60 protein-coding genes and 1 pseudogene (2 of these 61 cut by a window edge) are annotated in these 57,671 nt (G+C 36.5%); 45 read left to right on the forward strand and 16 right to left on the reverse strand.

Annotation, left to right across the window (positions count from 1 at the left end; genetic code table 11):
- Together miaA and hfq are read left to right on the forward strand one after the other, a co-directional pair.
- Window positions 1-350 carry the end of a tRNA (adenosine(37)-N6)-dimethylallyltransferase MiaA gene (gene miaA / locus ACSG5Z_RS14070; protein ID WP_000504945.1) on the forward strand. 604 nt of this gene lie to the left of the window's left edge, so only the last 350 of its 954 coding nucleotides appear in the window; its start codon lies off the left edge, out of view; its stop codon occupies window positions 348-350.
- A 21-nt stretch (window positions 351-371) separates the two neighbouring features.
- Complete coding sequence (gene hfq, locus ACSG5Z_RS14075) at window positions 372-596, forward strand: RNA chaperone Hfq (RefSeq protein WP_000813896.1); 225 nt, start codon at window positions 372-374, stop codon at window positions 594-596.
- Between the two features lie 80 nt (window positions 597-676).
- Here the strand turns inward: hfq and ACSG5Z_RS14080 are convergent, their stop codons facing one another.
- Both ACSG5Z_RS14080 and ACSG5Z_RS14085 read right to left on the reverse strand, forming a co-directional pair.
- A complete protein-coding gene (locus tag ACSG5Z_RS14080; RefSeq protein ID WP_435711600.1) occupies window positions 677-3,718 on the reverse strand; it encodes a Gly-Xaa-Xaa repeat protein in 3,042 nt (1,013 codons plus the stop codon).
- A gap of 116 nt (window positions 3,719-3,834) precedes the next feature.
- Window positions 3,835-4,797, reverse strand: a complete 963-nt coding sequence (locus tag ACSG5Z_RS14085) for a tyrosine-type recombinase/integrase (protein ID WP_088064237.1) — start codon at window positions 4,795-4,797, stop codon at window positions 3,835-3,837.
- Window positions 4,798-5,062: 265 nt separating this feature from the next.
- Between ACSG5Z_RS14085 and spoVK the strand changes: the two genes are divergently transcribed.
- Window positions 5,063-6,019 (forward strand): stage V sporulation protein K, encoded by a 957-nt coding sequence (gene spoVK, locus ACSG5Z_RS14090; protein ID WP_435711601.1) that lies wholly within the window; start codon window positions 5,063-5,065, stop codon window positions 6,017-6,019.
- A 30-nt stretch (window positions 6,020-6,049) separates the two neighbouring features.
- Here spoVK and ACSG5Z_RS14095 read toward each other — a convergent pair whose 3' ends face one another.
- Window positions 6,050-6,187, reverse strand: coding sequence for a hypothetical protein (locus tag ACSG5Z_RS14095; protein WP_165775587.1), 138 nt, complete (start codon window positions 6,185-6,187; stop codon window positions 6,050-6,052).
- A gap of 99 nt (window positions 6,188-6,286) precedes the next feature.
- Entirely contained in the window at window positions 6,287-6,910 is a 624-nt protein-coding gene (locus ACSG5Z_RS14100) for a trimeric intracellular cation channel family protein (protein ID WP_087982008.1), read from the reverse strand.
- Window positions 6,911-7,002: 92 nt separating this feature from the next.
- Between ACSG5Z_RS14100 and hflX the strand changes: the two genes are divergently transcribed.
- The 7 genes from hflX (at window position 7,003) to ACSG5Z_RS14135 (ending at window position 13,460) form a co-directional block, all read left to right on the forward strand.
- Window positions 7,003-8,277 carry a GTPase HflX gene (hflX, locus tag ACSG5Z_RS14105; RefSeq protein WP_116443126.1) on the forward strand — a complete coding sequence of 425 codons (1,275 nt, stop codon included), beginning with the start codon at window positions 7,003-7,005 and terminating at the stop codon, window positions 8,275-8,277.
- Window positions 8,270-9,541, forward strand: coding sequence for a methionine gamma-lyase family protein (locus tag ACSG5Z_RS14110; protein ID WP_087982013.1), 1,272 nt, complete (start codon window positions 8,270-8,272; stop codon window positions 9,539-9,541). Before hflX ends, ACSG5Z_RS14110 begins: the two co-directional genes overlap by 8 nt.
- Window positions 9,542-9,716: 175 nt before the next feature.
- Complete coding sequence (gene glnR, locus ACSG5Z_RS14115) at window positions 9,717-10,106, forward strand: transcriptional repressor GlnR (protein WP_000656785.1); 390 nt, start codon at window positions 9,717-9,719, stop codon at window positions 10,104-10,106.
- A 48-nt stretch (window positions 10,107-10,154) separates the two neighbouring features.
- Complete coding sequence (gene glnA, locus ACSG5Z_RS14120) at window positions 10,155-11,489, forward strand: type I glutamate--ammonia ligase (RefSeq protein WP_000135338.1); 1,335 nt, start codon at window positions 10,155-10,157, stop codon at window positions 11,487-11,489.
- A gap of 305 nt (window positions 11,490-11,794) precedes the next feature.
- On the forward strand, window positions 11,795-12,118 hold the full coding sequence (locus ACSG5Z_RS14125) for a PadR family transcriptional regulator (protein WP_001102620.1): 324 nt from the start codon (window positions 11,795-11,797) through the stop codon (window positions 12,116-12,118).
- Window positions 12,111-12,653 (forward strand): DUF1700 domain-containing protein, encoded by a 543-nt coding sequence (locus ACSG5Z_RS14130; RefSeq protein WP_046957695.1) that lies wholly within the window; start codon window positions 12,111-12,113, stop codon window positions 12,651-12,653. Before ACSG5Z_RS14125 ends, ACSG5Z_RS14130 begins: the two co-directional genes overlap by 8 nt.
- A complete protein-coding gene (locus ACSG5Z_RS14135) occupies window positions 12,654-13,460 on the forward strand; it encodes a DUF4097 family beta strand repeat-containing protein (RefSeq protein WP_435711606.1) in 807 nt (268 codons plus the stop codon).
- 88 nt (window positions 13,461-13,548) lie between these two features.
- Here ACSG5Z_RS14135 and lexA read toward each other — a convergent pair whose 3' ends face one another.
- Window positions 13,549-14,169, reverse strand: coding sequence for a transcriptional repressor LexA (lexA, locus tag ACSG5Z_RS14140; protein WP_000413737.1), 621 nt, complete (start codon window positions 14,167-14,169; stop codon window positions 13,549-13,551).
- Window positions 14,170-14,310: 141 nt separating this feature from the next.
- On the opposite strand from lexA, the gene ACSG5Z_RS14145 reads away from it, so the two are divergent.
- Together ACSG5Z_RS14145 and ACSG5Z_RS14150 are read left to right on the forward strand one after the other, a co-directional pair.
- Window positions 14,311-14,967, forward strand: coding sequence for a YneB family resolvase-like protein (locus ACSG5Z_RS14145; RefSeq protein WP_046956545.1), 657 nt, complete (start codon window positions 14,311-14,313; stop codon window positions 14,965-14,967).
- A gap of 45 nt (window positions 14,968-15,012) precedes the next feature.
- The gene (locus tag ACSG5Z_RS14150; protein ID WP_001190582.1) at window positions 15,013-15,252 is read left to right on the forward strand and encodes a DUF896 domain-containing protein; all 240 of its coding nucleotides are present in this window, start codon (window positions 15,013-15,015) and stop codon (window positions 15,250-15,252) included.
- Window positions 15,253-15,291: 39 nt separating this feature from the next.
- Here the strand turns inward: ACSG5Z_RS14150 and ACSG5Z_RS14155 are convergent, their stop codons facing one another.
- Window positions 15,292-16,875 carry a bifunctional metallophosphatase/5'-nucleotidase gene (locus ACSG5Z_RS14155; protein ID WP_097889938.1) on the reverse strand — a complete coding sequence of 528 codons (1,584 nt, stop codon included), beginning with the start codon at window positions 16,873-16,875 and terminating at the stop codon, window positions 15,292-15,294.
- Window positions 16,876-17,059: 184 nt separating this feature from the next.
- On the opposite strand from ACSG5Z_RS14155, the gene ACSG5Z_RS14160 reads away from it, so the two are divergent.
- From ACSG5Z_RS14160 to ACSG5Z_RS14235, 16 genes and pseudogenes are all read left to right on the forward strand, one after another.
- Window positions 17,060-17,998 carry a phosphate/phosphite/phosphonate ABC transporter substrate-binding protein gene (locus ACSG5Z_RS14160; protein ID WP_088064232.1) on the forward strand — a complete coding sequence of 313 codons (939 nt, stop codon included), beginning with the start codon at window positions 17,060-17,062 and terminating at the stop codon, window positions 17,996-17,998.
- 84 nt (window positions 17,999-18,082) lie between these two features.
- Entirely contained in the window at window positions 18,083-18,856 is a 774-nt protein-coding gene (phnC, locus tag ACSG5Z_RS14165) for a phosphonate ABC transporter ATP-binding protein (protein WP_435711608.1), read from the forward strand.
- Complete coding sequence (gene phnE, locus ACSG5Z_RS14170; protein ID WP_087982023.1) at window positions 18,853-19,647, forward strand: phosphonate ABC transporter, permease protein PhnE; 795 nt, start codon at window positions 18,853-18,855, stop codon at window positions 19,645-19,647. Before phnC ends, phnE (ACSG5Z_RS14170) begins: the two co-directional genes overlap by 4 nt.
- Entirely contained in the window at window positions 19,647-20,450 is an 804-nt protein-coding gene (gene phnE, locus ACSG5Z_RS14175) for a phosphonate ABC transporter, permease protein PhnE (protein ID WP_137012024.1), read from the forward strand. The genes phnE (ACSG5Z_RS14170) and phnE (ACSG5Z_RS14175) overlap by 1 nt, the downstream gene beginning before the upstream one ends.
- A gap of 74 nt (window positions 20,451-20,524) precedes the next feature.
- Window positions 20,525-21,007, forward strand: coding sequence for a coproporphyrinogen III oxidase (locus ACSG5Z_RS14180; RefSeq protein WP_435711610.1), 483 nt, complete (start codon window positions 20,525-20,527; stop codon window positions 21,005-21,007).
- Between the two features lie 223 nt (window positions 21,008-21,230).
- On the forward strand, window positions 21,231-23,231 hold the full coding sequence (tkt, locus tag ACSG5Z_RS14185) for a transketolase (protein ID WP_048544176.1): 2,001 nt from the start codon (window positions 21,231-21,233) through the stop codon (window positions 23,229-23,231).
- Between the two features lie 156 nt (window positions 23,232-23,387).
- Entirely contained in the window at window positions 23,388-23,828 is a 441-nt protein-coding gene (gene sirA, locus ACSG5Z_RS14190) for a sporulation inhibitor of replication protein SirA (RefSeq protein ID WP_048527522.1), read from the forward strand.
- A gap of 78 nt (window positions 23,829-23,906) precedes the next feature.
- Window positions 23,907-24,128 carry a YneF family protein gene (locus ACSG5Z_RS14195; RefSeq protein WP_001123315.1) on the forward strand — a complete coding sequence of 74 codons (222 nt, stop codon included), beginning with the start codon at window positions 23,907-23,909 and terminating at the stop codon, window positions 24,126-24,128.
- A gap of 123 nt (window positions 24,129-24,251) precedes the next feature.
- Window positions 24,252-26,003, forward strand: coding sequence for an ABC transporter ATP-binding protein (locus tag ACSG5Z_RS14200; RefSeq protein WP_048544175.1), 1,752 nt, complete (start codon window positions 24,252-24,254; stop codon window positions 26,001-26,003).
- Window positions 26,003-27,766, forward strand: coding sequence for an ABC transporter ATP-binding protein (locus tag ACSG5Z_RS14205; protein WP_060487428.1), 1,764 nt, complete (start codon window positions 26,003-26,005; stop codon window positions 27,764-27,766). Before ACSG5Z_RS14200 ends, ACSG5Z_RS14205 begins: the two co-directional genes overlap by 1 nt.
- A gap of 132 nt (window positions 27,767-27,898) precedes the next feature.
- Window positions 27,899-28,948, forward strand: a pseudogene (locus ACSG5Z_RS14210) (GH25 family lysozyme).
- A 209-nt stretch (window positions 28,949-29,157) separates the two neighbouring features.
- Window positions 29,158-30,177 carry a nuclease-related domain-containing protein gene (locus tag ACSG5Z_RS14215; protein WP_435711614.1) on the forward strand — a complete coding sequence of 340 codons (1,020 nt, stop codon included), beginning with the start codon at window positions 29,158-29,160 and terminating at the stop codon, window positions 30,175-30,177.
- 6 nt (window positions 30,178-30,183) lie between these two features.
- Complete coding sequence (locus ACSG5Z_RS14220; protein WP_087982038.1) at window positions 30,184-30,750, forward strand: hypothetical protein; 567 nt, start codon at window positions 30,184-30,186, stop codon at window positions 30,748-30,750.
- Window positions 30,751-30,963: 213 nt separating this feature from the next.
- Window positions 30,964-32,691: an S-layer homology domain-containing protein gene (locus tag ACSG5Z_RS14225; protein ID WP_088064494.1), complete on the forward strand. Its 1,728-nt coding sequence runs from the start codon at window positions 30,964-30,966 to the stop codon at window positions 32,689-32,691.
- Between the two features lie 212 nt (window positions 32,692-32,903).
- On the forward strand, window positions 32,904-33,050 hold the full coding sequence (locus ACSG5Z_RS14230; RefSeq protein WP_000644411.1) for a BC1881 family protein: 147 nt from the start codon (window positions 32,904-32,906) through the stop codon (window positions 33,048-33,050).
- 98 nt (window positions 33,051-33,148) lie between these two features.
- Window positions 33,149-33,904, forward strand: coding sequence for a sulfite exporter TauE/SafE family protein (locus ACSG5Z_RS14235; protein WP_098148427.1), 756 nt, complete (start codon window positions 33,149-33,151; stop codon window positions 33,902-33,904).
- A 309-nt stretch (window positions 33,905-34,213) separates the two neighbouring features.
- On the opposite strand, the gene ACSG5Z_RS14240 is transcribed toward ACSG5Z_RS14235, so the two are convergent.
- The gene (locus ACSG5Z_RS14240; protein WP_087982042.1) at window positions 34,214-34,420 is read right to left on the reverse strand and encodes a DUF3903 domain-containing protein; all 207 of its coding nucleotides are present in this window, start codon (window positions 34,418-34,420) and stop codon (window positions 34,214-34,216) included.
- A gap of 142 nt (window positions 34,421-34,562) precedes the next feature.
- On the opposite strand from ACSG5Z_RS14240, the gene ACSG5Z_RS14245 reads away from it, so the two are divergent.
- Window positions 34,563-34,976: an NUDIX hydrolase gene (locus ACSG5Z_RS14245; protein ID WP_435711615.1), complete on the forward strand. Its 414-nt coding sequence runs from the start codon at window positions 34,563-34,565 to the stop codon at window positions 34,974-34,976.
- A gap of 12 nt (window positions 34,977-34,988) precedes the next feature.
- On the opposite strand, the gene ACSG5Z_RS14250 is transcribed toward ACSG5Z_RS14245, so the two are convergent.
- Window positions 34,989-35,666, reverse strand: a complete 678-nt coding sequence (locus ACSG5Z_RS14250) for an LrgB family protein (protein WP_137012034.1) — start codon at window positions 35,664-35,666, stop codon at window positions 34,989-34,991.
- Window positions 35,663-36,028, reverse strand: a complete 366-nt coding sequence (locus tag ACSG5Z_RS14255; RefSeq protein ID WP_087982047.1) for a CidA/LrgA family holin-like protein — start codon at window positions 36,026-36,028, stop codon at window positions 35,663-35,665. Before ACSG5Z_RS14255 ends, ACSG5Z_RS14250 begins: the two co-directional genes overlap by 4 nt.
- A gap of 152 nt (window positions 36,029-36,180) precedes the next feature.
- Here ACSG5Z_RS14255 and alsR point away from each other — a divergent pair, with 152 nt between their 5' ends.
- Window positions 36,181-37,086 (forward strand): acetoin biosynthesis transcriptional regulator AlsR, encoded by a 906-nt coding sequence (alsR, locus tag ACSG5Z_RS14260; protein WP_435711616.1) that lies wholly within the window; start codon window positions 36,181-36,183, stop codon window positions 37,084-37,086.
- Window positions 37,087-37,149: 63 nt separating this feature from the next.
- Here alsR and ACSG5Z_RS14265 read toward each other — a convergent pair whose 3' ends face one another.
- A complete protein-coding gene (locus ACSG5Z_RS14265) occupies window positions 37,150-37,749 on the reverse strand; it encodes a YgaN family protein (protein WP_137012036.1) in 600 nt (199 codons plus the stop codon).
- Between the two features lie 174 nt (window positions 37,750-37,923).
- Here ACSG5Z_RS14265 and ACSG5Z_RS14270 point away from each other — a divergent pair, with 174 nt between their 5' ends.
- The 3 genes from ACSG5Z_RS14270 to ACSG5Z_RS14280 all read left to right on the forward strand — a co-directional run bounded on the left by ACSG5Z_RS14270 (window position 37,924) and on the right by ACSG5Z_RS14280 (window position 40,438).
- A complete protein-coding gene (locus ACSG5Z_RS14270; protein ID WP_087982051.1) occupies window positions 37,924-38,481 on the forward strand; it encodes an ABC transporter permease in 558 nt (185 codons plus the stop codon).
- A 108-nt stretch (window positions 38,482-38,589) separates the two neighbouring features.
- A complete protein-coding gene (locus ACSG5Z_RS14275; RefSeq protein WP_000180637.1) occupies window positions 38,590-39,501 on the forward strand; it encodes an ABC transporter ATP-binding protein in 912 nt (303 codons plus the stop codon).
- Window positions 39,494-40,438: an ABC transporter permease gene (locus tag ACSG5Z_RS14280; protein WP_435711617.1), complete on the forward strand. Its 945-nt coding sequence runs from the start codon at window positions 39,494-39,496 to the stop codon at window positions 40,436-40,438. The genes ACSG5Z_RS14275 and ACSG5Z_RS14280 overlap by 8 nt, the downstream gene beginning before the upstream one ends.
- Before the next feature lie 38 nt (window positions 40,439-40,476).
- Here ACSG5Z_RS14280 and ACSG5Z_RS14285 read toward each other — a convergent pair whose 3' ends face one another.
- Window positions 40,477-41,622, reverse strand: coding sequence for a M20 peptidase aminoacylase family protein (locus ACSG5Z_RS14285; protein WP_048544151.1), 1,146 nt, complete (start codon window positions 41,620-41,622; stop codon window positions 40,477-40,479).
- Window positions 41,623-41,710: 88 nt separating this feature from the next.
- A complete protein-coding gene (locus ACSG5Z_RS14290) occupies window positions 41,711-42,619 on the reverse strand; it encodes an EamA family transporter (protein WP_087982059.1) in 909 nt (302 codons plus the stop codon).
- A gap of 331 nt (window positions 42,620-42,950) precedes the next feature.
- Between ACSG5Z_RS14290 and ACSG5Z_RS14295 the strand changes: the two genes are divergently transcribed.
- The 3 genes from ACSG5Z_RS14295 (at window position 42,951) to ACSG5Z_RS14305 (ending at window position 44,409) form a co-directional block, all read left to right on the forward strand.
- Entirely contained in the window at window positions 42,951-43,088 is a 138-nt protein-coding gene (locus tag ACSG5Z_RS14295; protein WP_098134745.1) for a peptidase T, read from the forward strand.
- A gap of 16 nt (window positions 43,089-43,104) precedes the next feature.
- On the forward strand, window positions 43,105-43,812 hold the full coding sequence (ccdA, locus tag ACSG5Z_RS14300) for a cytochrome c-type biogenesis protein CcdA (RefSeq protein ID WP_001152685.1): 708 nt from the start codon (window positions 43,105-43,107) through the stop codon (window positions 43,810-43,812).
- Window positions 43,813-43,902: 90 nt separating this feature from the next.
- Window positions 43,903-44,409: a CcdC family protein gene (locus ACSG5Z_RS14305; protein ID WP_001028637.1), complete on the forward strand. Its 507-nt coding sequence runs from the start codon at window positions 43,903-43,905 to the stop codon at window positions 44,407-44,409.
- Between the two features lie 70 nt (window positions 44,410-44,479).
- Here ACSG5Z_RS14305 and ACSG5Z_RS14310 read toward each other — a convergent pair whose 3' ends face one another.
- Together ACSG5Z_RS14310 and ACSG5Z_RS14315 are read right to left on the reverse strand one after the other, a co-directional pair.
- The gene (locus tag ACSG5Z_RS14310) at window positions 44,480-44,911 is read right to left on the reverse strand and encodes a DUF2621 domain-containing protein (protein ID WP_000889390.1); all 432 of its coding nucleotides are present in this window, start codon (window positions 44,909-44,911) and stop codon (window positions 44,480-44,482) included.
- Between the two features lie 103 nt (window positions 44,912-45,014).
- The gene (locus ACSG5Z_RS14315; protein WP_000262405.1) at window positions 45,015-45,311 is read right to left on the reverse strand and encodes a hypothetical protein; all 297 of its coding nucleotides are present in this window, start codon (window positions 45,309-45,311) and stop codon (window positions 45,015-45,017) included.
- A gap of 244 nt (window positions 45,312-45,555) precedes the next feature.
- Here ACSG5Z_RS14315 and ACSG5Z_RS14320 point away from each other — a divergent pair, with 244 nt between their 5' ends.
- Both ACSG5Z_RS14320 and ACSG5Z_RS14325 read left to right on the forward strand, forming a co-directional pair.
- Window positions 45,556-46,143, forward strand: a complete 588-nt coding sequence (locus ACSG5Z_RS14320; RefSeq protein WP_098857929.1) for an AAA family ATPase — start codon at window positions 45,556-45,558, stop codon at window positions 46,141-46,143.
- On the forward strand, window positions 46,140-46,712 hold the full coding sequence (locus tag ACSG5Z_RS14325; RefSeq protein ID WP_088122896.1) for a DJ-1/PfpI family protein: 573 nt from the start codon (window positions 46,140-46,142) through the stop codon (window positions 46,710-46,712). The genes ACSG5Z_RS14320 and ACSG5Z_RS14325 overlap by 4 nt, the downstream gene beginning before the upstream one ends.
- A gap of 13 nt (window positions 46,713-46,725) precedes the next feature.
- On the opposite strand, the gene ACSG5Z_RS14330 is transcribed toward ACSG5Z_RS14325, so the two are convergent.
- Entirely contained in the window at window positions 46,726-47,673 is a 948-nt protein-coding gene (locus ACSG5Z_RS14330; protein WP_435711621.1) for a class I SAM-dependent methyltransferase, read from the reverse strand.
- Window positions 47,674-47,867: 194 nt separating this feature from the next.
- Between ACSG5Z_RS14330 and hutP the strand changes: the two genes are divergently transcribed.
- From hutP to ACSG5Z_RS14360, 6 genes are all read left to right on the forward strand, one after another.
- Complete coding sequence (hutP, locus tag ACSG5Z_RS14335) at window positions 47,868-48,308, forward strand: histidine utilization transcription antiterminator HutP (RefSeq protein ID WP_000926520.1); 441 nt, start codon at window positions 47,868-47,870, stop codon at window positions 48,306-48,308.
- 103 nt (window positions 48,309-48,411) lie between these two features.
- Window positions 48,412-49,929, forward strand: a complete 1,518-nt coding sequence (gene hutH / locus ACSG5Z_RS14340; protein ID WP_000631835.1) for a histidine ammonia-lyase — start codon at window positions 48,412-48,414, stop codon at window positions 49,927-49,929.
- 23 nt (window positions 49,930-49,952) lie between these two features.
- Complete coding sequence (gene hutU / locus ACSG5Z_RS14345; protein WP_000416700.1) at window positions 49,953-51,611, forward strand: urocanate hydratase; 1,659 nt, start codon at window positions 49,953-49,955, stop codon at window positions 51,609-51,611.
- 12 nt (window positions 51,612-51,623) lie between these two features.
- The gene (gene hutI, locus ACSG5Z_RS14350; RefSeq protein ID WP_075312265.1) at window positions 51,624-52,895 is read left to right on the forward strand and encodes an imidazolonepropionase; all 1,272 of its coding nucleotides are present in this window, start codon (window positions 51,624-51,626) and stop codon (window positions 52,893-52,895) included.
- Window positions 52,874-53,845: a formimidoylglutamase gene (hutG, locus tag ACSG5Z_RS14355; RefSeq protein ID WP_435711624.1), complete on the forward strand. Its 972-nt coding sequence runs from the start codon at window positions 52,874-52,876 to the stop codon at window positions 53,843-53,845. Before hutI ends, hutG begins: the two co-directional genes overlap by 22 nt.
- Window positions 53,846-54,126: 281 nt before the next feature.
- Complete coding sequence (locus ACSG5Z_RS14360) at window positions 54,127-54,588, forward strand: CarD family transcriptional regulator (RefSeq protein WP_170771247.1); 462 nt, start codon at window positions 54,127-54,129, stop codon at window positions 54,586-54,588.
- A 753-nt stretch (window positions 54,589-55,341) separates the two neighbouring features.
- Here ACSG5Z_RS14360 and ACSG5Z_RS14365 read toward each other — a convergent pair.
- Complete coding sequence (locus tag ACSG5Z_RS14365; RefSeq protein WP_435711626.1) at window positions 55,342-56,436, reverse strand: NAD(P)-dependent alcohol dehydrogenase; 1,095 nt, start codon at window positions 56,434-56,436, stop codon at window positions 55,342-55,344.
- A gap of 427 nt (window positions 56,437-56,863) precedes the next feature.
- Between ACSG5Z_RS14365 and ACSG5Z_RS14370 the strand changes: the two genes are divergently transcribed.
- A protein-coding gene (locus tag ACSG5Z_RS14370) for an alkene reductase (protein WP_262749924.1) crosses the window boundary here: on the forward strand, window positions 56,864-57,671 show its 5' portion. Its footprint extends 320 nt past the window's final position; 808 of the gene's 1,128 nt are visible here — the first part of the coding sequence; the start codon lies at window positions 56,864-56,866; its stop codon lies off the right edge, out of view.

The raw sequence follows: 57,671 nt of genomic DNA on the forward strand, positions 1-57,671 counted from the left end.
TGGATCGAGAAATGCTATACGATCGCATTAACTTACGAGTTGATATAATGATGGACCAAGGGTTATTAGAAGAAGTAGAAGGATTGTATAATAGAGGGATACGAGATTGTCAATCTATTCAAGCGATTGGGTATAAAGAGATATATGATTATTTTGAGGATCGTGTCTCTTTAGAAGAAGCGGTATCACAATTAAAGACGAATTCACGTCGTTATGCAAAGCGTCAATTAACGTGGTTCCGTAATAAGATGGATGTCACGTGGTTTGATGTTACAGGCGGTGAAAAAACGTCAGAAATTTTACGATACATAGAAGGAAAGTTACAACTAAAGTCGAATAATAGTAAGTAGAGAAAAAGAGGAGGATTCGACATGAAGCAATCAATCAATATTCAAGATCAGTTTTTAAATCAACTCCGTAAAGAAAATACGTTTGTTACGCTGTACTTATTAAATGGTTTCCAGCTTCGTGGATTAATTAAAGGATTTGATAATTTTACAGTCCTACTGGAAACAGAAGGTAAGCAACAGCTTATTTATAAACATGCAATTTCTACATTTGTACCACAAAAAAATGTTTCAATTGAATTAGAGTAGTAATGAATTATTGTACATAACAAAAAAAGAGCGAATTTCTCGCTCTTTTTTTATTTGCCATAAACGATACATAGTGAAATTTAAGCGATTCTAAATACAGTAAGGCGAATGTTAGTGTTTCCTGTTTCAGGAATTGTAATTTCGCTAAGGGTAGGTTTGACGGAAATGTTTGCGCCGGCAGCTAATGTTTCGATCGTAGTGAATGAAAGTGAGTCGCCTATTAGATTTGAAGAGAAGTTGTCAGTTGCGACTGCTCCATTTATTGAAATTCCTACTCCAAGTGGGGCGCATCCTGGTGCAGTTGTAGAGATGGATACGCTAATGACATAAATACCAGCGTTGATAACAGTAACTGTATCTGTGCCATTGAAGATAATGTTGTTTACGTTGATTGCAGTATTAAAAATGAAGTTGTTAAATTGGAGTACTGTTTGTTGAATGTTGTTTGTAACAACAATTGTTGCTACAGGGAAGCTAGGTCCAGTAGGCCCGGTTGGTCCAGTAGGTCCACCAGAAGGTCCAGTAGGTCCAGTAGCTCCTATACCAGTGGCGCCAGTAGCACCTGTTGGTCCTTGAACGCCTTGAGGTCCAGTAGCACCTGTGTTACCTTGAACGCCTTGAGGTCCAGTGGCACCGGTAGCGCCCGTGTTACCTTGAACGCCTTGAGGTCCGGTAGCACCCGTGTTACCTTGAACGCCTTGAGGTCCAGTGGCACCGGTAGCGCCCGTGTTACCTTGAACGCCTTGAGGTCCAGTGGCACCGGTAGCGCCCGTGTTACCTTGAACGCCTTGAGGTCCAGTGGCACCGGTAGCGCCCGTGTTACCTTGAACGCCTTGAGGTCCGGTAGCACCCGTGTTACCTTGAACACCTTGAGGTCCAGTGGCACCGGTAGCGCCTGTGTTACCTTGAACGCCTTGAGGTCCAGTAGCACCCGTGTTACCTTGGGCCCCTTGAGGTCCAGTGGCACCAGTAGCGCCTGTGTTACCTTGAACGCCTTGAGGTCCAGTAGCACCCGTGTTACCTTGGGCCCCTTGAGGTCCAGTGGCACCAGTAGCACCAGTAGCACCTGTATTACCTTGAACACCTTGAGGTCCAGTAGCACCAGTAGCACCCGTGTTACCTTGAACACCTTGAGGTCCAGTAGCACCAGTAGCACCCGTGTTACCTTGAACACCTTGAGGTCCAGTAGCACCAGTAGCACCCGTGTTACCTTGAGCGCCTTGAGGTCCAGTGGCACCAGTAGCACCAGTAGCACCCGTGTTACCTTGAACGCCCTGAGGTCCAGTAGCGCCTGTGTTACCTTGAGGTCCGGTAGCACCAGTAGCACCCGTGTTACCTTGAACGCCCTGAGGTCCAGTAGCGCCTGTGTTACCTTGAGGTCCGGTAGCACCAGTAGCGCCTGTGTTACCTTGAGGTCCGGTAGCACCAGTAGCACCCGTGTTACCTTGAACACCTTGAGGTCCAGTAGCACCAGTAGCGCCCGTGTTACCTTGAGGTCCGGTAGCACCAGTAGCACCCGTGTTACCTTGAACACCTTGAGGTCCAGTAGCACCAGTAGCGCCAGTGTTACCTTGAGGTCCAGTAGCACCAGTAGCGCCAGTGTTACCTTGAACGCCTTGAGGTCCAGTGGCACCGGTAGCACCTGTGTTACCTTGAGGTCCAGTGGCACCAGTAGCGCCCGTGTTACCTCGAGGTCCAGTGGCACCAGTAGCACCCGTGTTACCCTGAGGCCCAGTGGCACCGGTAGCACCCGTGTTACCTTGAGGCCCAGTGGCACCGGTAGCACCAGTAGCACCCGTGTTACCTCGAGGCCCAGTGGCACCAGTAGCACCCGTGTTACCCTGAGGCCCAGTGGCACCAGTAGCGCCCGTGTTACCTTGAGGCCCAGTGGCACCAGTAGCGCCCGTGTTACCTTGAGGTCCAGTAGCGCCTGTGTTACCTCGAGGTCCGGTAGCACCAGTAGCGCCTGTGTTACCTCGAGGTCCGGTAGCACCAGTAGCGCCTGTGTTACCTCGAGGCCCAGTGGCACCAGTAGCGCCCGTGTTACCTTGAGGCCCAGTGGCACCAGTAGCACCCGTGTTACCCTGAGGCCCAGTGGCACCGGTAGCACCCGTGTTACCTTGAGGCCCAGTGGCACCGGTAGCACCCGTGTTACCTCGAGGCCCAGTGGCACCGGTAGCACCAGTAGCACCCGTGTTACCCTGAGGCCCAGTGGCACCAGTAGCGCCCGTGTTACCTCGAGGTCCAGTGGCACCAGTAGCGCCCGTGTTACCTTGAGGCCCAGTGGCACCAGTAGCGCCCGTGTTACCTTGAGGTCCGGTAGCACCAGTAGCGCCTGTGTTACCTCGAGGCCCAGTGGCACCAGTAGCGCCTGTGTTACCTTGAGGCCCAGTGGCACCGGTAGCACCTGTGTTACCTTGAGGTCCGGTAGCACCAGTAGCGCCCGTGTTACCTCGAGGTCCGGTAGCACCGGTAGCACCTGTGTTACCTTGAGATCCGGTAGCACCAGTAGCGCCTGTGTTACCTTGAGGTCCGGTAGCACCAGTAGCGCCCGTGTTACCTCGAGGTCCGGTAGCACCAGTAGCACCTGTGTTACCTTGAGGTCCGGTAGCACCAGTAGCGCCTGCTGGCCCAGTAGGCCCGGTAGGTCCTTTAATGAATGAAGCAGAATTAACTAGAGCGGTTTGTAATGCTGCTATTAATTTAAGAAGCTCTTGAAGTGTGCAAGGGTCGATTCGGAATAGTTTTGTAATGTATAGTAAATAATTAATTAGATTTTGAAGCTCGATAAATACAGCGCTTGCTACGAAGGTTGGATTTTTTAATATAGTTATTAAGTTTTTAATAATAGCTAACCCTTGTGCTTTCAGGGAGGAAGTAGCGTCTAGTGAACAAATAAATTTACTTAGTAGGTTCAATGTATCGATTAGATCTTCAATGTTTTGAGGAGATGGATTTGCGAAAAGTTTTGGGATTATTTTTGTTAAATCAATAATGATTGCACGGAATGTTTTAAGTTGTACCTTAGTAACTGGGATTGATGGGGTATTTGGGATTCGTCCGGCGCTACTTGGAAAGCATGGTTTGGAGAATTTGTTCTGACTGTCGTTAAAATGAGACATTAAATCTCTCCTTTCTCATGAGGATATGAACGAAACTCATCATAGTAGATGCAAAAATTAGTTAAATGGTCATAGTAAAATCGTTTGTTTAAAGAAAAAATAGAAAAAACGCCTTATCATAAGGCGTTTTTTCTATTTTCTGCGTATTGATAATATCGTTTTAGTGAAACTTTTGATTTGAATCCAGCTAGTTTTATAATTTCTGACTCCGGAGTTTCTTTTTTTATTAAGTTTAAAATATAGGTGTTACGAAAGTGTTGTCCTGAGATTCCTTTGCGTAAATTAGCTCTAGATACTTCAAGGCGAATCATTTTTTGAATAGCGATTTCTGTTAATCCCTTCGGTGCATCATTTTCGTATACCCATCTGTATGTTCCACGATTAAAATCAAATGCGATAAATAATGGGTCATGGCTATGATATTTTGGACGAACGGGTTCAGGGATGCTTTTGTAATAAGCATATAGTTGTTTTTTGTCTTCGTTAGTTAATGTAATTGTTCTTTCTACCCCTGCGGTTGCTGGGATAGATAATGTGTTAGTTTCAAAGTGGACGTGATGCAGAGTTAATGCTGTAAGTTCCTGTAAGGATAATCCATAGTCGATTAATAAGTTTAAAATAACGATATTACGATCTATCAATAAAGGGCGCACAGGACGTTGTTTTTCTGAAAGTCCTTCCAATGAAGAGACTATATGTTTTAATCTTTTTTCCTCATCAGATGAAATGAAATCTTCATCGCGAAGCCTGCGGTCTGGTTGGATAGAAATTTCCATATTCTTTAATGGATTAGGGATGTTTAGAAAGTGATGCATTCTATTTAATACAATAAATACACGGTGCATCGTTTTCTCTGAGTAATGTCGATTCTTTTTTAAGTCGAAAAAATAATCTTCATAGTCTTTTGTACAAAGTGTAGCCCATATATTACTGGAAGGGAGCTTTTTGTTTTTTTTTAACCAATGTCCGAAATCTTCAATGTCATAAACATAACGTTTAATGGTTGAAGGTTTTCGGCCTTTATTCAATAAAAAAATAGAAAAGGCTTGTATTGTATCATGGAATTCCGTTGTCTCCATAGTCCCACCACCTTCATTATTTCTTATATTATAGCAAACTTTTCTGAAAATAGTCATTTGCAAGGGAGACAGGAATAATAATATTTGGTGAGTGGATAAAGCGAAATTTTAATCAGTGGGATTTTGTTAATCCATCGCTGATCATTAGCCTGCACCAATCGGGCATTTACGGGCAATTATCTGCCGCCTAACTTCCTAATATTTGCTGAATTTTGAGGTGGGAGTCTTACTGCTCGCAAATAGCGGGATAAAATGAGGTGATTGTATGGAACAATCGATGCGAAAGAAAAATAATAATCAAATTAATATTGTGTTAAATCATCGAAAGAAAACTTCTTTACCAGCCGCAGAAAATAAAACAGTAATTTCAAATGAAACTACTACGAAACATGAGATGCTGCAAAGAATTGAAGAAGAAATGGGAAAGCTTATTGGGATGGATGATATAAAAAAGATAATAAAAGAAATATATGCTTGGATTTATGTAAATAAAAAAAGACAAGAAATAGGGTTAAAGTCTGAGAAGCAAGTACTCCATATGTTGTTTAAAGGGAATCCAGGTACAGGGAAGACAACTGTTGCTAGAATGATAGGGAAATTGTTGTTTGAGATGAATATTCTATCAAAAGGGCACTTAGTTGAAGCTGAACGTGCGGATCTTGTAGGAGAGTACATCGGTCATACAGCTCAAAAAACAAGAGATTTAATAAAAAAAGCAATGGGAGGTATTTTGTTTATTGATGAGGCGTATTCATTAGCCCGAGGGGGAGAAAAAGATTTTGGGAAAGAAGCAATTGATACACTCGTAAAGCATATGGAAGATAAACAACACGGTTTTGTATTGATATTAGCCGGATATTCAAGAGAAATGAATCACTTTCTTTCATTAAATCCAGGTCTGCAATCACGTTTTCCGTTTATAATTGAATTTGCGGATTACTCAGTAAATCAGTTGTTAGAAATAGGGAAGAGGATGTATGAAGAACGTGAATACCAGTTATCGAAAGAGGCTGAATGGAAATTTAGGGATCATTTACATGCCGTAAAGTACTCATCGCAAATTACATCGTTTAGTAATGGAAGATATGTACGGAATATTGTTGAAAAATCGATTCGTACACAGGCTATGCGGTTGTTGCAAGAGGATACGTATGATAAATATGATTTAATTGGGATATCAAGTTGTGATTTGATGCTTGAAGAGGAGACGCACAGTACGTAAACTGTGCGTCTGTTTTTTGTATAAGTGCTTTTACTCTTTTTTTGCTTTTTCTTGATAAGATTTATGGAAGTGTTCCATTTTAGCGCTTTTTTCGTGTGCAGAATTAGGATCGTGTCCAATTTGACCTACTGAGCTTTTTTGAGCGCCTTTATTAACATGGTTTGTCATTTGTATTCACCTCGCTTTGAGGATTAGTATAAACATTATGTAAAGAAAAACTCATTAGAAAAGAAAAACCTCTTTACGATATGTAAAGAGGTTAGATTGCTATTTATACATTGAACGTTCTTTTGTATCGATACGTCTATGCGGTAAATGCCATTTGTAATGAATAGAAACCATGCGGAAGCAAACAATTAAAATGAATAAGGTATATAGAGCCCAATCGCTAACAATAATTTGAGCGCCGATTAAGAAACCTGCTAGAATCGTCCAAAAGGCATATACTTCAGCTCGAAGGACGAGAGGTTTTCTGCGGGCTAAAAGATCGCGGATGATACCACCGCCAATACCAGTTAAAACAGCTGCTACGATTGTAGCGCTAATTGGTAAATTTAATTTTTGAGCATATAATGCTCCTTGTACGGCGAATGCTGATAAGCCGATAGCATCAGTGATATTTTCCCACTTTTTCCAATGTCTAATTAATTTATTAGGAAAAAGAAAAATAATCGTCATTGATAGTAGTGCGATTTGGAATAACATGTCTTGTTGCCAAAACGCGACAATCGGATAACCGATTAATAAATTACGAAGGGCACCTCCCCCAAATGCGGTTGCCATTCCTAAAATATACACCCCGAAAATATCATAATCCTCTTCCATTGCAACAATGGCTCCGCTTAGTGCGAAAGCGATTGTGCCTATGATGCTAAAAATCTCCCATGCCATGAATTTTCTCCCCCGCTAACTAGATGAAATGTGCTTCCTCTGCTATTATATTAGAAGGTTTAAATTTCGAAAAGGATGAGTGAACATATTTGATGGAAGAAAAAGAAAAAGTCATATTAGTAGGCTGTCAATTGCCACAAGATGATGATGAAAAGTTTATGCATTCCATGAAAGAGCTTGCATCGCTAGCGAAGACTGCACGAGCAGAATTGTTAGTGTCTACAACGCAAAAACGACCGAAGTTTCATCCGGCGACTTATATAGGTAAAGGGAAATTAGAAGAGCTTACAATGTTAACGGAAGAATTAGAACCGGATGTTATCGTATTTAATAACGAATTAACGCCGAGTCAAATTCGGAATTTATCCTCAGTATTAGATGCGAGGGTAATTGATCGAACGCAACTAATATTAGATATTTTTGCGCAACGTGCGAAGTCGAGGGAAGGTAAGCTTCAAGTAGAACTAGCTCAGTTGCAATATACAATGCCACGTCTTATGGGGCAAGGATTGTCTTTATCACGTCTTGGTGGTGGTATTGGGACGAGAGGGCCGGGTGAGACGAAACTTGAGACGGATCGTCGTCATATTCGATCACGCGTTGATGAAATAAAGAAACAACTTGCAGTTGTTGTGGAGCATCGAAAAAGATATCGTGAGAGAAGAAAAGATAATAAAGTATTTCAAGTTTCATTAATAGGGTATACGAATGCGGGAAAATCTACACTGTTTAATAGATTGACGGAAGCAGATACGTTTGAAGAAAACTTGTTGTTTGCAACGCTAGACCCGACGACAAGGAAGATGCAGTTACCTTCAGGTTATACAGTATTACTAACTGATACGGTGGGCTTTATACAAGATTTACCTACGTCATTAATTGCTGCTTTTCGTTCGACATTAGAAGAAGCTGGTGAAGCGGATGTTATTTTACATGTAGTTGATTCAGCGGATCCTAATTATGTAGGGCATGAGAAAACAGTAAAACAATTATTGTCAGAACTTGAAATTAATCATATTCCTATTATTACGTTATATAATAAAAAAGATGAATTACATCAAAACTTTATTCCGTTTCCGAAAAGTGACTTCTTAATGACTAGTGCCTTTGAACAAAGTGATTTATTGCATATAAAAGAAGCGATAGAAACGAAAATGAAGGAAGAAATGAATCGTTATCAAGTGGAAATTCCACCGAGTGAAGGTAAGTTGTTAACGCTATTAAAGACGGAGACGCTATTAACAAAGATGGAGTTTCTGGAAGATAAATTTGTATATAATTGCGTGGGGTATATTTTTGCTCATTCATCGCTTAATGTGCAATTAAAGAGATTTTTAGTGGAAGAAGGAGAAAATAAAAATGTTTGATCGTTTGAAAAATGGAGAAAAAATTGCTCCAATCGTAAAAGAAGTAGAGAGCCAGATTACAGAAGTACATAAACGCGCGGATGAAGTAATTGAAAGCAATCAGTTTCGAGTGTTAGAAAGTTTCCGTAAACATAAAATTAGTGACTCGCATTTTATTCCGACGACAGGTTACGGTTATGATGATATTGGCCGTGATACGTTAGAAAAAGTGTATGCGGATGTATTTGGAGCGGAAGCTGGTCTTGTTCGTCCGCAAATTATTTCAGGTACTCATGCTATTTCTACAGCGTTATTCGGTGTTTTACGTCCGGGAGATGAGTTATTGTACATCACTGGCAAACCGTATGATACATTAGAAGAAATCGTTGGTGTACGCGGAAAAGGTGTAGGTTCATTTAAAGAATATAATATTGGTTATAATGCAGTTCCGCTTACTGAAGAGGGGCTTGTTGATTTTGGAGCTGTTGCGACTGCAATTCATAGTAATACGAAGATGATTGGGATTCAGCGCTCAAAAGGTTATGCTACTCGTCCATCGTTTACTATTTCTCAAATTAAAGAGATGATAGCATTCGTTAAAGAAATTAAACCTGATGTTGTTGTGTTTGTAGATAACTGTTATGGTGAGTTTATTGAAGAGCAAGAGCCATGTCATGTAGGTGCAGATTTAATGGCAGGTTCGCTTATTAAAAACCCTGGTGGTGGAATTGTTAAAACTGGTGGTTACATTGTTGGTAAAGAACAGTATGTTGAAGCGTGTGCATATCGATTAACATCTCCGGGAATCGGTGCGGAAGCAGGGGCATCTTTATACAGTCTGCAAGAAATGTATCAAGGTTTCTTCTTAGCGCCGCATGTAGCGGGACAAGCGCTAAAAGGTGCGATTTTTACAGCTGCATTTTTAGAGAAGTTAGGAATGAATACATCACCAGCATGGAATGCACCAAGAACAGATTTAATTCAGTCTGTTCAATTTGATGATAAAGAGCGTATGATTGCATTCTGCCAAGCGATTCAATATGCATCTCCAATTAATTCTCACTTCACTCCATATGCCAACTATATGCCGGGTTATGAAGATGATGTAATTATGGCTGCGGGAACGTTTATTCAAGGTGCAAGTATTGAATTGTCAGCTGATGGTCCAATTCGTCCGCCTTATGTTGCTTACGTGCAAGGTGGGTTAACTTATTCACATGTGAAGATTGCGATTTGTTCTGCAATTGATGCGTTAATTGAAAAAGAATTATTAACAATTTCTTAAGGGGAAGCTGTCGATTTCGACAGCTTTTTTCGTGTGAAAGTAATGATTAATCTCATTAGAAAAAAGAATGAAAAAATTTATAAAAAAATCATGTAAGAAAAGCTAACATCTATTGACACTAAACATAACATGGTATAAAATGAGAAGCAGTTAAGGCGAAGGAGGAACTGAAACAATGAAAGAAGATAGACGTTCTGCCCCGCTGTTTCCTATTGGTATTGTTATGGATTTAACACAATTATCTGCACGTCAAATTCGCTACTATGAAGAGCATAATCTTGTTTCTCCAACCCGTACAAAGGGGAATCGTAGATTATTTTCATTTAACGATGTAGATAAGTTGTTAGAGATTAAAGATTTATTAGATCAAGGCTTGAATATGGCTGGTATTAAACAAGTGTTACTAATGAAAGTAAATCAAACAGAAACAGTGAAAGTAAAAGAAGAAACGAAAGAAATTTCAAAAACTGAGCTTCGCAAAATACTTCGAGATGAACTACAACATACAGGTAGATTTAATCGGACTTCATTGCGACAAGGTGACATTTCAAGGTTTTTTCACTAAAGATAACTGATTCTGAAGGTGTTTAGAGGGACTAAGGAGGAATTTATAATGGCTAGGTACACAAGAGAAGATATTTTCCGTTTGGCGAAAGAAGAGAATGTAAAGTATATCCGCTTACAATTTACGGACCTTTTAGGAGTAATTAAAAACGTAGAAATTCCAGTGAGCCAATTAACAAAAGCTCTTGATAACAAAATGATGTTTGATGGATCTTCTATTGAAGGTTTCGTACGTATTGAAGAATCTGATATGTACTTATATCCAGATTTAGATACTTGGGTAATTTTCCCTTGGACAGCTGAAAAAGGAAAAGTAGCTCGATTAATCTGTGATATTTACAATGCAGATGGCACTCCATTTGATGGCGATCCACGTAACAACTTAAAGCGTGTATTAAAAGAAATGGAAGCATTGGGATTCTCAGATTTCAATCTTGGACCAGAGCCAGAATTCTTCCTATTTAAAGTAGATGAAAAAGGAAATCCAACATTAGAATTAAACGATAACGGTGGATACTTCGACCTTGCGCCGATGGATCTAGGGGAAAACTGTCGTCGTGATATCGTGCTTGAACTTGAAGAAATGGGCTTTGAAATTGAAGCGTCTCACCATGAGGTTGCTCCAGGGCAACATGAAATTGACTTTAAATATGCAAATGCAATTCGCTCATGTGATGACATTCAAACATTCAAACTTGTTGTAAAAACAATTGCTCGTAAACATGGTTTACACGCAACATTTATGCCAAAACCATTATATGGTGTGAACGGTTCAGGTATGCACTGTAACTTATCACTATTCAAAAATGGTGAGAACGTATTCTTCGATCAAAACGGTGACTTACAATTAAGTGATGATGCTCGTCACTTCATCGCAGGTATTTTAAAACACGCACCAGCATTTACAGCGGTAGCAAATCCAACTGTAAACTCTTACAAGCGTTTAGTACCTGGATACGAAGCTCCTTGTTACGTAGCATGGTCTGCACAAAACCGTAGCCCATTAGTACGTATCCCTGCATCTCGTGGTATTAGTACACGCGTAGAAGTACGTAGTGTTGACCCAGCTGCAAACCCATATTTAGTAATGGCTACATTATTAGCAGCAGGTCTTGATGGAATTAAAAACAAATTAACTCCACCAGCTGCAGTAGACCGTAACATCTATGTAATGACAAAAGAAGAGCGCGAAGAAGCAGGTATCGTTGACTTACCAGCAACATTAGCGCAAGCATTAGTTACATTACAATCTAATGAAGTAGTATGCGGTGCACTAGGAGAACATTTACTTGAGCACTTCATCGAAGCAAAAGAGATTGAGTGGGACATCTTCCGCACGCAAGTTCACCAATGGGAACGCGATCAATATATGTCTCTATACTAAGAGAGAAAAAAGCCTTGATACTACGGTATCAGGGCTTTTTTTTATTTGTGGGCAAATATAAAGGCTTGTGAAATGAATTAGATGGGTGCCCGCAAAGTGCTCGAAAAAAGTCATGTGGATTATTTAAAATGCGTGCTAGCTATGAATGAAAATGTGGAAGTTGAAATATGGTGTGGATGTATTTAATTCGAAAATTAAGTATTGAAAAATATAGTACCTTGCAATGAATAGTACTAAGTGGTATATTATGGATATAACGGGTACCGTGTATTGAATAGTACTGAAATGAGAAAGGGGGATTGACCTTGAACGTTCAGTTTAAAAAAGGCGTGTTAGAACTGTGTGTTTTAGCACTTGTGAAACGTAAAGATTGTTACGGCTATGAACTTGTTCAGCAAATCTCAAATAAATTTTTAATATCGGAAGGGTCAGTGTATCCTTTATTACGTCGTTTAACGAAAGAAGGATATTTTCAAACGTATTTAAAAGAATCTACAGAGGGACCGCCTCGTAAATATTATCAACTAACTGAGCAAGGGGAAACGCAACTGAATTTGTTAGTAACGGAGTGGCGTGATTTTGCAAAAGGCGTACAAGAAATTATTGAAGGGGTGGAATGGGATGAGTAAAGAACAGTTTCTTAAAGAATTATCAAGTCATCTTAGAAAGTTACCGGAAGAAGAGAGGAAAGATATTTTATTTGATTATGAAGAGCATTTTCAGTTTGGAATAGAAGAAGGAAAAACTGAATCGGAAATAATAAAGGGCCTTGGCTCTCCGAAAGTAATTGCAAAAGACTTACTTGCTTTGTATCGCTTTGACGAAATGAAAAAGGACCCATCAACTACCAATATAACAAGGGCTGTTATGGCAGCGATTGGACTTAGTTTGTTTAATTTTATTATTGTGTTAGGTCCGTTAGTTGCAATTATTGCTTTTATATTTTCCTTCTGGCTCGGTGGAATTGCTAGTGTAGTGACACCATTTTTCGTTATTGGAAAAGTATTTATGGGTACTTTTATATGGTTGGATTTATTCGTTAGTATAACGTTTGTTGGAGTAGGTTTGTTGTTATGTATTATCGCTTATTATAGTACGAAGTGGTTTAAAAAGTTATGCGTACGTTATGTAATATGGAACTTCAAAATGATAAAAGGGGAGTAGATGATGAAGAAAATATTGTTAGTAGCTATCGCTTGTATCATTATTGGAGTAATAGGGATTTCACAAACATATGAAAAAGCAGTGCAAACTGCAGAAGAAGGAAATAAAGAAGACGTAATTAAAAACGAAACACTAAAAAATATAGAAGTTAAGTTAGATGCTGGGGATATTGTTGTCCAAAAATCTCCCGACTCTTCTTTTTATGTAAAGCAATCAGGAAATGTACGTAAACACGAGGTTCGTATTGCCGAAGATGGTGACACATTAAAAATTATTGGGGAAAGAGAAAAAGGTGCTTCATTTGATTTTTCTTTTTACGATTTTAGATTTCAAACGTCTACAATAACTCTCCTTGTGCCTGAACGTTCATACCAAGAGATAAAAATAAATTCATCAGCTGGACAAATAGAAATAAGTGATGTGAAAAGTGATTGTGTAAGTGTTGGGACACTCGCTGGAGAAGTAGATTTGAAAAATGTCACAGCAAAAAGTGTGGAAGGATCTTCAAAAGCTGGTGAGGTGAGCTTTAAGAAGGTAATAGGAAAAGTAACTGCGAAGTCGGCTAGCGGGGAAGTGCATATTATGGATCATGATCCTAAATATGATGTAGAGGCAAGTTCAACCGCTGGGGATGTAGATATTACTTTATTAGAAAAACCACAAGATGCAGTTATAACTGGGCAAAGTGCTGCTGGCGAAGTAATGATTTTTAATGAAGAAAATAAAAATATAACAATTGGCAATGGTAGTAAAAAGATTAGTGGTAAAACAGCTGCTGGCGATGTGACGATTGAAACTCGTTCATAAGAAATAAAATGTATGAAAATCTATCAAAATACAAAAAAAGAAGATAATTACCGTATATAAATAAGGTAATTATCTTCTTTTATTATTCTTAATGTAAATCACGATATACGCCAATTACTTTTCCAATAACTGACACTTGTTTTAAAATGATAGGTTCTAATGAAGAGTTTTCCGGTTGTAGACGGAAATGGTCTTTTTCTTTATAGAAACGTTTTACAGTTGCTTCGTTATCTTCTGTTAAAGCGACTACAATTTCACCGTTGTATGCAGACTGTTGTTGGCGAACAACAACTAAATCTCCATCGAAAATACCAGCTTCAATCATACTATCTCCGGAAATACGTAACATAAATACTTGGTCTGCTCCAGCAACAATGCTAGCTGGAAGTGGGAAATGATCTTCTACACTTTCAACTGCTGTAATAGGTAATCCAGCAGTAACTTTTCCGACAATTGGAACTTGAATAACAGATTGTGTCTCTGTATCCATTCGGTTGTCACCTAAAATTTCAATTGCTCGTGGTTTTGTTGGATCGCGTCGAATATATCCTTTTTCTTCTAGTCGTGATAAATGTCCGTGCACTGTAGAACTAGAAGCGAGGCCGACTGCTTGACCGATTTCACGTACGGAAGGTGGATATCCTTTTTCTTGTACTTTTAGCTTAATAAAGTCGAGAATGTCTTGCTGGCGTTTCGTTAACTTTTCCATGTTTTCTAACACCTCGTTTTCTTTCATTTTTCTTATTAATAAGTATAACATGCGAAAAAACATTCTACAAACATAAGTTCGAACGAAAGACGAATTTATGATACACTATAAGGAAAATATAGTGAGAAAGAAGGGTTCAATATGAATGCAATTATTTATGCACGTGTGAGCACAACAAAAGAAGAACAGGAAACATCATTATTGCGTCAAAAAGATGAATTATTGCATTTAGCTGAGCGCTATCAAATGAATGTTGTAAAGGTGATTGAGGAGCAGGCTAGTGGTTATACAATTGAACGTGATGGCATATTAGAAGTGCTAGATACAATTCGCGATGAACAAGTTGATGTACTTCTCATACAAGATGAAACGCGCCTTGGTAGAGGGAATGCAAAGATTGCATTAATGCACTGTTTACATAAAGAGGGAATAAAAGTATATACGCATACGCATAATGGAGAATTAGAACTCTCTGACTCTGATTCGATGGTACTAGATATAATTGGGATTGTTGAAGAGTATCAAAGAAAGATCCACAATTTAAAAATTAAACGTGGCATGCAAAGAGCGGTAGAGAAAGGATTTCGTCCAGAGAATAATTTGAAAAATCGTCATTTAAGTATAGGACGTGAGAAAAAAGAAGTGCCAATTGAGGAAATTGTACGTTTACGCCGGAATGAATTAACTTTTGAAGAAATTGCAGCAACACTTCGTGGTTTTGGTCATGATGTTTCAAAAGCAACTGTACATCGAAGATATGTAGAATATACAAAGCAATTGCTTGATAAAGAGGACTAACTATTGTATGATAATAATCAGTTTTGAGTAAAAGGGGGATTCGAGATGCAAAGTCACGAACTCATTGAACGCATTAACTTCTTAGCGAAAAAAGCAAAAGCTGAAGGTTTAACTGAAGAAGAACAACGTGAGCGCCAATCGCTACGTGAACAATATTTAAAAGGATTTCGTCAAAATATGTTAAACGAACTTAAAGGAATTAAAGTTGTTAACGAAGAAGGTACTGATGTTACACCGGCGAAATTAAAAGCTTTAAAAAAGCAAGATAATGCAAAATTAAACTAAAAGATGGGCGAAGCCCATCTTTTTTATTTATTATATCCGTTATTTAATAACTTTCCAGTTGTTATTGACTGTTGCTTCTATCTTTTTGTGCTTCAATATATAGTTAGCGATAAGTTCAGACATATCTGTTGGTATGTCTTTTATTACGGGCTTATTTTGAAACATAAAGAAGTTCCCTCCGCCACTTGCGCGATAATTATTCATAACGACGTCATATTCTTCATTCATATGAAGTGGAGCGCCTTTATACTGTAAGGATTCTACTCTCTCGCCAATTGGTTTGGAAATGTTTAATACGTACGAAATTCCTTCCCACATATCGTAATTATAGTGTTGCGGCTTTGGTTCTATGTAGGTGGGGTTTACGATGATAGTTCCATCTGCTTTTAATATGAAATAAGAAGCAGAGAGTTCAAGGGCATCTTTTATATCCGCTCCAGTTATTCTAATTACTTTTAATGTATTTGGATAAATATAATTAGAAACGATGTCACGCATTGTTACATATTTCGGGAAACCTGGAGATGTATTATGGAATAAGCTTGTACAAGAAATGGAAACATTAGCTATATCCATCTGTATTTTATTTATGAATTCAATAAAAGGATGGTCTTGCAAACGAGTTTGCATAGCATCTGAAATTTGCATGTTCCCATAGATTACTCCAATAGGTTGATCGAGCCAATTTTGTGTTTTTTCTTCATAATCGGCAACCAAGGAAAGAATATGTTGGTCAGCCTCAATTCCTTGTACGGGCAATAATTGTGAATCACTCTCTTTTTTTACCCATTTTTTTTCTGTTTTTTCGAATGTTACTGTTACTTTTCCAACGGAGTGTCCATTGCATCCAGTCTGTAAAATTGTTACACCATTCATTACGGTGTGAGCGATTTCCCGGTGTTGGTGGCCTGTTAGTAAAATGTCTATGCCTTCAATTTCATGGCACATTGCATATCCTTGGTTTTCACCTGTTAAAACTTCAGTCGGTACCCCAGTTTGTAAATCGCGTTCAAATCCCCCATGGTAGGCTACGACTAATAAATCGGGTTTCTCGTGTTCGCGAATGTAAGAAACCCATCTTTTTGTTGTTTCTAATGCATCTTCAAATTGTAAATCTTGAATGTGATGGGGTTGTTCCCAATTGGGAATGTAATGCGTTGTCATCCCTAAAATAGCAATTTTTATATTTGATTCAATATGTTTTATTATATATGGTTTCCCGAAATAAGGTTCTTTTCTGTTTTTATCTAAAATATTTGCTGATAGATACGGAAAGTTTGCAGTAGAAATAGCATTATTTAATATGTCCATTCCATAATTAAATTCATGATTCCCAATAACTGCAGCATCATAACGTAAATAGTTCGCTAATAAAGACATTGGATTTTTCTTATCTTCTTCATATGTAGCGTAATGATAAGTAAAGGGTGTTCCTTGTATGAAGTCACCGTTATCAATTAAAAGAACGTTTCTATTTTGGGAACGTTCTTTTTTTATAAGAGTAGAAATTTTGGCTAAACCAATTTCAGCTTGGGAGTTATCTTGGTAGTGAATTGGATAAACAGTGCCATGTATATCACTTGTTAATAAAATGTTTAAAGTTACAATTTGATTTGGATTCAATATCATTCACCTTTTCTATTGTTATCTACTAATTAAGCATATCAAATATATGAAGAGAATTTTAATGAGAATGTATAGAATGTGTAAAGATTCTGTAAATAAGAAAATATACGTGAAAATGTGTGATATATTTCTTCATGTTTACGGAAGGCAATTTTATAACAACAAAATTGGAGGCATTAATATGTTGAAAAAAGTTTTTGCAATGAGTACGACAGTTGTACTAGCGGCGGGATTATTAAGTGGTTGTGGAACGAAAGAATCAAGTGCAAGTAAAACTGAAGATACGAAAAAAGGTTATGTACCGAAGACTTTAAATGTTCAATTTGTTCCTTCTCAAAATGCAGATACGTTAGAGGCAAAGGCAAAACCATTGGAAAAGTTATTAAGTGATAAATTAAATGTTCCGGTAAAAGTTAGTATTTCAACGAATTACAATACAATTGTAGAAGCGATGGCGTCTAAGCAAGTAGATGTAGGGTTTTTACCTCCAACAGCGTATGTGCTAGCGCATGAGAAAAAGGCTGCAAACGTAATTTTACAAGCACAACGTTTTGGAGTAGATGATGAAACGGGAGCTCCTACAAAGGATTTAGTAGACTTTTATAAATCTGAGTTTGTAGTTAAGAAAGATTCAAATATTAACAGTGTAAAAGATTTAAAAGGTAAAAAAATTGGTTATCAAGATGTAACGTCATCAGCGGGGTATGTATGGCCTGCGGCTGTATTGTTAAAAGAGGGAATTGATCCGCTAAAGGATGTGAAACCTGTTACATTAAAAGGTCACGATCAGTCGCTGATTGCTCTTTTAAATGGTGATGTAGATGTATCTGTTGTATTCCAAGATGCTCGTAATATTGTGAAAAAAGATTATCCGAATATATTCGATCAAACGAAAATAGTGAAATTTACGGAAAAAATTCCTAACGATACGATTTCGGTACGTTCTGATTTAGATGCAGAGTGGAGTAAGAAATTACAGGACGCTTTCATTGAAATAGGAAAGAATGAGGAAGGTCACAAAATCATTAAAGAAGTATATTCACATGAAGGATATGTTAAATCTGATGATAGTAAATTTGATATCGTTCGTGAATATGGAAAGAAAGTAAAAACGCAATAATACATATGGAAATGGCAGCTAACTGGAAGGTGTATGTTTCCAGTTAGTTTGCCATTTTGAATACATAGAAGGTAGGTAAGATGTGTGATAGAATTTCGAAATGTTTCCAAAATGTATCCGAATGGTACAAAAGGATTGAATAATACAAACTTGAACATTCAAAAAGGTGAGTTTGTTGTAATGGTAGGGCTGTCGGGGGCTGGAAAGTCTACACTTCTTAGATCGGTAAATCGCCTTCATGAGATTACAGAAGGAGAAATCTTGATTGAAGGTGAGTCTATTACTGCTGCGAAAGGAAAAGAATTACGACGCATGCGCCGGGATATTGGTATGATTTTTCAAAGTTTTAACCTTGTAAAACGATCAACGGTTTTGAAGAATGTATTAGCTGGGCGTGTTGGATACCATTCGACTTTTCGTACAACGTTAGGTCTATTTCCAAAAGAAGATTTGGAGCTTGCCTTTCAATCGTTAAAAAGGGTGAATATTTTAGAAAAAACATATGCGCGAGCTGATGAATTATCAGGAGGACAACAGCAACGTGTATCGATTGCTAGAGCGTTGGCACAAGAAGCAAAAATCATATTGGCAGATGAACCTGTTGCGTCGTTAGATCCGCTAACAACAAAGCAAGTATTAGATGATTTGAAAAAAATTAATGAAGATTTTGGGATTACAACAATTGTAAACTTACATTCTATTGATTTAGCTAGGCAATATGCGACACGCATTATTGGATTACATGCAGGCGAAATTGTTTTTGATGGTTCAGTAGAAGAGGCAACGGATGAAAAATTCGCTGAAATTTATGGAGACGTAGCGCAGAAAAGTGAATTATTAGAGGTGGCAGTTAAATGAATGACGCGATGATATATTCGAAATCGATACCGAAGCCGCCGAGTAAGTTGAAACATATGTTAACGGCTATTCTAGTCATTTTACTATTGTGGGGAAGTAGTGTACAGGTCGACGCATCATTTTCAAAACTAGTAGTTGGTTTTCCTAATATGATTGATTTGTTAAAAGAGATGGTGCCGCCTGATTGGAGTTATTTTCAAGTTATTACAACAGCGATGTTAGATACAATACGTATGGCGATTATTGGGACGACTTTAGGAGCGATTTTAGCTATTCCACTGGCACTATTTGCGGCAAGTAATGTGTTTACTAGTACATTTTTGTACGGTCCAGCTCGATTGGTTTTAAATTTTATCCGAACGATACCAGATTTATTATTAGCGGCAATTTTCGTAGCTATTTTTGGAATAGGACCACTTCCAGGTATTTTAGCTCTTACTTTTTTCTCAATTGGGCTCGTGGCGAAATTGTTGTATGAGTCAATGGAATCGATTGATCCAGGTCCATTAGAGGCGATGACAGCAGTAGGAGCAAATAAAGTGCAATGGATTGTGTATGGGGTAATTCCGCAAGTGAAAGCACATTTTGTCTCCTATGTTCTTTATACATTTGAGGTGAATGTACGTGCAGCAGCTGTTTTAGGTTTAGTAGGAGCGGGTGGTATTGGGTTGTATTATGACCGTACACTTGGATTTTTACAATATCAACAAACTGCATCTATTATTATTTATACTCTTGTTGTTGTATTGTTAATTGATTATGTAAGTACATTGTTGCGGGAGAAATTATAATGAGTAAAACGACGATAATTGTACCAAAACCGAAGAAACCGAGTGTGTATCGCTGGTTTATTTTTATAGCACTTGCATTTGTTTATGTATGGGCTTTTTCAGGAGTCCCGCTAGAGGGAATAAAGGATACGGCAAGAGAAATTACAAAAGCAATTATGACAGGTGTATTGAATCCAGATTGGTCGTATGTATCTTTGCCAGATGGTGAAGATTTATTACATGGCTTAATTGATACGTTGGCAATTGCGATATTAGGTACATTTATTTCTGCCTTTTTATCTGTTCCATTCGCTTTTTGGGCGGCAACGAATATGAGCAGTGGAAAATTAACGGCAGGAACTGGGAAATTTGTACTTAGTTTTGTTCGTACATTTCCTGAATTAGTTATGGCTCTTTTATTTATAAAAGCTGTTGGACCAGGATCCTTTGCCGGAGTTCTAGCTTTAGGATTACACTCTATCGGAATGTTAGGGAAATTATATTCAGAAGGAATTGAAAATATAGATAAAGGACCGACGGAAGCGTTAATGGCTACAGGTGCGAATCGCTTTCAAATACTTTGGTATGCAGTATTGCCACAAGTATTACCGGATTTTCTATCTTATACGTTATACAGGTTCGAAATTAATGTACGATCCGCTGCCATTTTAGGTGTTATTGGAGCAGGTGGGATTGGTACGCCTCTAATTTTTGCACTGAGTTCACGCAATTGGTCTCGTGTGGGGATTATTTTATTGGGTATTATTTTAATGGTAATTATTATTGATTTTATTTCAAGTTCGATACGGAAGAAAATTGTATAATTTATTTTAAGCACCTATAAAAGGTGCTTTTTTATATAATAAGAATAATAAATGTGAGCAATAGGGGGGATAATTTGGCTTTACAGCACGAGTTTGTATTTGTTTCGAATGAAAAAAAAGGGTTGGATTTTATAGGTATAGATTGGATTGAACTTTGTTTTCTATATAAAGAAGAGGCAACGATAGATGAGTGTGTTGTATTAAGTGATGAGCTAATCGTATATCTATTAGATTTTACCCATTGGATTCCGACCTATTATCCAGCGAAAAGAGCAGAAGGATTTGGAATTCACTATTATGGTATTACGAAAATAGAACAGCAAGGGGCAGTGATAGCAGAACAGTTATTTTGTTCGCTAGTTAACATGTTTTCTCTAGCGCCAGAAACAATCGAACTGAAAGGGCAGTTTCAATGGGAAAATGATAATAATACTGATGGAGAATATGAAAGATACGTATTTGATCGAGATAAATTATGCCAAGATTTAAATTCTTTTATTCGTTTGCTTTGCAGAGTGAAAAATGGGGAAGGATATATTTTGCATTATGGAATTTGAAAATGATGAATAAATATACAGATAATTCCCTTTCTTTTTAAAATAAAAATAATGAAAAAGTATGTCATATTGAATACCCATACATTCCCGAAATCATTGATTTTTTTATGAAAAACCAAAAAAATATCAACATATTTGTCGATACATGTTGTATAATCTTGCGTGGGAAGCTATCATATAAATGTATAAAACGTTTACTAATATAAGCGAAGGGAAGAATAGCATGTCACATTCAATCGAACAACTTTCTATCAACACGATTCGCACATTATCCATCGATGCGATTGAAAAAGCAAACTCTGGTCACCCAGGAATGCCAATGGGTGCAGCACCAATGGCTTATACATTATGGACTCAATTTATGAAACACAATCCAAATAACCCAACGTGGTTTAACCGTGATCGTTTCGTATTATCTGCAGGTCATGGTTCAATGTTACTATACAGCCTACTTCACCTATCTGGTTATGATGTAACAATGGATGACTTAAAGAACTTCCGTCAATGGGGAAGCAAAACTCCAGGACATCCTGAGTACGGTCATACAGCAGGTGTAGACGCAACTACTGGTCCACTTGGACAAGGTATTGCAACTGCTGTAGGTATGGCAATGGCTGAAAGACATTTAGCGGCTAAATATAACCGTGATGCGTATAATGTAGTAGATCATCATACATACGCTATTTGTGGTGATGGAGATTTAATGGAAGGCGTTTCTGCTGAAGCATCTTCATTAGCTGCTCATTTACAATTAGGTCGTCTTGTTGTGCTTTATGATTCAAACGATATTTCATTAGATGGCGATTTAAATCGTTCATTCTCTGAAAGTGTAGAAGATCGTTACAAAGCATACGGATGGCAAGTAATCCGTGTTGAGGATGGAAACGATATTGAAGCTATCGCGAAAGCAATCGAAGAAGCGAAAGCTGACGAAAAACGCCCAACGCTAATTGAAGTAAGAACGACAATTGGTTTCGGTTCTCCAAACAAATCAGGAAAATCAGCTTCACATGGTTCTCCACTTGGTGTAGACGAAACAAAATTAACGAAAGAAGCATATGCTTGGACTGCTGAGCAAGACTTCCATGTAGCAGAAGAAGTATATGACAACTTCCGTAAAACTGTACAAGATGTTGGTGAAACTGCGCAAGCAGCGTGGAACACTATGCTAGGTGAATATGCACAAGCATACCCAGAATTAGCAAACGAATTACAAGCGGCAATGAATGGTCTTCTTCCAGAAGGTTGGGAGCAAAACTTACCAACTTATGAATTAGGATCAAAAGCAGCAACTCGTAATTCTTCAGGTGCTGTAATTAATGCAATTGCAGAGTCTGTACCATCATTCTTCGGTGGATCTGCTGACCTTGCTGGTTCTAACAAAACATACATGAATAACGAAAAAGACTTTACAAGAGATGATTACAGCGGAAAAAACATTTGGTACGGTGTACGTGAGTTCGCAATGGGTGCAGCAATGAACGGTATTGCACTACATGGCGGTTTAAAAACTTACGGTGGTACGTTCTTCGTATTCTCTGACTACTTACGTCCAGCAATTCGTCTTGCAGCATTAATGCAATTGCCAGTAACGTATGTATTCACACACGACAGTATCGCTGTTGGTGAAGATGGTCCAACACATGAACCAATCGAGCAATTAGCAGCGCTACGTGCAATGCCAAATGTATCTGTTATTCGTCCAGCTGATGGTAACGAATCTGTTGCAGCTTGGAGACTAGCTCTAGAATCTACAAACAAACCAACTGCTTTAGTATTAACTCGTCAAGACCTTCCAACATTAGAAGGTGCAAAAGACGATACGTATGAAAAAGTAGCAAAAGGTGCATATGTAGTTTCTGCAAGCAAGAAAGAAACAGCTGATGTAATCTTACTTGCATCTGGATCTGAAGTAAGTCTAGCTGTTGAAGCGCAAAAAGCGTTAGCAGTAGACGGCGTTGACGCAGCTGTTGTCAGCATGCCATCTATGGATCGCTTTGAAGCTCAAACAGCTGAGTACAAAGAATCTGTATTACCAAAAGCAGTAACAAAACGTTTCGCAATCGAAATGGGTGCTACATTCGGATGGCACCGTTACGTAGGTCTTGACGGAGATGTGTTAGGTATCGATACATTCGGTGCTTCTGCTCCTGGTGAAAAGATTATGGAAGAGTATGGATTTACTGTAGAGAACGTTGTTCGTAAAGTAAAAGAAATGCTTTAATGATTTTAGAAAAATCTCTCCGGCATGGAGAGGTTTTTCTATGTAAATGAGTTTTTTCGACAGAAAAAGTTTTTTATCTCTCCGCAGTCAGACAATCATTGCAAAATTTCTTCTATATAATGAAGGGAAAAGGTTGTCCAGATTGGGAGGCGAAAGATGAAAACGTATGAATTGTATTTAATTCAAGAGGATATTGCGAAAGCTTACTTTGGTCGTGAATATTTGTTTTTTGATTTATTTGCTAGATTTTCAGAATCTGGGTCCCTTTCGGAGAGAAAAGTGTTATATAAACAAATGATGTATATAACGATGCCATTACAAGTAATGAAAATTCACCATAAATTAGAACAAGCTTTGCGCGTTCTTGGTAAATATGATCGAACACATCATACACATACACTTTATACAGGAGCGGAATACGGCGAAATAATGGTGAAACCGCACTATATTCGCATGAATACCTCTGGAAACGTTTCTATGGAAACGACTTTCTTTGAGGTGTTAAGAAAGTGTGAATTAACATTTTTAGCTATGGATTATGAAAATACAAAGTACGGATGGCTGAATCCTCTAAAACAAGTACGAACATATGTGTAAAAAATGTCGAATTGTATCTTGTCTTATTGAAAAGGTTTTAGTACACTGTAAGGTAGACAACATGAAGGAGGAAAATATATGCCAATTTGGTTAGGTATTCTAGTGGGCGTAGTAGCACTAGTAGCAGGCGTGGCGTTAGGATTTTTCATTGCCCGCAAATACATGATGAACTACTTAGAAAAAAATCCACCAATTAATGAACAAATGTTAAAAATGATGATGATGCAAATGGGACAAAAACCTTCCCAAAAGAAAATCAATCAAATGATGAGCGCGATGAATAAGCAACAAACGAAATAAGCGCTAAAAGACACTCGCTAAGAGTGTCTTTTCTTTTTGTTAGTTATGTAGTTTAAAACTTTTAAAAATTCAGTATTTTTGGTAAACTGAAAACATCGCTCATTTTAAGGGAGGAGGATAAAAATGAAGGTATTTATTAATTTAGCGTGGTTTTTTAAACAAGAAAAACGAGCGTACATAATCGGAATTATTATGTTATTTGGTGTCGCGCTTCTTGAACTTGTAGCTCCGAAAGTACTAGGTATTGTAGTAGATGAAATTAATAATGGAACATTAACATCTGAAAAATTGTTGAAGTGGGTTATTCTGTTAGTAGTTGTAGGGATTACTATGTACATATTACGTTATTTATGGCGTATTATGATTTTTGGATCTTCGTTAAAACTAGCCCGTCAATTACGAAAGAATTTATATGAACATTTTACAAGGATGAGCCCATCTTTCTATCAATCACGTCGTACGGGTGATTTGATGGCGCATGCGACTAATGATATTCAGGCGATTCAACAAACTGCTGGATCGGGCGTTTTAACACTTGTTGACTCATTAGCGGTTGGGGGATGTGTACTCGTAGCGATGGGTTTTACAATTAGTTGGAAGTTAACATTGTTAAGCTTAATTCCAATGCCGATTGTAGCGATTTCGACAAATTATTATGGAACGTTATTACATAAAAGGTTTCATAAAGCGCAGCAATCGTTTTCAGAAATCAATGATAAAGTGCAAGAGAGTATGAGTGGGATGAAGGTAATTCGATCACTTGGACAAGAGAAAGAAGATTTACAAGCATTTCGAAAAAAATCAGAAGATGTTGTACATAAAAATATGTTAGTCGCACGTATTGATTCGTTGTTTGATCCAACAATCTCTCTTATCGTTGGATTTTCTTTTTTAATTGCAGTGTGTTACGGGTCAGTATTAGTTGTGAGGGGTGAATTAACTGTAGGTGATCTCGTTACATTTACAACGTATTTAGGTACCCTCGTTTGGCCAATGTTAGCCTTTGGATGGTTGTTTAATATTATGGAGCGTGGGCGTGCTTCGTATGACCGTGTAGAAAAAATTCTCTCGCAAAAATCAGATGTAGTAAATAGAGAAGATGCTGTACATAAAGTAGCAAGCGGTGATGTTACATTTGCGGTCGATTCATTTTCATATAAGAAAAATGAACTGTTACAGCTAATAGATGTTCACTTTGATTTGAAGAAGGGTGAAACACTAGGAGTTGTCGGACGTACAGGAGCAGGGAAAACGACTTTATTAAAATGTTTAATCCGTGAGTATGATCATTTTAGTGGTGAATTAAAAGTTGGGGAGCGGGATATTCGCGATGTAACACTTTACGGTGTCCGTTCTGCCATTTCATACGTGCCGCAAGATCATTTTTTATTTTCAGCGAGTATTGGGGAGAATATTGCCTTCGGAAAGGCGGATGCTACATATAATGAAATAACCCGCGCTGCAGAGATTGCTTGTATTCATAATGACATCCTCCAATTTTCAGAAGGGTATGAAACGGTAGTAGGAGAAAGAGGCGTTTCGTTATCTGGAGGTCAAAAACAGAGAATCTCTATTGCACGTGCTTTATTAACGAATGCGGAAATTTTAATTTTAGATGATTGTTTATCAGCGGTAGATGCAAAAACAGAAGAAACGATTTTAAATGCATTAAAGAGGGAAAGAGCAGGAAAAACAACGATTATTACTGCTCATCGTTTAAGTGCAATTCAACATGCCAATCTTATACTTGTTGTGGATGAAGGCAGAATTGTGCAACGAGGTACACATGAACAATTAATGAAAGAAAACGGTTGGTATAAAGAAATGTACGAGAGCCAGCAGTTAGAAGCATTAGTCGAGAAAGGAGGCGTATGATGACCGGGAAGAAGCGGAGTGATTTAAGTAGATTACTTTCTTATATGAAGCCATATAAAAGGTTACTATCTTTAGCATTTATCTTTTTAGTTGGTGCAACTGTAACTGAAATGATGGGTCCTTTTTTAATTAAACAATTTCTTGATGAACATTTAGTACCACGTAACTTTGATCAATCAGCACTTGTTACTCTATTTGTAGTGTATCTTATTGCTCACTTATTAAAAGTATTATTTACTTATTTAGACTTATTGTATTTTCAAAATATCGCTTTTAAAATTGTTCAAGATATGCGTGTTGAAGTATATAATCATGTTCAAAAGTTGTCATTAAGTTTCTTTGATCGTACGCCGATTGGTACGCTTGTATCGCGCATAACGAATGATACGGAAGCAATTAAAGATTTTTATGTCAGTGTATTATCCACATTTGTCAAAAATGTAGTCTTTTTAATAGGTATTTTAGTAGCAATGTTTTTATTAAATGTAAAACTAGCTCTATTTTCTCTCGTATTAATTCCGATAATGTTTGCAATTATGGTGCTATATCGCCGGAAGAGTGCAGCCTTTTATTTAGAAGTACGTAATCAATTAAGCGTGTTAAATGCAAAGTTGAATGAGTCCATTCAAGGAATGAATATTGTTCAAGTGTTCAGGCAAGAAAAGCGTATGAGAAAAGAGTTTGAAGAAGTGAATAATAAACATTATAGTGCAGGGCGACGGACGTTAAAGTTAGACGCGTTACTTTTACGTCCAGCAACTGATTTAGTTCATATTGTGGCTATTGCATTAGTACTTGGTTTATTTGGAATTGATGCTTTGAAGAGTCCTGTTGAAGTAGGTGTCTTATATGCGTTTGTTAACTATATACATCGTTTCTTCCAGCCTGTAAATGAGATGATGATGAAATTATCATTTTTCCAACAGGCACTTGTTTCATCATCACGTGTATTTCATTTAATGGATGAGAAAGATTTAGCTCCAGTTCAAAAAGGGGATGGAAATCCTCAAGTTGTTAATGGAGAAATTGAATTTAAAAATGTTACTTTTTCGTATGATGGAAAACGTGATGTTTTAAAAAATGTATCTTTTCACGTGAAACAAGGGCAAACAGTTGCTTTCGTTGGGCACACTGGTAGCGGAAAAAGTACTATTATGAATTTGTTAATGCGATTTTATAATATTAAGTCCGGAAATATTGTAATAGATGGTGTAGATTTAGAGAGATTTGAAGAAAGAGAAATTAGAAAGAAAATAGGACTCGTATTGCAAGATGCATTTTTATTTGCGGGAAATGTAAAACAAAATATTCGTATGTACAATGAAGAAATTACGGATGAAGAAGTAAAAGAAGCGGCACAATTTGTGCAAGCGAATACGTTTATTGAAAAATTACCAGAGCAGTATGAAACAGAAGTAGTAGAAAGAGGAGCTGCATTTTCTAGTGGTCAACGCCAATTAATTGCTTTTGCTAGAACGATAGCAACGAATCCGAAAGTATTAGTATTAGATGAAGCAACAGCTAATATTGATACAGAAACAGAAGATGCGATCCAAACAGCATTACAGCAAATGCGAAAAGGGAGAACGACTATAGCAATTGCACACAGATTATCTACAATTCAAGATGCAGATCAAATTTTTGTTATGCATGATGGAGAAATAGTAGAAAGAGGAACACATCAAGAATTACTGAGTGAGCAAGGGTTGTATTATAATATGTATTTACTACAAAATAAAGGGATTTTACAAAAGGCCTTGTAATTATAAGGCCTTTTTACTTTGTTTATAAAATATGTTTGCTCTCAATGTCTATAGTAGAAACGTCGTGACCCTTTATTAAAGTTGTACATATTGTATGTATACGAAATGAAAAAAATTGATAGGAGCTTTTATATGCAAGATAGATCTAGTTCAAATATTACGTTTATCGATGTGTCTCATTGGCAAGGGAACATTGATTGGAATGCAGTGAAGGGATCGGGTATTTCAGCGGCGTATGCAAAAGCGACAGAAGGTGTGAATAATCTTGATCCTACTTTGGTTCAAAATGTACAAGCAGCACGAAATGCGAATGTATTAATCGGTGCATACCATTTTGCACATCCAGAACTAAATGATGCAATTTCAGAAGCGAAACATTTTGTGAACATATTACAAAGCAATCAGACAGACTTAATGCCAGTTTTAGATTTAGAATCACCGATAGATCCGAGTAATAGTAATTTAACTGGTACTGCTATATCTAATTGGGCAAGAAGTTTCATAAATTATGTGAAACAGGCTACTGGAAAAGATGTCATGTTATATACAGGAGTTTGGTATATTAATGAGTTTGGAATTAACGGATTAAGCGATATTCCACTTTGGATTTCTAAATACTCTAGTACGCCGCCTGCTGATGCTGGTGGATGGACAGAGTGGACAGCATAGCAATACACAGATTCTGGTCAAATTTCAGGTGTATTAGGAAATTGTGACGTATCAGCAGCGGTTTCATTAGAAGCTTTGCAAGGAAATGGAACAAATGGTGGTGGAAATGTTTCTCCACCTAGTACTGCTACTGCAGTCTACGGCGTTGCTGTAATTAAAGGCGATAATGTAAATTTACGGAGTGGACCATCTTTACAATCTAGTGTAATTCGCCAGCTAAATAGAGGAGAATCATATGAAGTTTTGAATGAACAAGATGGTTGGCTTGCTTTAGGTGGAAACGAATGGATATACTATGATCCAAGTTACATTCAGTATAAACATTATGTGGCGACTATTACTGGTGATAATGTGAATCTGCGGGATGCTCCATCATTAAATGGAAATGTTATAAGACAGTTACATCACGGTGAGGCTTATAGAGTATGGTGTAAGCAAGATGGCTGGCTTGGGTTAGGTGGAAATGGCTGGATATACTATGATCCAAGTTATATTCAGTATGGTGTACAATAAAATGCACGTAAAAGGTATCTCGCCTGAGATGCCTTTTATTCTGCTATTTGCGGGCAGCCTGAAACAATCAGTGGGGAATGGGGAAAATCGCTTATTAAAGTCTCGCTTCATTAAAAATATGTGATTTTTACAAAGTGTATATTGAAAACATAGTATAATATAATGGATGTTTATAAAAATAAATGAAAATGGAATAAAGGAGTAAAGATATGGATTATGTGCTAATAGGTGTGGTTTTATTATTATTAGCTGTAGTATTCGTGCTGTTCTATAAAAATAAACAGCTAGAATCAGAGAGTCAGCAAGTAGAATTTGAAAAGAAACAAGCAATTGAAACGTATGAAACTGAAATTGCAGCTACGGTTACAGAGCATAAAGAACAACAAAATACATTGAAAAATATGGAACAGAAGAAATACAATGATTTACAAATAAGTGCAGCTAGAGAACTTGAAAATATGCGTATGATGAAAAATCAATTAGCTGTGCAACATAGTAAAGAACGCAGTGAAATGCAAGAAAAACATAGTAACGAAATTCATATGTTTCAAAAGTTAATTGCAAATTTGCGAGAGTATACGAAAAATGGAGCTGAAGTGAATACACACGAAACATTACATTATATGAAGCGTGGCTTCGTAGAGCAAGGCATAATACTAGACACTGAATTTCATATTATGCCAAATGTTTTTATTAGAAATCAGCATGGAGGAAATGATTGTCGCATTCATCATCTTGTCTTAAGTAAAACGGGTATGTATCTACTTGAGACGAAAGAATGGACAGGGAAATTAATTCATGGCTTAACGAAAGAAAATGCTAATATATATTCATTTATGATTGATGAAATTGGCAAGTATCAACAAGAAGTAGAGAAAGAAGAGACATTTGAATGCGTTACAGGTGAAGATTCATTAACGATACAAGTGAAAAATGAAGGGAATCCAGTATATAGAGCGAAGAAACTATCTCATATTCTATACAATTGTTTGAAAGAAATACAAGTTGATATTGTAAAGGAAAAAGTAAAACCGATTGTGTATTTTTATAATGAGAGTGGGAAAGAAGTGCTAGATCTGTCTGAAGAAAAAACGCCGAGATTAAAAGATAGAGAGCAAATTGTAACGTTCTTCAGAAATGAGATCTTAACAGGGGAAGTAATATATACAGATCAAGAGTTAGAAAAACTTCGAGAAATCATTAGCCGGATGAATTATAAAATAAATTAAAAAGAGGTGGGCTTTTTGAGTGCTATATTAAGGGGTATTTTGTATGTTTATGTTTGTTTGTATATACTAATGTATCTTGCGTTTATGTTTGTTATTGATGTGGTTCATATGTCAGTAAGTGTAAAAAGTATGTTTGTAGTAGTCATGCCATTTGCTATATTAGTCGTAATTCAAAAGTTCGTCTTACGTACTTCTGTAAATCGTAATACAGAAAAAAAGCAAATGCTAGGTGTAATGATAGTAGGTTGTATTCTATTGATAGTGTGCACTGCGCAATTAAGTATGAATACATACACCTCTAAGTTTAATCAAGATCGGTGGTTACATGCTGAAGAGAAACGGGTACATATGGTAGATGATCTAATGCAAAAATATAAATTAACAGGGAAGTCAAATGAAGAAATCACAAAATTATTAGGAACGCCTACTGAAACGAGAAATGGAGAAGAAGGGATTACCACTTCGTACTATCTTGGAAATGAACGTGGCTTTATTTCAATAGATAGTGAACAGCTTGTTTTACAATTTGATAGAGATGGTAGAGTTATGGAATATAAGGTGCATAGAGGTTAAAGAAATGTGGAGGGAAGCTATATATTATAGCTTCTTTTTATATTCCAATATAGTAAATGTAGGCAAATAGTAGTCATTCCTATCTATACGAATCGGAATGAGTCTGTTATATTGTAAATGGTTATGTAGTTTAATAGTTTACTAGATGTCCTATATTTTGGTTGAGGAGGGGGAAATTAACACGAATTTAATTATGGCGTGTTAAGTATTATGATGAAAAAAAGATTTTATAATGTTTTAGCTGCATCGATTGTATTTAGCGTGGTAACGATTCCGAATTATTCCTATGCTAATGAGTTGGAAAAAACTGTAGCGGTTTCACCTGATGAACAAGCTTTAAAAAGTATTGAAAACCATATGAAAGAGGAAGATGGTCGAGGAGAAGATAAAGGAGTAAAAAATGAAGTGCAAGGCGAATTTCTTGTACAAATAGTGAAAGAAGTACCTTTATATGATTCTAGTAATTTTCAAAAAGAGACAGGGGTTCACATTTCGAATCAAGTTGTAAAAGCTGAGAAGAGAAAAGGAAACGCTTACTATGTTCGGACTTCATCTGGAACTGGATGGATAGAAAATAGTGAGGGAAATGTAGAGGTTAAAGAATTTCACCCTTTATTAAGTGAAAAGTTGGTTATTAATGAAGTAACCTCTACTTACTCTGAACCATTTACTTCATACAAAGAAGAAAATGTATTGGAGCCACAAAATATTCAAGCAATTGGACAGGCCGGAGAATGGTTCCAAGTAAAAATAAATGATGAGATAAAATGGATTTATTCACCTTCAGCAAAATTTGAAGGAACAAAAGCTTCAATTATTCAAGAGGCAACACCAGCACGTACAAAACGTGCAGCAGTTATGTATGCTGCACCAATAGAAGAGAAAACAACGGATATTTATGGTGTAACTTTAAAAGAAATGATTGTACCGAAAGGAAATGAAAATATCCGTCCCGGTTATGCGATGAAGCCGAAGTATATTACGATTCATGAGACAGATAATTACAGTGTTGGGGCAAATGCTAAAAACCATGCAATATATTTATATAACCAAGCAACGGGAACGGAAGATCGTTCAGCGTCATGGCACTTTACGGTAGACGATAAAGAGATTTATCAACATCTTCCATTAAACGAAAATGCTTGGCATGCAGGAGATGGAGCAGAAGGAACTGGAAATCGAGAATCAATTGCGATTGAAATTGCTGTAAACGAAGATGGTGATTATAATAAAGCTGTTGAAAATGCTCGTAAATTAACAGCTTATTTAATGGGAGAATTACATATTCCTTTAGAAAATGTGAAGAAACATCAATTCTGGAGTGGAAAGAATTGTCCGGCTATTATGATTAAAAATAATGCGTGGGAACCATTCTTACAAGGAACAAAGGTTTATTATGATGCGAACCATAAAGATGATATAACAGGTGGTTGGTACGAAGCAGACATTCGTGAATTAGATAAACGAGGCATTATGATTGGGGATGGGAAAGGTTCTTATTGGCCAGAGCGTCTTGTCACACGTGGCGAATTTGCGAATTTAATTTCAAGATCATTACAGTTACCTGAAGGATCATCGAATTTTAATGATTTAAATACAGCACACCCATCGCTAATAGATGGTATTAATCGTGCGGCAACTGCCGGGATAATAAGTGGTAGAGGAAATGGGACGTTTGCTCCAAATGATACGATTAAACGAGATGAAGCTGTTATCATGATTGATCGTGCACTGCAATATAAAAAAATTAAAGGTAACTTAGTTCCGTTACCATTCTCGGATCAAGATTTAGCATATGATAAACAAGCTGTACAACGTGTTTATGGATTAGGTATTGTAAAAGGAAATGAAAATAATGAATTTATGCCGAAAGGTTCTGCAACGCGTGGAGAATCGGCAGCATTTATTAATAGAATGTTAAAAGTAATAGAAAGTAAATAATGAAAAAGCACTCGCTTTTGCGAGTGCTTTTTTATTTTTCAATATGTTACGGAAGGGAGAGAAGGATTTTGAGTGGAATAAGGAATGAAAGCGGAGGTGATGCATATATATGGATGCATTGGGTTGTTTTTATCTCGCTATTTGCGAGCAATAAGACTCCCACTTCAAAGTTTCACTTTATCATATTGTATAAATGAAAAGGAGGTAAGACGGTGAAAGCAATCCCGACTGATGTCCTGAGTAAAGAATTAATGGAAAGAGAAGGAGTTATATCTATTACAGTAAAAGAATTTGAAAAGATAGAAGTAGCTGGAGTAGTAGTCGCTGGTCCGGCAGTTATTTTGATTAATCAAGATTAAGTACATATTTTTGAAATAAAAAGCATCCATCTAGGATGCTTTTTATTTGTATACAAGGAAGAATATGATGGATAATTGCTTTACTGGAGGGAAAGTCTGTGGCAATTATTATAACGATGTTAGTAATGGGAGTTTTATTAGGATTTGTTGGAGCAGGGGGAGCTGGTTTTATTATCGCAATACTCACTTTAGTATTCCACATTCCTATTCATGTTGCGCTTGCAACGTCTTTAACTGCAATGGCATTTACGACATTATCTGGGGTTATAAGTCATTATCGTGAAGGAAATGTTGTAGTTACTATAGGAGGGATTGTTGGTGGATGTGGAGCACTTGGTTCTTATATTGGTGCAAAGCTTGGTTCACTTATACCACCGCATCTTCTTCATTGGTTTACAGCTGGGATGTTATTTTTATCTGCAATTTTTATGTTTGTTAAATTAATTAAGTTTCAAAATAGGGAAGAACTACTTTTAGCAGAAATTAAAGATTTTTCGAAAGACAATATAATGAAATGTATATGTCTCGGATTAGTCACTGGAATGATGGCTGGTTCATTTGGGATTGGTTCTGCACCATTTATTCAACTTGGATTAATGGTTCTATTAGGATTAACAATCCAGCAATCTGTAGGAACAACAATGCTTGTCATATTGCCGATTGCGATTGGAGGTGGGCTAGGATATAGTTCAGAAGGCTACCTAGATTATATACTGTTATTGCAAGTATTAATTGGCACGATGTTAGGAGCGTATATCGGGGCGAAGTTTACAAATTATGCACCACGTATGCTTTTGAAGCTTTCAATGATTATGACACCAGTTGTAGCTGGATGTATGTTATTGATGGAATAAAAATAATATAGCAAACTAATATATTTTACGAATGAATTATGTAAGTAATTCATATTTCCCATATAAAAGGATTTGCTTTAATATAATGAGTGTAAAGTTCGAGTATTCGAAGTACTACTTGAATTATATCCCTATCCCTTTTCTAAAAATGCGAACAAGTTTTGCCCTATTCTATTCAATAATTAATTGCATAGAAATATATTGTTCGATGACCATTATGGAACGTACATAATGGGAAAATCCCGATCCTTAAAGAGGATGCCCCTAATCTTCATGTGAAAATATGATCGGATAAGAAAGCTGACCAATTTATGGTCGGCTTTCTTTTTGTTCAAAAGTTATTTCTTCTTTAATTTCTGTTTGCAATAATAAAGCTTTTCCGAAACGACGTTTACATTCCGCACTCACTTTTTCAATGGCTAGTAGCTGAGTAGTGGCGGGAACTGTTACGATAGCTTGGCGTGGTTTTCGATTTTCTTCACAAAAGACACATTCCACAACATATTTAGATATCATATTTTCATCCTTCCGTTTTTAATTTCTAAGAAGGGATTGTCTATGAAGTTAATGTGATTTTTCGTCATTAGTTTACTTTTTTCCTCTTTTTTCAAGGAGAAAATGATAAAGTAGGTGAATTTTTGTAGGGGGAGGGATGTATATGGAAAGATGGATAGGTTGTGCAGCAGTATGTATAAATGAAAAAAATGAAGTTTTAATGGTGTTGCAAGGGCAAAAGGGTGAAGAAAAAAGGTGGTCTGTTCCAAGTGGAGGGCTTGAAAAGGGAGAGACACTAGAAGAATGTTGTATTCGAGAAGTTTGGGAAGAAACAGGTTACAATGTGGAAGTTGTAAATAAAATATACGAAAAAGAGGGTATTACATACGGGGTTCCTGTATACGTTCATTATTATGTCGTTAAAAAAATAGGCGGTAGTATGAAAATCCAAGATCCTGATGAGTTAATACATGAAATTGCTTGGAAGAGGATAGATGAAATGAAGGAATTAACGCTATCTTTCCCGGAGGATTATGAGGTTTTAAATAAATATATAAATAAAAAAGTGAGTGTTTAAACACTTGCTTTTTCAATGTATCCACGACAAGAAAAGCGGAACGATAACTAAACTAGCTCCTGCTGTTAAAAGCATAGATAAACTTGCAATGGTTCCTTCTACAGGGCCGATTTCGAATGCTTTTGATGTACCGGTTCCATTTGCGCTAGTGCCTAACATAATGCCTTTTGCGAGCGCTGTTTTAATACGGCATATACGTATGAGAGCAGGTCCGAGCAATGCTCCTGTTAACGCAGTTAAAACAACAAATACAGCTGTTAATTGTGACATACCACCGATCATTTCTGAAATGGCCATTGCAATTGGTGTCGTTACAATATGAGGCGCTAAACTATGTTCTAACGATGAATCAATTTGAAAATAATTAGCTAGTAGTGCTGAAGTAATAACTGATAAAAATGAACCGACAATGACATTAAGTAAAATAGCTATTCCATGTTTCTTGAGTAAATCAAAGTATTTATAGATTGGCCATGCGAAAGCAACTGTTGCAGGCTTTAATAATTCTGTTAACCATTGACCACCTGTTTCATATGTTTCATAAGGTGTGTCTAGTCCGAGTAATAAAGCAATTAAAAAAATAGGGCAGACGAGAAGAGGAGAAAGTAAGCTCCAATTCCAGCGTTGATACATTTTCTTCGATATCCAATATGTGAATAGTGTTAATAGTAAACAAAGAAAGCCGATCATTGTGTTGATCCTTTCCGCTTTAGTAGCAATTCTGTTAGGAGTCCTGTAGCGAGAGTGACACAAAGTGTACTAATCATAATAATTAAAATGAGATCGATTCCATATTGTGATAGTGTATCTTTGTAGCGTATGACAGCGACTGCAGAAGGAATGAAAAATAAAATAAGTTCCTTTAATAAAAAGTCTGCGCCGTCCTGTACCCACTCTTTCTTCACTAGGTTAAATTTTAATGAAATTAATAATAAAAAAATACCGATTATACTTCCTGGAACTGGGAGGTGTGCCTGTTTTGCAATCCATTCACCTGTCCAAGCGAAACAAAATAATAATAAAATTTGTCCGCTTAATTTCCACCATTTCATACAGTACCCACCTCTTTCTTTTTTTACATAAAAATTGTAAAAAAGAATTAACAATTTCTACTATACGTTCATTCGAAAAATTTGTCTAATATATAAATTATATGTTATTAATATATTAGATGTATTAATTGAAAGTGAAAAGGGTGTCCAAAATGGAATTACGGCATTTGCAATATTTTGTTGTAGTGGCAGAGGAGTTACACTTTGGACGAGCAGCTGCTCGTTTACAAATGACACAACCACCGCTTAGTCAACAAATTCAGCAATTAGAAAAAGAAATGGGAGTTATGTTATTTTCAAGAACGAAGAGAAAAGTTGAATTAACAGAAGCTGGAGAAATGTTTTTAAAAGAAGTAAAAAAAGCGTTCGAACAAATTGATAAAGCAGTAGAAGTTGCACAAAGTGCCCAAAGGGGAGAAGTGGGATCACTTTCAATTGGTTTTGTAGGTGCGGCGATATATGATATTTTACCATCTATCGTAAGGGAGTATAGAAAGAAATTTCCGAGAGTGTCTGTTGCATTACATGAACTGTCAACACCGGATCAGGTGCATGCACTTCACGATAACCGTATTGATATTGGCTTTTTGCGTCCGCCAATTCCAACACAATTACTAGAGTTAGAACCAATTCAAAAGCTTTCTTGTACGTTATGTTTACCGAAGGCACATCCACTTGCTGAAAAGGATGAAATACATATTGAAGATTTAAGAGACGAACCGTTCGTATTTATTACGAGACCGGTATGGCCAGCGTTATACGATACAATTTTATCACTTTGCCGCGACGTAGGATTTAGTCCACACATTGTACAAGAAGCAACGGAATATCAAACAGTTATGGGACTTGTAGCGGCAGGAATCGGAATTACGGTAATACCTGTATCGGCGAATAAATTGTATAAAACCGAAGTCGTATATAAAGAGTTATGTGATTCTAATTTTGTTGCAGAAATGTCAGTAGCGTACAAAAAAATGAATACTAATCCAGAACTTTTAGAGTTTTTGAAAATTGCAAGAGAGAAGAAAAGAATAGAAGTTGAGGAGGAGATTAATTAATTTGTTAAAAAGTACACCTCGTTAAACACTAAAGCGGAAATGCAATATAATTGCATTTCCGCTTTAGTGTTCTTTTTTTAGTTCTATACTAAAGAGATAAACATGTTCGTTTTCTTGTAATAGTTGGTCAATAGCAGTTTTTTCCTCAAGCATTGGAATTCTTACGGTTTCTTTATTCGTTTTTATTATAGCCGCTAAAGTCGTCTTTTGATTGTATGTTAAGTTTATAGCAGATTGAAGAGTAGTAGAGGTAGAGCTATTTATGATTGGAGGTGCTTCTTCAGGAGCGAGCATGGAACTACCTTCAATATTAACATACCAATGTTTTTGCACTTGTACATCTTTATCGAGTTGGGATTGAGGTGGTAAAAAAGAAAGCTTTACTTTCTTTTTTTGAAAATGGGAGGTAGCTATATTCGCAATTACGTTTGTTTTTTTACCATTTTGATAATAATCAATTGTAGCATGTATTTCATCTTTTTCATTTTTTAGGGTAACGTTATAAAACATGCTGTCTCCTTCTTGAAAAGGAGTCATTTGTAAAATAGAAGATTGCTCTTCTGTTAATTTGTATGGCTCAACAATGGCGATCTCATTGTTTTTAAGTGAGCTACAACTTGTGAGAAATAATAAAAATAAGATTGATATTAATTTTATGCGCATGCAACCCCCTCCTTTTTACAATTATATTCTGAATATGATTTATTTTCCATTTTATTTTCTAGGACTAAAGACTTAGAAAAAATTCAGATTGTAGTGCGATGTTTAAAATGTCATATTTTTATACACTAGTAGTATAGAATGAGTATGGTATGAAGTAAGGTAGGGGAAGAACATATGTCTTTATGTCAGTTAGTGAGAAAAAATATAAGAACATTTGCTGCCAAAAGGATGAAGCAATTCATGTGGGTTGCTATGAGTACTATGATTTTATTTTTTATGATATCGCTCCAATTTAATGAAGGAGCTATTGGGAAATTAGAGACTACACTTTTATTTCAAATGAGCTTTTACATGCTGTTTATTGTATTCATTTTTATTTGTATTTTTACTACATATAAAATAACGTTTTCTCTTCTGCAAGTGAGGAAAGAGGAAATTAAATCTTATGTAGCAGAGAGTAGGAAGAGAAATGGCGTACTATGTTTATTATGTCAGGAGCAATTATTTATTTATGGAGCAGCGTTTGTTTTTGGATTAGTGAATGGGATGTTATTTTTGAAATTATTTACGATTATCTTTATGAAAATAGCAGGAATACAAGGGATAAATAGTGCACCGATTACAATATATGCAATAGTAGTTGTTAGTATAATTATGATTGTGGTCGTCCTATTATCGATGATGCAATGTTTTCGATTTGTTCAAAGTTTACAAGATGAAAATTCGTTTTAATTTAAGGAAAAGGCATGAGAAATCATGCCTTTTCTTATTTTACACATAAAAATAATCATGTTACAGTGTAAAGACCTGACAAAGAATGGGAAGGAAAGGTTGTATAGTATGACAAATGAACAATCAATTGTAAAGGTTGAGCGGTTAACGAAGCGAATCGGTTCAAAGACACTTGTAGAAAATATTAGTTTCGAAGTTAAAAAGGGTGAAGTAGTTGGCTTGCTCGGACCAAATGGTGCTGGAAAAACGACTTTAATGAGAATGATGGTCGGCATGATTCGTATGACAGAGGGTGAAGTTTGGATTGACGGTCAATCTGTAAAACAGCAATTTGAAAGTACTGCTGCGAAAATTGGAGCAGTAATTGAGACACCGGAATTTTATCCTTTTTTGAGCGGCTATGAAAATTTAACATATTTCGGACGAATGAATGGTAACGTGACGGAAGAACGTATCGATGAAGTAGTGAAATTGTTAGGGATGGGACAAGTAATTGACCGAAAAGTAAAAGCATATTCACTCGGCATGAGACAACGTTTAGGAATTGCTCAAGCGCTTATTCACGATCCAGATGTATTAATATTAGATGAACCAACGAATGGATTAGATCCTAGTGGAATACATGAAATGAGAATGTACATAAAGAAAATTGCACATGAACAAGGAAAAGCGGTACTTGTATCTAGTCACTTACTTTCAGAAGTTGAATTAATGTGTGATAGAGTTATCATTATTCAGCATGGAGAATATGTGGCGACGCAAAATATTCAGCATAATCAAAGAGAAGAGATGGAGACAATCCGTATACGTGTAGATGATGCGAATAAAGCAGCAGAAATGTTAGACCAAGATGTTTTAATAAAAGGTAATGATCTACTTATTCATGTGAAAGATGAAGAAATCCCAAATGTTATTCGTATATTGCTTGAGAAAAATATTCAAGTGTATCGTGTATATGAAGAAAGAAAAACGTTAGAAGAGCAATTTTTAGAATTAACAGGGGGAAAAGATATTGTTTAATTTAGTGTATAACGAACTGTATAAAATATTTAAGCGAAAGCGAACGATTATTCCCTTTGCAGTTATTGCAGTATTAATAATTGGATTAGGGTGGGTTACGGTAAAGTATTTAGAACCGGAAACAAAAGGATGGAAAGTCGATTATACAGAACGAACTGTAGAAATAGAGAAAAAGCTAGGTATGAAAAAAGAAGCTATATTAGCAGAACGATCTGGGGACGAGCTTGTAAAGGAATATCAGCTTAAGATGAAGCATTTAGATACAGATACAGCACCGGCAAGCAGTTCTCCGCTTTCTTTCATGAGAGATACAGGTTTTATCGTATTTCCAATATTGCTCCCATTTATCCTCGTGTATGCAAGTACAATTTTTGCGAATGAATATAGCTGGGGAACATATAAATTTTTAACGATACGACCAGCGAGTCGATTTAAAATTTTGACATCTAAATTTTTAGCAATTGTGATATTTGCAGCGTTATTGTTTATATTTAATATGATTTTCTCCACTTTATGTGGACTTGTTATTTATAAATTCCAACAGCCTGCATGGAGCGAGCTTATTTTCCAAGATGGAAATATTATAAAACAAAATATTTTTGTGGAAGCTAGTAAGTATTATATTTTATCGTGGTTGCCGACGATTGTGTACGCAGCGTTTGCATTTATGATTTCTGTATTAACAAGATCTAGTGGAGGTGCGATTGGTATTTCACTATTTCTTGCTTTATCAGGAAATATTGCATTATTAGCAGCGACTAGATATGATTGGGCGAAATATTTATTGCCAGCAAACACAGATTTATACAGTATTTCAAAGAATGGAAGTTTTATTGATGGAGTAACATTCCCGTTTGCTTCATGTATGTTATTACTATATTTATTTGTATTTTTAAGCATTTCCTATACAGTATTTTTAAAACGCGATTTAACTTAAAAAAAGGAGCCGTTAAGTATTTCTTAACGGCTCCTTTTTTATGCAAATTGTTTAAGTGCTTTTTCAGCTAACAAAGCGAAGTATTCTGCACTTATAGGTAATGCTTGCTCATCTACTGTAAAAGCTGGATGATGCCATTCATGTGTACCACTCGTTCCCATAAAAACGAATGAACCAGGTATTTCTTGTTGATAAAAAGAAAAATCTTCTCCGGCCATTGACGGGGTAGGAGAGATGATATTTAAATTCATTTTTTCAGCAACTTGAGAGGATAAGTTTGTTAAAGATGTATCGTTATGAACAGCAGGAGGACCTGCATAAAAACGAAATTCTGTTTTTACACCTAATGCATCAGAAACTCCTTGAATAATACGTTTCATTAGTGCAGGAATCTTTTCACGTGTTTCAGTTTGGAATGTACGTACAGTTCCTTCCAGCGTTGCTTTTTCAGGAATTACGTTCCACGTATTTCCTGAATGGATGTTTGTGACACTGACGACGGCATTATGTGAAGAGCTTATATTTCGGCTTACAATTGTTTGGAGTGCCATCACGATTTGAGAGGACGCGACAATAGGGTCTACCCCAGCATCAGGTACAGCTGCATGTGTACCAACTCCGTGAATTTTAATTTCAAATCGATCGACCCCGGCCATCAGTGGACCATCTTTAATACCGATTGTACCTACTGGTAAATCAGGTTTATTATGCATACCGAAAATAGCTTGCACGCCATGTAAATGCCCGGCTTCAATTACTTTGCGAGCACCATTGCTACTTTCTTCAGCTGGTTGGAATATAAAGCGTACAGTTCCGCTAAGAGAAGATTCTTTTTCTTTTAATAAATAAGCGGCACCTATAATAGCAGCTGTATGAAAATCATGCCCACAAGCATGCATTTTACCGGGAATTTTTGAAGCGTACGGTAAATGTGTTTCTTCTTGAATAGGAAGGGCATCAATATCAGCACGGATTGCTATAATTGGTCCGCTATTATTCCCTGAAATTTCAGCAATAACGCCTGTTTCTAAACTAGAATTTATAATCGTAATGTTTTTCTCTTCTAACCAATTTTTTATAGTCTTCGTCGTTTCAAATTCTTCGTATGATAATTCTGGATGCTCATGTAAATTTCGACGAATAGAAATTAGCATCTCAGTTAATTGCTCTAGATTTGCTGCCACGTATAATGCCTTCTTTCTTAATTAATGTATTTACATTAATTATACAATAAGAAAAGAGAGGATTCTCAAATGAAAATCCTCTCTCGTTTTATGCTGCCAATTTTTTGTGTGTATGATGTTTATGATAACGTCCACGCATTGCATAGGCAATTTGCGGGATTGCAATACCGATTAAAATAAGTGATACACCGATCCATTGTGAAGATAGCACCGCTTCTTTTAAAACGAATACAGACATAATTGTTGTAACTGGTAGTTCTGCTGCACCAAGAATAGTCGCTAAGCCAGAACCGATCTTTGGAATACCGATTGTAAAGGCGATAGAAGGAATGACGATACTAAATGTTCCTAATCCTAAACCGTATTTCCAAAGTCCTTCAGAAATTGCACCGCTAAAAATAAATGTTGGCGGGAATACGATCATTACTAAAGTTAAAGCGCCAGTCATTAAGAGAACACCGCGCGGTAATGAAGGTACTTCAACAGCAACTTTTCCGCTCACGAAAATGTATGTTGCGAATGTAACAGCAGATAATAAACCTAGTATGATTCCAGTCATATCGAAATCACCTGCTGATTTTTCTAGTAAACCACTTGATAAAAATGTACCTGCAAGTAAGAAAATAACGGAAATAACCTTTTCTCTTGAAGGTAATGTTTTTGTTGCGACTGCTTCAATAATAATTCCGACCCAAACGAATTGGAATAAAAGTATAATTGCAATAGATGCTGGTACAGTTTTTAATGAAGCATAATAAAAAATTCCAGTAAAACTTGCAGATGTACCTGCAACGAATAAAATTAACGCTTGTTTTAATGGAACACGATGTCTAGAAAATAGAAGAGTAATAGCAAGCAAAATAATCCAACCGAACAAATATTGGCTGCCAATTACCTCTCCAAGTGAAAATCCTTCTGCATAGGCAAGTTTAACGAAAATAGCTAAAATCCCATAACTACACGCTCCTAATAAAACTAAAAGAGAATAACGAAGCATGAAAAATTCCTCCCATCTATATGAAATTGTTCCTAACGGACATATATAACTAGAGGGAAGTATACAAAATTAAAAATAAAGGGTCAAATAAAAGAAAAGTGTGACATTTTATAGAATAATAATAAAAGTATGATATTTATGCATAATCTTGAAATTAGTAATAATAAAAGTATTGTAAAATCAGCTTCGTATTGTATAAAGACAGCATTTGAAAAAAATATTTTTTAGGGATATAGAAGGGTAGTCCATTATAGTGTGCTAATCATTTGAGAAACTATGTTACCTTTGTTATGTTAATAACAATTAGAGAAGTTTCTTAGTCCAATTAAGATTGTTCTATATAATAGAAGGAAATGAAAACGTTTTATTAGAAATTGTTTGTAAGGGGAGTTTTTCTTATTATCACGTTGTTAAAGTGAGTTCACGAATTGTTCATAGTATTTTTATGTGTTTTTGCTACAATATGTAAGGAGAGGAGTGGAATCATGCAAGATATTAGTATTTTTTTAGCGTTTGGCGCTGGATTTTTATCATTTATTTCCCCATGTTGCTTACCGCTTTATCCGGCATTTTTATCGTACATAACAGGTATGTCGGTTTCTGAGTTGAAAGAAGAAAATGCAATGCTTCGCAAAAGAAGTATGATACATACAGCGTTTTTCTTACTTGGATTTTCAATTATATTTATTGCAATTGGATTTGGTACAAGTTTTATTGGAGGCATCTTTACAAATTATAAAGATTTAATTAGACAGTTAGGTGGTATATTTATCATCGTGTTCGGTCTTATTATTGTCGGTGTGTTTAAGCCAAAGTTTTTAATGCAAGACCGTAAATTTACGTTTAAAAATCGTCCGAGTGGCTATTTGGGATCCGTTCTAATTGGGTTGGCCTTTGCTGCAGGGTGGACACCATGTACTGGACCTATTTTAGTGTCTGTAATTGGATTAGCTGCAACAAATCCAGAATCAGCAATGATTTATATGATAGCATACATACTTGGGTTTGCTATCCCATTTTTCGTACTATCATTCTTTATTACGAAAATGTCTTGGATTAAAAGAAATAGTATGAAATTCATGAAGATTGGAGGATATGTTATGATTGTCATGGGTATCTTCCTATATTTCAACTGGATGACGAAAATTATCGTATATTTCTCAAGTTTATTTGGTGGTTTTACCGGTTTTTAGTATTATTCTGTGAAAATGTTGGAAATACTAACGGAAAAGCATATAATGAAAGTATATTTTGCATATAGCCACAAAAAAGGATGAGAAAATATGAACATAGTTGTTTTATCCAGTATCGTTGCTGTTTGTATGGCTGTTGGTGCGATGTTTATTCGTTTAAAAGCAGCTAAGAAACCGGCAACATTGAAAAAAATTATACTTCCACCATTTTTTATGAGCACGGGAGCGTTGATGTTTGTTTTTCCTGAATTTCGATTAACTCCAGCAGAAATGTTAGAAGCAATTGGCGTCGGTTTGTTTTTCTCTATTTTTCTTATTAAAACATCTAAATTTGAAATTAGAGGACAAGAGATTTATTTGAAGCGTTCAAAAGCATTTGTTTTTATATTAATTGGATTACTTGTCGTGCGGATTGTATTTAAAACATACTTAAGTCAATCTCTTGATTTAGGACAACTTAGTGGCATGTTCTTCTTACTGGCGTTCGCGATGATTGTGTCATGGAGAATTGCTATGTACCGTTCCTTTACGAAATTACAGAAGGAAATGGAAAAAGAAGATGGTTTTTATAATGAAAAAGATATGAAACTAACTTAAAAACTGTATATGTATAAAATAAAAAGACAGCGTCAAAGGCGCTGTCTTTTTTATTGAAAATAATGTGAAGTTATTTTGCGAGTAAAGACTTATAGTTTGAATAATCAATCTCTTTTTCTTGTAGTTTCTTAACTAAAAATTTATGGTCGCGTTTTGGTGTAGCAATAATATATCCTTTAATAATTAAATCTTGTGTAATTTGAGAGGCTTTTTCTTGTAATGCCAGTTCTCCAATTTTGCCAGCAATTTTTGATTTAGCGACATCGCGAAATAGTTCTGGAACAGGACTTACGAGCTCTTCTAACAATTGTTTTTGTTCTTCATCCCATAAATGTCTAGTTTTATTAATATAGTGCTCTTCCCAATCTAAAATGGACATACCATCTTCTTTAGGTAATCGTTTTAGGAATTTTCTGAACATAAAGTATCCACCGATAGACATAAGTCCTAATAAAATAACAGTCCATAGCACTATGAACCAACTGAACCATCCTTCGAGCAAGCTTATCCCCCCTTAATGATTGCGGTTTTCTTTTATTCATATTATAAACAGTGAGATTCATAGAAAGCAAGAACGCTTGGTCATTTTGACCAAGCGTTATCATTTAAACAAAGTATAGTTGTTCAACACATAAATTATTATTATCATCTTCTACATATTCAATGATTAATGTGCCAACTTTACGATCTTTATCTTCAGTTGTGAAAATAGAGTAAGAAGTAAAACGTACTGTTGATAGGCCGCTTATATGTGTAGGTAAAGAAATGTAGTCGTTATCGCGGAAGAATTCCATCAGTTCAATATCTTCAAATTCTTTTCGATCAACTTGTTTGTTTGTATAGCGGCGTTGAAGTTGTTTTAAAGACTCATTCCAAGAAATTGCTTTTGTGTCGTATACCATTGTTCTATCTCCTTACTGTATGTAATCATTAAGAACATACGTTCTAAACTAGTATACTCTTTTTATTAGAAAAGGGAAAGCAAAAAATAATGTAAGCTTGGATTTCCAAGCTTACATTATTGATGCGTCCGTCATAATCTCTATTTTTATTATAAGTTAGATAAGAATAAGAAACAAGATGATATATATTCTGTTGATGGTTTTTAAAATTCTGTATATTATAGATATACTAAAATGCAAGGGAATGAGAGGAATGGCATATGTAATTTCACTCCAAGGATCGATGGCAAGCGGAAAAACAACATTGACTAAAAGGTTAGAGAGATGTGGGCTTTCAGTTATATATGAAAATCCATATCCAATTGTAGAAAAGCGAAAACAATTAAATTTGGATATGAATTCAAAAGAAGGATTTATTATAAATCAAAAAATGTTTATTGAAGCAAAAATAAAGGAGTTTCAAAATGTGAAAGATTCAGTCGTGATTTTTGATCGCGGACCAGAAGATATTGAATTTTATACACTCTTTTATCCGAAAGTGATAGGGAAAGAGTGGGATATAGAAACAGAATTAAAAGATGAATTGTATAAATTAAGAGAATGCTGTTCGGATGCAATTTTTTATTTAGATGTTTCGAAAGAAAATTTATATGATAGAAAAAATAATGACGGGGCAAGAAATCGAAGTACATTCGAAGAACAATTTAAATTAGTAGAAACTGAAAAAGAATGGTATAAACAATTTCCTGTAACTTATGTGGACACGAATACATTAACAGTGGATGAGTTAGAAGCATATTTTATGGGCTGGTTAAAGGAGAAAGGACTATGAAAAAAATATTATTATTCGTATACCCAACATTTGCGGAGTTTGAAATTACAGTAGCAACAGCATTGCTGAAAAAGAAATATGAAATCATTACTGCGGGATTAACAAAAGGGTTGATTATAAGTGAAACAGGCTTGCAAGTACAACCGCATATAGAATTAAGTGAAGTGCGTGTAGATGAATATGAGGGGATTATCATTCCAGGGGGAGACGAAGTACATATGAAAGACGCAGATATTCTCTTTTCAGTCATTCGCCAATTTTCTGAAAAAGAAAAATTAGTAGCTGCGATTTGTGCTGGACCGTATGCGTTAGCAAGAGCAGGTTTATTTAAAGGGATTTCTTATACAGCGACTATAGATTATCAAAAGTTAGATTGTTTTCCAGTAGAAAATTTTGTATATAAAGAAGTTGTACAACACTCAAATATTATTACTGCACAAGGACATGCTTTCGTACCATTCGGAATAGCAGTTGCTTCTTATTTTGGAGTAGCGAACGAACATAATATAAATTTTTATGGCGGAAAGGGCAATATGATGATGGACAAACTTTTACATGAGAATGTATAAAAGCTAGCATTTGCTAGCTTTTTTCTTTTTGACATCGATAAATGGCTAACGTTTTCGGGTCGCGCCATATACCGTTATGAAGTGACAATTCATTTTCTACTTCTTTTTTTAGCCATTCCTTCATTTCGGCGTGAAGATATGTACTATCAGGTATATTTAGCGATGGAAACATGCTAGAAATATAGCTTACAATCGGAGTAGCATGATGAAAAACGAGAGCATTATGAATAACTGTTTCTTCAACAGTTGGAAAAACAGACTGTAATATCTCTTTACCATTTTCTAAACAAAATGGAGTGACTGATGATGTTGTTTTCGGTAAATCAAATGCGTCTAACATGCGGTTACACATTTCAACTATATGAGGTAATGTAACGTCAGAATTTGTTGTGGCTAAAAGTGAGCCTCCGGGACGAATTACTTTATGGAATCCTTGAACTGTTTTTTCGACATCTTTCATGTGATATAACATATGTCTTGCGATGACCCAGTCATAGCAATTAGCTTCAAAAGGGAGTTTACCAGCATCACCTAGTTTCCATTCAATTATGCTATTCTTTATTGCAGCTTCAGAAAGCATCGTTTTTGATTGATCAAAACCGGTTAGTTGGCCTTTATGACCGTTAGTTTGTAAAAAGGAAAGAAAATTTCCATTAGCACACCCAACCTCTAATATTTTTTCTTCTCCTTGAAGTTGTAAATGTTCCATGACGAGTTCATCTAAATTTACTTGTTTTTCTTCGTAATGTTTATGCGTATCGATACGTGTTTGTAAATGGTTGCTTACGTTGTATTGGCGTTTTACATCATTCATCTTTTCGCATTCCACTTTCGTACAAAATTGCTGAATCGCGTGTGTTAATACGTCGGTTTTCTTTAAACCTTCGTAATGGAGTGCAGATTCAAACCTTTCAAGTAATTTTTCTTCAATTCGAAAATGAATATCTTTTCGCTTCGTCATTGAAATATCGCCCCTTTGCATCTGTTAGTGAGACTATAGCACGCCTGAAAAATTCGTGTAAATAATTTGTGTACACAAATGGAGGGGATGAAAAAATTGTTCGAATGTGAGTTTAAACTATTGACGATTTAACCGTTTTCATATATTCTTAAATTAAGAAATATTCAAATAATTAAAAGAAATGAGAGAGTCACATGCTTCTTCAAGGAACACATCGAATTGGTCGTATGGCCATGTTGTTGGCACTTGCGGATGAGAATGAAAGCCCTGTATTATCTATTCCAAAAGGTTGGAAGTATTGTACGGGGAAAGTGGGTTCGATGAATTCGCAAAAAGTTGTAGCAGCAATGGAAACAGCGGCTAAGAGCACCCAAGTTATTGAAACAGATGTTTACAGAGAAACACATGCACTTTATCATGCAATTATGGAAGCTTTGTACGGAGTGACGAGAGGTCAAATTCAGTTAGCAGACGTTCTTCGTACAGTAGGACTTCGCTTTGCAATTGTGCGCGGTAGACCATACGACGGAAAAAAAGAAGGCGAATGGGTTGCTGTTGCATTATATGGAACGATTGGTGCACCTGTAAAAGGATCTGAGCATGAGGCGATTGGTTTAGGAATTAATCACATATGATTTGCCCATAGTCTATTAGTTAGAAGGGGGCCTTACTTTTTTAGGACAGAAGTCTGTCTTAAAAAGATAAGGTCCCCTTTTGCCTTTTTAAGGAGGAAAAAGAATGATTACGTTAACAGGACACACATTGACAATTGAAGAAATGAAGAGGTTGTTACTTGAAGGGGAAGGTGTAACAGCTTGTCCAAATAGTATGCAAAAGGTGGCGGAGTGCCGCGAAGTTGTTGAGAAAATTGTAGAGGACGGAAAAGTCGTTTACGGTATTACAACTGGATTTGGAAAGTTCAGTGATGTGCTTATTCAAAAAGATGATGTAAAGGCACTTCAACACAATTTAATTCAGTCACATGCATGCGGTATAGGTGATCCATTCCCTGAAGAAGTATCACGCGGTATGTTAATTTTACGAGCGAACACGATGCTTAAAGGAGTATCTGGTGTTAGACCACTTGTTGTAAATATGCTTCTTGAGTTTGTAAATCGTAAAATTCACCCAGTCGTTCCGCAACAAGGGTCACTTGGTGCGAGTGGCGATTTAGCACCTTTATCTCATCTTGCGCTTGTATTATTAGGCGAAGGTGAAGTGTTCTATAAGGGGAAACGTGTTCATGCGATGGTTGCTCTTACAGAAGAAGGGCTTGAACCGATTGAACTTGAAGCGAAAGAAGGGCTTGCATTAATCAATGGTACGCAGGCGATGACAGCGCAAGGAGTTCTTTCTTATATAGAAGCAGAAGCAATGGCGTATCAAGCTGAATTCATTGCTTCGATGACAATTGAAGGATTACAAGGCATTATTGATGCATTTGATGAAAATGTTCATAAGGCACGTGGTTATAAAGAGCAAGTGGAAGTAGCGAGCAGAATTCGTGACATCCTTCATGATAGTAAATTAACAACAAAACAAGGAGAACTACGAGTACAGGATGCATATTCACTTCGTTGTATCCCGCAAGTACACGGTGCTTCTTGGCAAGTTTTAAATTATGTGAAAGAAAAATTAGAAATTGAAATGAATGCAGCAACAGATAATCCGCTAATCTTTGATGGCGGAGAAAAAGTAATTTCGGGTGGGAATTTCCATGGTCAACCGATTGCGTTTGCGATGGACTTCTTAAAAGTAGGAATGGCGGAACTTGCAAATATTTCAGAGCGTCGTATCGAGCGTTTAGTAAATCCGCAATTAAATGATTTACCTCCATTTTTAAGTCCAGAACCAGGACTTCAGTCTGGTGCAATGATTATGCAATACGCTGCAGCGTCACTTGTTTCTGAAAATAAAACGTTAGCACATCCAGCGAGTGTTGATTCAATCCCGTCATCAGCTAACCAAGAAGATCACGTAAGTATGGGAACAATCGCTTCACGCCATGCACATCAAATTATTCAAAATGTAAGACGTGTTCTTTCAATTGAGATGATTTGTGCGATGCAAGCAGCAGAATATCGCGGTATTGAAAACATGAGTACAGTGACGAAGAGCTTCTACCATCAAGGCCGTCAACAAGTACCTTCTATTACAAATGATCGCATATTCTCAACGGATATTGAAAATATTACGCACTGGTTAAAAACGAATTATTCGATAAAAGAAAGATTAGATGTAAACGCGGCACTATAAAATGAGAAAAGGGAGAGATTGAAATGGAAAAAGTTAAACAAACAATTCGCGCGCCAAGAGGTACTGAATTACAAACGAAAGGGTGGGTTCAAGAAGCTGCACTTCGTATGTTAATGAACAATTTAGATCCTGAAGTTGCTGAAAAACCAGAAGAATTAGTTGTATATGGCGGAATTGGCCGTGCAGCTCGTAACTGGGAAAGCTACCATGCGATTGTAGATTCATTAAAAACGTTAGAAAGCGATGAAACATTACTTGTTCAATCAGGAAAACCAGTTGCAATTTTTAAATCGCATGAAGATGCACCTCGCGTTCTTTTAGCGAACTCAAACTTAGTACCAAAATGGGCGAACTGGGATCACTTCCGTGAACTAGAGAAAAAAGGTCTTATGATGTACGGACAAATGACAGCAGGTAGCTGGATTTACATTGGAACACAAGGTATTTTACAAGGAACATATGAAACGTTTGGCGAAGCGGCACGTCAACATTTCGATGGTTCATTAAAAGGTACATTAACACTTACTGCCGGCTTAGGTGGTATGGGTGGTGCACAACCTCTTGCTGTAACGATGAACGGCGGTGTTGTCATTGCTATTGATGTTGATAAGCGCAGCATCGATCGTCGTATTGAAAAGAGATACTGTGATATGTATACAGAATCATTAGAAGAAGCATTAACGGTTGCGAACGAGTATAAAGAGAAGAAAGAACCAATTTCAATTGGTTTATTAGGAAATGCGGCAGAGATTTTACCAGAACTAGTGAAGCGCAATATTACGCCAGATTTAGTTACGGATCAAACATCTGCTCATGATCCATTAAACGGTTATATTCCAGTAGGTTTCACATTAGAAGAAGCAGCGAAACTTCGTGAAGAAGATCCAGAACGTTACGTACAATTATCAAAAGAAAGCATGACAAAACATGTAGAAGCAATGCTTGCTATGCAAGAAAAAGGCGCAATTACATTTGATTACGGAAATAACATTCGCCAAGTTGCTTTCGATGAAGGTTTGAAAAATGCATTCGATTTCCCAGGATTCGTTCCAGCATTTATCCGTCCATTATTCTGCGAAGGAAAAGGACCATTCCGCTGGGTAGCACTTTCTGGTGATCCAGAAGATATTTATAAAACAGACGAAGTAATATTACGTGAGTTTGCGGATAATGAGCATTTATGTAACTGGATTCGTATGGCTCGTCAGCAAGTTGAGTTCCAAGGTCTTCCATCTCGTATTTGTTGGTTAGGTTACGGTGAGCGCGCGAAATTTGGTCGCATTATTAATGAAATGGTGGCAAATGGTGAATTATCAGCACCAATCGTTATCGGTCGTGACCATTTAGATTGCGGATCAGTAGCATCTCCAAACCGTGAAACAGAAGCGATGAAAGACGGTAGTGATGCAGTAGCAGACTGGCCAATTTTAAATGCATTAATTAATAGTGTAAACGGTGCGAGCTGGGTATCTGTTCACCACGGTGGTGGCGTTGGTATGGGTTATTCACTTCACGCTGGAATGGTTATCGTTGCAGATGGAACAGAAGCAGCAGCAAAACGTATTGAGCGCGTATTAACTTCTGACCCTGGTATGGGTGTTGTTCGTCACGTTGATGCAGGGTATGACTTAGCTGTAGAAACTGCGAAAGAAAAAGGCGTTAACATTCCGATGATGAAATAAGGAGGAGAAAACATGCTGGACACTTTACTAATAAATATCGGTCAATTACTAACAATGGATCAAGAAGATGGTTTGTTAAGACGGGAAGCGATGAACACGCTTCCTGTTATCGAAAATGGTGTGGTTGGAATTGAAAACGGCGTAATTACTTTCGTTGGAACAGTGGAAGAAGCTAAAGGATTACAAGCGAAAGAAGTTATTGATTGCGGCGGGAAAATGGTTTCTCCTGGTCTTGTTGATCCGCATACTCACCTTGTATTTGGTGGATCTCGTGAAAATGAAATCGCACTAAAATTACAAGGAGTTCCGTACTTAGAAATTTTAGAAAAAGGCGGAGGTATTCTTTCAACTGTAAATGCAACGAAAAAGGCGTCGAAAGAAGAACTTGTTCAAAAAGCGAAATTCCATTTAGACCGTATGCTATCTTTCGGAGTTACAACTGTAGAAGCGAAGAGTGGTTACGGATTAGATGATGAGACGGAATGGAAACAATTAGAGGCAACTGCACAATTACAAAAAGAGCACTCGATTGATTTAGTTTCCACATTTTTAGGTGCTCATGCAGTTCCGAAAGAGTATAAAGGTAGATCAAAAGAATTTTTACAATGGATGTTAGACCTACTGCCAGAAATGAAAGAGAAGCAATTAGCTGAATTCGTTGATATTTTCTGTGAAACAGGTGTGTTCTCTGTTGAAGAGTCAAAAGAGTTTTTATTAAAAGCGAAAGAGCTTGGGTTTGATGTGAAAATTCATGCAGATGAAATTGACCCTCTTGGTGGCGCGGAAGCAGCGGCTGAAATTGGTGCAGCATCAGCGGACCATTTAGTTGGCGCTTCTGATAAAGGAATTGAAATGCTTGCAAACTCTAATACAGTAGCGACTTTATTACCAGGAACAACTTTCTATTTAAATAAAGAAAGCTTTGCTCGTGGACGTAAAATGATTGATGAAGGTGTTGCAGTTGCTTTGGCTACAGACTTTAACCCAGGTAGTTGTCCAACTGAGAACATTCAGCTTATTATGAGCATTGCAATGCTCAAGCTGAAAATGACACCAGAAGAAGTTTGGAATGCAGTAACAGTTAACTCTTCTTACGCAATTAATCGTGGCGATGTAGCTGGGAAAATTAGAGTTGGTCGCAAGGCAGATTTAGTTTTATGGGATGCTTACAATTATGCTTACGTACCGTATCATTACGGCGTAAGTCATGTAAATACAGTATGGAAAAATGGTAATATCGCATATACAAGAGGTGAACAATCGTGGAGCACGGCCACTATTTAAAGAAAAATGCAAAGTTTATCGATCGTGAAGTGACGAAATGGAGTGAGATGATTAAAGATTGGGAGGAAGGCTTGGAAATATTCGGTGCTGCCTTAATTGGAGCACCCCTTTCTAAACCATCTATTAGTCATTCAGGAGCAAGTTTTGCACCAAAAACAATTCGTGCAATGTTAGATGCATATAGCACGTACGCAATTACAGAAGAACATGATATGAAAGAAAGTGTCTTATATGATTGCGGCGATATTACGATGCATGTGACGGATATAAAAGAAAGTCATAGGCGAATTGCGAAAACAGTTGGTCATGTAACGAAAGTAAATCCGAACATGATACCAATCGTTCTTGGTGGTGACCATTCGATTAGTTTTCCGAGTATAACAGGGTTTGCAAATAGTAAAGGGAAGGTCGGCGTTATTCAATTTGATGCCCATCATGATTTACGTAATTTAGATGATGGTGGCCCATCAAATGGGACACCGTTCCGTAGTTTACTAGAAAATGATGTCATTACAGGAAAACAACTCGTTCAAATCGGAATTCGTAATTTTTCAAATGCACGAGCGTACCATGAATATGCAAAAGAACATGGCGTGACAGTGTATACAATGAAAGATGTACGAGAGCGACAAATCAAAGATATTATCACAGAAAGTATTGAAGTATTAAGAAAGCAAGGCGTGACTTCTATTTATATTTCTCTTGATATGGATGTACTAGATCAAGCATTTGCACCAGGTTGTCCAGCAATTGGTCCTGGCGGTATGGATAGTACGACTTTACTTGATGCGATTGAATTTCTTGGTAAAGAACCGCTCGTTCAAGGGATGGATATAGTAGAAATTGATCCAACCCTTGATTTCAGAGATATGACGAGTCGAGTAGCTGCGCAAGTGATTATGAGTTTTCTTTTAGCGAGAGAGACAGTACGTAAGCAGGTAAGTGTATAGGCGTGAAATTAATAGGGAATGTTTAACGATTCCGTATAAAAAACACATTACTATTTATATGTAGTAATGTGTTTTTATGTAAAAAGAGAAGGCGAAATTAGAATGTATATATGTGCGGAAAAGTTAATAAGATTGCGGGTTTTTAATGATATTTTACGAAATTATTTTCTTAGTTCGAAAGGATTGACATTAAAAATAATTTTATGATAAAATAAAAATTTTGCTAAAAAAATGATTGTGTGTTAAGATTGAGAAGGTTACCATATATGGAGGTGGATTATTTGTTTCAAATTGGCGATAACATTGTTTATCCAATGCAGGGAGCAGGTATAATTAAAGCCATAGAAGAGAAGGAAATCACAGGAGAAAAACAACAATATTATGTTATAAAAATGTCGGGTAGTAATATGGAAGTAATGATTCCGGCAGGGAGAATATTGAGCTCAAATATACGACCAGTCACGGATATAACGGCAATAGCACACATATTGGATATTTTTCAACATGGAGAATCTGATAGATTACTTACGTGGAAACAAAGGTATAAATTGAACACTGATAAAATAAAGACGGGTAAAATACAAGAAGGTGCTGAAGTTGTACGTGATTTATTACGTATGCAGAAAGAAAAAGCACTTAATGCAAGCGAAAAGAAAATGTTAGATAACGCACACGAATTTTTGATTAGTGAACTGGGATTAATTGAGGGTATCACAGAAAGTCAAATAAAAAGCTTTTGTTAAGATTCATTACAAATAATGTATTAGATCCCAAAAAAGGTTTTGAATTTTTTGGGAACATAATTATAGAGAATTAATCATTTCAAAGACATTCAATTCTTTCAAACCACTTTTAGAGCATTAACCTCTTTTGTTATTACTACAATCAAATCCATTTTTATTTTTTAAATTCTTTACGAATATTCGAAGTTTAATTAAACACTTCGATAGAATAGTTACTTGATTTTTGCAATCCTGATTCACACTGGCACGGACGAGGAGCCGTAAGGATGAAAGAGAGGTAGGGCTTTCATTGTTTTAGGTTTATAAGTTATTATTTTTAGAAGAATACTGAACCATTCTCACTTCTACTGCTAAGGAATTTTTTATATGTGAAGAGATAATAATTGTTTATATTCTTTATATTAAAGAGATAAATGAATTTTTAGCCATATACGGTCAACTAAAAAGGAGTGTCATATAGTCGATAATTCGACTATGTGACAGCTCCTTTTTTCATGGGGATGAACGGATAAATAGAAAAAACAATGTGTTAGATATGCAATTATTATCGTAATGCTTGTTGTTTGCATGTTGGAAACGAATTTGTTCCCTATCTTCTTTAGAGCAATGACAGAGATGGAGACTAGGCGATGTGGAATAAGAAATCAATCACGAAAGAATATAAATGGCGAGGCTGATGTACGTATATGGGGAAAAAACCGTGCTTTTGCACGGCTTTTTTTATGTTAGTTATCAAGAGAAAGCAAACAGATGTTACTCCATTACGATAATCGGCTTAATCGTTTTCCCTGTTTTAGAATCTTCAAATGCTTGAGCGATTTCTTCAAAAGAATAGAATTGTACAAATGTATCGAATGGGAATAATCCTTTTTGATAGAAATTAATTAATTTTGGAATGAATAGTTGTGGCACTGCATCACCTTCAACTACTCCTTTAATTGTAATAGCTTTTACGACAATTTCATTTGTTACGTTTATAGTTAAATCTTTTTTACCGACAGCAACAGTTGCCATAGTCCCTTTTACTCGTAAACATTGAATGGATTGAAGTGTAACAGTATTTACGCCAGTTGTTTCAAATGAGTAATGAGCTCCACCGTTTGTAATTTCTTTAATTTTGGCAACTGGATCTTTGATTAAGCTATTAATCGTGTGTGTAGCCCCTAATTGTTTTGCTAATTCTAAACGACTATCATGAATATCAACGGCAATGATTGTAGTACATCCAGCAATTTTAGCTGCCATTAAGCCACTAAGACCAACAGCGCCAGTTCCAAATACAACTAGGCTACTACCTGGTTTTGCTTGTAGTGAATGTAAGATTGTACCGCTACCAGTCATAATTCCGCAACCAAGTGGACCTAACAAACGTATATCAACATCTTTTGTTACTTTTACAACATTATTTTCATCAACTACGGCATGGTATGCGAATGAAGATTGGCCGAAGAATTGAGAAATATCATTATTGTTAAGATCGTGTATAGGTGTTACATGGCGTTTGTTTTTTCCAGAGAAGTTTAACTCAATCATATTTTCGCAAGCAGCAGCATTACCATCTAAGCAATTTTCACAATGACCACAGTAAGAGAATCCGAGTACTACATGGTCACCAGGTGTAACAGATGTTACATTACTTCCCACTTTTTCCACAATACCAGAACCTTCATGTCCTAAAACAACTGGTTTTGGTGTGGGCATTGTCCCGTCTAAAACTGTTGCATCTGTATGACATATATCAGAAGCGATAATTTTTACTAATACTTCATCGTCTTTAATCTCGTCTAAGTATACTTCTTGCATATTAAAATCTTTTTCGGGTTTAGAAACGATAGCTTTTGTTTTCATTGTTATCCTTCTTTCTAAAAGTTAAATAAGAAAAAATACGTTCAACTATGTAGGAGTCTTTTATTCGTTCCTAAAATTTTGTTTGTATAATAAAAAACAAATGAATGATTGAAGCCTCGTTACTGTAAGTTTGAATATAGTACAATGGAAATCGTTTTTTTTAGTAAATAGTTTGAAAAACAATTACCAATATATTCTATAGTAATAAAAATAGAAGAAAAGAAAACATCCACTTAACAAGTATTTTCCTCATCCACTTACTGAACATAAAAATAGACAGTAGAGTCTTGAATACCAGAACCCTTAAAGTTAAAAAACAGTTAGTTTTATTATGCGAATATTTCTACATAAGAGCGTATAAATTGACGTTACTATCTAAAAGTAAGTATGATGCGATTATAGTAAGAATTTTTTAGGGGGAAGAAAAATGACAAGTTCAAATAATAAAGCAGCAAGTATTTATGAAGGAACAAATATAAATGATTGGGGTTCTTTTGAAAATATTGAAGAAACGAAGTTATTTGACTCGATTCAAATTGGATCTTGGTCTCTTCGTAATCGCATAGCAATGGCACCGATGACGAGATGTTTCGCGAATCATGAAACAGGAATCGTTGGTACTGATGTAGTCGAGTACTATAGAAAACGTGCAGCTGATGGAGTTGGCTTAATTATTACAGAGGGAATCGTCATTAGCCCAAGAGCAAAAGGAAATCCAGGAGTACCAGGGATTTATACACAAGAGCAAATCGATTCGTGGAAGCCTGTTACAGAGGCAGTACATAAAGAAGGTGGAACGATTATTGCTCAAATATGGCATGTTGGCCGTATGAGTCATCACGAGCTAATTGGTGGGCAGATGCCACAAGCACCGTCTGCTATCGCTGCAGAGGGAAATGTTCCGCGTTTTCGTAAACCGTTCGACACGCCAGAAGCAATGACGTTAGAAGAAATACAAGAGGTGATTGGTCAATATGCACAAGCTGCGAAAAACGCGATCGAAGCTGGATTTGATGGAGTAGAAATACACGGTGCACACGGATATTTAATCGATCAATTTACTTATGAGTTCGCAAATAAGCGTACTGATAAATACGGCGGAGATTTAAAGCAAAGGCTAACGTTTATGAAAGAAGTAACAGAGGCTGTAATAGAAGCTGTTGGGGCTGATAAAACACTTCTTCGCTTCTCTGCTTTCAAAGGTGATAATCCAACTTATATGTGGGAAAACCCTG

Source organism: Bacillus pretiosus, from assembly GCF_051294775.1.
Taxonomy (GTDB): domain Bacteria; phylum Bacillota; class Bacilli; order Bacillales; family Bacillaceae_G; genus Bacillus_A; species Bacillus_A wiedmannii.

Excerpts from the sequence above, each read along its gene's own strand:
- hfq (WP_000813896.1), top strand. The coding sequence starts at position 372 with ATGAAGCAATCAATCAATATTCAAGATCAGTTTTTAAATCAACTCCGT.
- ACSG5Z_RS14080 (WP_435711600.1), bottom strand. The coding sequence starts at position 3,718 with ATGTCTCATTTTAACGACAGTCAGAACAAATTCTCCAAACCATGCTTT.
- ACSG5Z_RS14085 (WP_088064237.1), bottom strand. The coding sequence starts at position 4,797 with ATGGAGACAACGGAATTCCATGATACAATACAAGCCTTTTCTATTTTT.
- spoVK (WP_435711601.1), top strand. The coding sequence starts at position 5,063 with ATGGAACAATCGATGCGAAAGAAAAATAATAATCAAATTAATATTGTG.
- ACSG5Z_RS14095 (WP_165775587.1), bottom strand. The coding sequence starts at position 6,187 with ATGACAAACCATGTTAATAAAGGCGCTCAAAAAAGCTCAGTAGGTCAA.
- ACSG5Z_RS14100 (WP_087982008.1), bottom strand. The coding sequence starts at position 6,910 with ATGGCATGGGAGATTTTTAGCATCATAGGCACAATCGCTTTCGCACTA.
- hflX (WP_116443126.1), top strand. The coding sequence starts at position 7,003 with ATGGAAGAAAAAGAAAAAGTCATATTAGTAGGCTGTCAATTGCCACAA.
- ACSG5Z_RS14110 (WP_087982013.1), top strand. The coding sequence starts at position 8,270 with ATGTTTGATCGTTTGAAAAATGGAGAAAAAATTGCTCCAATCGTAAAA.
- glnR (WP_000656785.1), top strand. The coding sequence starts at position 9,717 with ATGAAAGAAGATAGACGTTCTGCCCCGCTGTTTCCTATTGGTATTGTT.
- glnA (WP_000135338.1), top strand. The coding sequence starts at position 10,155 with ATGGCTAGGTACACAAGAGAAGATATTTTCCGTTTGGCGAAAGAAGAG.
- ACSG5Z_RS14130 (WP_046957695.1), top strand. The coding sequence starts at position 12,111 with ATGAGTAAAGAACAGTTTCTTAAAGAATTATCAAGTCATCTTAGAAAG.
- ACSG5Z_RS14135 (WP_435711606.1), top strand. The coding sequence starts at position 12,654 with ATGATGAAGAAAATATTGTTAGTAGCTATCGCTTGTATCATTATTGGA.
- lexA (WP_000413737.1), bottom strand. The coding sequence starts at position 14,169 with ATGGAAAAGTTAACGAAACGCCAGCAAGACATTCTCGACTTTATTAAG.
- ACSG5Z_RS14145 (WP_046956545.1), top strand. The coding sequence starts at position 14,311 with ATGAATGCAATTATTTATGCACGTGTGAGCACAACAAAAGAAGAACAG.
- ACSG5Z_RS14150 (WP_001190582.1), top strand. The coding sequence starts at position 15,013 with ATGCAAAGTCACGAACTCATTGAACGCATTAACTTCTTAGCGAAAAAA.
- ACSG5Z_RS14160 (WP_088064232.1), top strand. The coding sequence starts at position 17,060 with ATGTTGAAAAAAGTTTTTGCAATGAGTACGACAGTTGTACTAGCGGCG.
- phnE (WP_087982023.1), top strand. The coding sequence starts at position 18,853 with ATGAATGACGCGATGATATATTCGAAATCGATACCGAAGCCGCCGAGT.
- phnE (WP_137012024.1), top strand. The coding sequence starts at position 19,647 with ATGAGTAAAACGACGATAATTGTACCAAAACCGAAGAAACCGAGTGTG.
- tkt (WP_048544176.1), top strand. The coding sequence starts at position 21,231 with ATGTCACATTCAATCGAACAACTTTCTATCAACACGATTCGCACATTA.
- sirA (WP_048527522.1), top strand. The coding sequence starts at position 23,388 with ATGAAAACGTATGAATTGTATTTAATTCAAGAGGATATTGCGAAAGCT.
- ACSG5Z_RS14195 (WP_001123315.1), top strand. The coding sequence starts at position 23,907 with ATGCCAATTTGGTTAGGTATTCTAGTGGGCGTAGTAGCACTAGTAGCA.
- ACSG5Z_RS14200 (WP_048544175.1), top strand. The coding sequence starts at position 24,252 with ATGAAGGTATTTATTAATTTAGCGTGGTTTTTTAAACAAGAAAAACGA.
- ACSG5Z_RS14205 (WP_060487428.1), top strand. The coding sequence starts at position 26,003 with ATGACCGGGAAGAAGCGGAGTGATTTAAGTAGATTACTTTCTTATATG.
- ACSG5Z_RS14215 (WP_435711614.1), top strand. The coding sequence starts at position 29,158 with ATGGATTATGTGCTAATAGGTGTGGTTTTATTATTATTAGCTGTAGTA.
- ACSG5Z_RS14225 (WP_088064494.1), top strand. The coding sequence starts at position 30,964 with ATGAAAAAAAGATTTTATAATGTTTTAGCTGCATCGATTGTATTTAGC.
- ACSG5Z_RS14240 (WP_087982042.1), bottom strand. The coding sequence starts at position 34,420 with ATGATATCTAAATATGTTGTGGAATGTGTCTTTTGTGAAGAAAATCGA.
- ACSG5Z_RS14245 (WP_435711615.1), top strand. The coding sequence starts at position 34,563 with ATGGAAAGATGGATAGGTTGTGCAGCAGTATGTATAAATGAAAAAAAT.
- ACSG5Z_RS14250 (WP_137012034.1), bottom strand. The coding sequence starts at position 35,666 with ATGATCGGCTTTCTTTGTTTACTATTAACACTATTCACATATTGGATA.
- ACSG5Z_RS14255 (WP_087982047.1), bottom strand. The coding sequence starts at position 36,028 with ATGAAATGGTGGAAATTAAGCGGACAAATTTTATTATTATTTTGTTTC.
- alsR (WP_435711616.1), top strand. The coding sequence starts at position 36,181 with ATGGAATTACGGCATTTGCAATATTTTGTTGTAGTGGCAGAGGAGTTA.
- ACSG5Z_RS14265 (WP_137012036.1), bottom strand. The coding sequence starts at position 37,749 with ATGCGCATAAAATTAATATCAATCTTATTTTTATTATTTCTCACAAGT.
- ACSG5Z_RS14270 (WP_087982051.1), top strand. The coding sequence starts at position 37,924 with ATGTCTTTATGTCAGTTAGTGAGAAAAAATATAAGAACATTTGCTGCC.
- ACSG5Z_RS14275 (WP_000180637.1), top strand. The coding sequence starts at position 38,590 with ATGACAAATGAACAATCAATTGTAAAGGTTGAGCGGTTAACGAAGCGA.
- ACSG5Z_RS14290 (WP_087982059.1), bottom strand. The coding sequence starts at position 42,619 with ATGCTTCGTTATTCTCTTTTAGTTTTATTAGGAGCGTGTAGTTATGGG.
- ccdA (WP_001152685.1), top strand. The coding sequence starts at position 43,105 with ATGCAAGATATTAGTATTTTTTTAGCGTTTGGCGCTGGATTTTTATCA.
- ACSG5Z_RS14305 (WP_001028637.1), top strand. The coding sequence starts at position 43,903 with ATGAACATAGTTGTTTTATCCAGTATCGTTGCTGTTTGTATGGCTGTT.
- ACSG5Z_RS14315 (WP_000262405.1), bottom strand. The coding sequence starts at position 45,311 with ATGGTATACGACACAAAAGCAATTTCTTGGAATGAGTCTTTAAAACAA.
- ACSG5Z_RS14320 (WP_098857929.1), top strand. The coding sequence starts at position 45,556 with ATGAGAGGAATGGCATATGTAATTTCACTCCAAGGATCGATGGCAAGC.
- ACSG5Z_RS14325 (WP_088122896.1), top strand. The coding sequence starts at position 46,140 with ATGAAAAAAATATTATTATTCGTATACCCAACATTTGCGGAGTTTGAA.
- ACSG5Z_RS14330 (WP_435711621.1), bottom strand. The coding sequence starts at position 47,673 with ATGACGAAGCGAAAAGATATTCATTTTCGAATTGAAGAAAAATTACTT.
- hutP (WP_000926520.1), top strand. The coding sequence starts at position 47,868 with ATGCTTCTTCAAGGAACACATCGAATTGGTCGTATGGCCATGTTGTTG.
- hutH (WP_000631835.1), top strand. The coding sequence starts at position 48,412 with ATGATTACGTTAACAGGACACACATTGACAATTGAAGAAATGAAGAGG.
- hutU (WP_000416700.1), top strand. The coding sequence starts at position 49,953 with ATGGAAAAAGTTAAACAAACAATTCGCGCGCCAAGAGGTACTGAATTA.
- hutI (WP_075312265.1), top strand. The coding sequence starts at position 51,624 with ATGCTGGACACTTTACTAATAAATATCGGTCAATTACTAACAATGGAT.
- ACSG5Z_RS14365 (WP_435711626.1), bottom strand. The coding sequence starts at position 56,436 with ATGAAAACAAAAGCTATCGTTTCTAAACCCGAAAAAGATTTTAATATG.